Here is a 49,847-nt window from a genome sequence, read left to right as displayed (position 1 = left end):
TCCTTTCTTTAGAATATTTTTTGGTCAATTTCATTCTATAAAAAAGGACGATTTTTTTGTACCCTAAAAACAGAAAAAAGGGCTGAGCCGAAGGTCGATTCAATCGACTTTTCGGACAGCCCCTTTTAATTGCCAAAAACGCCCTTAACTACCAAAGACCGGAGGTCAGTTCGGCGCGATACAGTAGCAGGAACCAAAAAGTGAAGCGGCAAGCCGATTAGAAGCAGACGAGAAGCACGGGGACCAAGAAGATCAAGGAAGCGAGGCGGCCCGGAGCGCAAGCGTCGGGTACGTGAGCACCGGACCGCCGAAGCTGACGAGAGTAGCCGGTTAACGTGCTTCGGAGTTCGCGCCGATGGTAGTTGGGGGGATCCCCTGCGAGAGTAGGACGCCGTTAATAAAAATCACTATATTTTAGTTTTCTGCTTTTTCATTCATTTATATAAGGAAACGGAATGGAATTAAAAACGATACAAGTTATTTAGAGGTTAATTATTTATTTGCCCCCTCCTATTAAAGACCGAAAGTCTATTCATTCTTAATTTCCAGTTGGCTGGTTATCTTTCCATTCGCCTCATGCTTTCTCTTCTCGCTTCAGGTGATTTTTTGTCTTCTGCCATTTTTCTTCCCCCTAGGATAAAAGAAATTCAATAGCTTATTCATAATTTTCGTTTCCTAATTTTTCTATATTTTATGCCAAACCGTCTTTGGTCATCAAATTTTTCATCGTGCCAAAAAAAATGGCATCTTAATATTTTGACAACGGGGATACAGTGAGCTTCCCCGAATGGATGAATTCATTTTCAATGAATTCATTATCAGAAGATGAGTTTTTCTTCCATTCAGACTATAATAAAAGTCAGTAGTACAGGGGGGAAGACGATGAGAATAGGACGTCCATTAGTTGAAACACTAAAGAAATTTGTAGAAAAACAGCCCACATCCTTTCATGTACCGGGCCATAAAAATGGGTTCATATCCGGACTGCCTAAAGAATTGCAAGGGGCACTCCCCTTTGATTTAACGGAATTGACGGGCCTTGATGATTTTCATCATCCGGAAGGGGCCATCTATGAAGCGGAACAGCTATTGGCCCAAACCTATGGTGCAGATCGAAGTTTCTTTTTAGTGAATGGCTCAACGGTTGGAAATTTGGCAATGATTTATGCCACGTGCAAAAGAAATGAAAAAGTGATTGTGCAAAGAAATGCGCACAAATCGATATTTCACGGCCTTCAATTGGTGGGGGCTAAACCGATCTATGTTTCGCCGGAATGGGACGGGGAAACCCGGACGGCCACCCATGTGTCGTTATCGACTTTGAAAGAGGTGTTACTGCTTCACCAAGACGTCAAAGCGGTCATTTTAACTTCCCCAACTTATTACGGAGCCGTATCGAAGGAATTGAAACAGCAAATAGCTCTATGTCATGAATTGGGGATCCCGGTGCTGGTGGATGAAGCCCACGGAGCCCATTTATCTGCGAGCAAACGATTTCCGGAATCGGCATTGGATGTCGGCGCGGATATTGTTGTCCAATCCGCCCATAAAACATTGCCGGCAATGACGATGGCTTCATTTTTACATATTAAATCGAACATTGTGGATGCGGAACGGGTGAACCGTTATTTGCGCATGTTGCAATCCAGCAGTCCATCCTATTTATTGCTCGCATCATTGGATGATGCAAGGCATTATGTTCAAACGTATTCAGAAATTGATGCAAGCTATTTCTTTGAAAAACGGAACCAATGGATTGAGGCATTGCGCTCAATCCAGCCGCTGGAAGTTATCGAAGTCGACGATCCGTTAAAAGTGCTGCTTAGGGTGCCAGGCTACACTGGTTTCCAGTTGAAAGAATCGTTGGAGAATAGTGGGATATATCCGGAAATGGCTGATGTCCATCAAGTGTTATTGATCTTGCCTCTATTGAAGCAAGGTCAAAATTTCCCTTTTGCAGAAACAAGAATCCAAATAAAAGAAGCTGTTGCTTCTTTGAAGAAAAGGGAAAAAACAAACGTATTATCAAATCCGTTGAAAGAAATCCAGAAAATCTCCATTCCCGAGTACTCTTTCGATGAATTGGCGGATATGGAGACCGAATGGATTCCTTATGTGCGAGCCATGGGCAGAGTGTCAGCGGGCATGGTGATACCATATCCACCGGGAATCCCTTTGTTTATATCCGGGGAAAAAATTACGGTGTCAAAACTGAGTCAATTGGAAGAATTGATCGCAGTAGGAGCTGCGTTCCAAGGGGAAATTCGGCTTGAAGAAAAGCTCCTTTGTGTCGTAAAGCCTTAATCGGCATGAAAAAAAACATTCATTGGAGGAACAACTTGTGGGATATTTAATCAGTTTTGAAGGTGGAGAAGGTGCAGGAAAAAGTACGGTCCTGAAACGATTAGCGGAATACTTGGTTCAACAGGGGTATGAAGTCGTTTGTACGAGAGAACCTGGAGGAATTGAAATTGCGGAACAGATTCGAAATATCATTTTGGACAAAAAGAATGTAAGGATGGATGCAAAGACAGAAGCGCTTTTGTATGCTGCTGCAAGAAGACAGCATCTTGTAGAAAAGGTTATTCCAGCATTAGAAAAAGGCAGTATCGTATTATGTGACCGATATATAGACAGCAGTTTAACATATCAAGGATATGCCAGAGGTCTTGGAATAGAAGAAATATTGACCATTAACCAATTTGCGATTGATGGTTATATGCCTCATTTGACTTTATTTTTGGATGTCTCTCCCGAGGTGGGGCTTTCAAGGATACGGAAAAACGGAGACCGGGAAGTCAATCGTCTGGATTTGGAGTCGTTGGATTTTCACCGTAAAGTGAGAGAAGGCTACTATCATCTTTTAGAAGAATTTCCTGAAAGAATCAAAAAAATTGATGCCGAGCAGGACATGGAAACGGTATTCCAACTTGTTTTGAACGAAATATTAAATTATTTAAAACGGAATCATTAATAGAAGGATTCTGCTTTATGCAGGATTCTTTTCTTTTTGTTTTGAGGGTAAACTGTAAAAAACATTCGTGCTTCTTTATAAAAGTTTTAGGGATTCCCATCTGTTACGTGTGTGGTGCATGCAAAGATATCAAGATGCAGGACAAAATCATTGTTTCATTCATAAAATAAGATAAAAAACTTCCTTTTACGAATACGAACAATCCACCATCTGAATGGCGAATTTTTTTGAAAGCAGGAAATGAAGTGAAAATGGGTAATATGATATAATAAAAATACGCAATTATAGGAGTGAGTGAATGAAATTAATCGTTGCGGTCATTCAAGACCAAGATAGCAACCGGCTGTCGAATGCTTTAATGAAGCAAAACTTTCGCGCGACTAAGTTGGCAAGTACCGGCGGATTCTTGCGCTCGGGAAATACGACATTTTTGATAGGCGTAGAAGATCAAGATGTTTCAAAGGTGCTGGATATCATTCGGGATAATTGTCGGGCAAGGGAACAAATGGTCACTCCTGTTTCACCTCTGGGAGGAAATGCGGACACCTATATTCCGTATCCGGTCGAGGTGGAAGTTGGCGGCGCAACGGTATTCGTTTTGCCGATCGAAGCATATCACCACTTTTAATAAACCGAATTTCCAAAAAGAAGTGTGTAGGGGCTGAGTAACATGAAGATTAACCAAGATATACGGGTAGGAATCAAAACAAATTTACATGAAATGAAACAACCGGCCGAAACCAACAACCGCTTCGGAGAACTGGTTTTAAGGCAGGGACAAAAATTGCAAAACGAGCAATTGACCCGGCTGCTGGGGGATATTTCTGCGGCGGGCGATCGGGTCGCAAGGTCGAGAAACCTGCGGGATTTGGCTAGGTTTAAAATGCTCGTAAAGCGTTTTTTGCAAGAAGCTGTCGAATACGGCCTTGAATTGAAACAGTCCCACACTTGGAATCGATTCGGTGAAGGCAGAAGGTTGAAAATTATTAAAACGATTGATCAACGTTTGGTTGAACTTGCTCAGGATATTTTGGACGAAGAAAAGGATACGATTGATTTGCTCGATAAAATTGGCGAAATAAAAGGCCTGCTAATTAATCTATATATGTAAAACCCGTGTCTTTCCCCTTTTGATAGACACGGGATTTTTTCTAAAAAAATAATCGTCCAGATTGGGGAAAAGGTGAAAGAACATGTTTGAAACAATAGATGAGCTTATGAAATTGCAGCCCATTGTCATGAAACAATTACAGATGATTTTTGAAAAAGGGCGCATTGCCCATGCTTATATTTTTGAAGGGGAAAAAGGGACGGGCAAAAAAGAAGTGGCAAAATTTTTTATCAAATTGATGCTCTGTCTGAATCCGTCGAAAAATGTTCCATGTGAAACATGCAGAAATTGTAAACGTGTCGAATCCGGGAACCATCCGAACATTTTACATATAGAACCGGATGGGCAATTTATCAAAGTGGAACAAATCCGGGACTTAATTTCGAATATGACAAGGACGGGCATAGAAGAGGGAAGAAAGATATATGTCATTCATCAAGCGGATAAAATGAATATCGCCGCCAGCAATACGCTGTTGAAGTTTTTGGAGGAACCGGATGGACAAGTAACGGCCATCCTCCTGACGGAACAATATCAATCCATATTGCCGACGATTCAATCCCGCTGCCAACATATCAAGTTCTCAAGCATTCCGAAAGACTTATTGATTCAACAGTTGCAGCAACAAGGGTTAACCTTTTCCATGGCTTCCACTGTCAGCCAAGTGACGAACAGTGTGGAGAAAGGTCTTGCTTTAGCGCAGGATGAGCAGTTTGCACTGGCAAGAAAAACAGTGTTAAAATTAGTTGAGACTGTCAGAAAAAATGTAAACGAAGCCTTGTTGATTGTATACGACGAATGGCTTCCAAACCTGAAGGAAAAAAGCGATTTTGAACTCAGTCTCGATTTACTTCTGTTGGCTTATCGTGATATTGTAGCAATAAAGGCAAACCCAGAAAGTGCTTGCACTTATCCGGATATGATGGATAGATGGAAAGAAATTGCATTAACTTCAACTTTTGAGCAGTTGTCGAATCAAATGCAAGCAATATTGCAAGCAAGACAAAATGTAGGTCGCAATATGAATCGCACGCTTTTATTGGAACAGCTGATGCTGAAATTGCAGGAGGGGTATTCCTTTGTATAATGTGGTAGGAGTCCGCTTTAAACGGGCGGGTAAAATATATTACTTTGACCCTGGAGAATATCAACTTGAAAAGGACCAATATGTCATAGTTGAAACGGCTCGGGGCGTCGAGTATGGAAAAATTGTTGTTCCGATGAGACAAGTTGGTGAAAATGATGTTGTTTTGCCTTTGAAGCAAGTTTTACGGCCTGCAACTGAGCGGGATAAAATCCAAGTGGAAGAAAATAAAGCCGAAGCTAGACGGGCTTTTGATATAGCGAATGTAAAAATAGCCGAACATCAACTGGAAATGAAACTGGTGGATGTTGAATATACATTCGATCGGAATAAAGTGATTTTCTATTTTACAGCAGAGGGAAGAGTCGATTTCCGTGAACTGGTAAAAGATTTGGCCGCGATTTTCCGGACTCGTATCGAACTCCGCCAAATCGGGGTGAGAGATGAGGCAAAACTTCTCGGAGGTATTGGTCCTTGCGGAAGAATGCTATGCTGTTCAACATTTCTGGGGGATTTTGATCCGGTCTCCATCAAAATGGCAAAAGATCAAAATCTATCACTAAATCCTACAAAAATATCTGGATTATGTGGTCGCCTAATGTGCTGCTTGAAATATGAAAATGATGATTATGAAACAGCGAAAGATGGAATGCCTGATATTGGCGAGACAACAATCACTCCTGATGGCTTTGGAACGGTTGTTGGAATCAATGTGCTGGAAAGAGTCGTCCAAGTCTATTTAGAAGAACTGGAACGCACGGCTGAATATACGCTGGAGGAAATACTTGAGTGCGAAAAGAATCTGATATAGATTAATACTAATGGGGTGGCTTGGTTGAGGGACCGAAATTTTTTAGATGCTATAATGGAATTTGAACAGCAACTAGAAACACTACAACAGCAGTTTCATGAAATAAAAAAATCTGTTGCGCACATGGTGGAAGAATATCAGTCACTTCAAATAGAAAATTATCATCTGAGAAGACGATTAGAAGAATTGACAAAAGCAGCAGAAACTTCTGAACATGGTGAAAAGAAAAGCCATTTGGATATTGGGGAAGGCTATGATAATTTGGCCCGGCTGTATCAAGAAGGATTTCACGTATGCAATGTGCACTTTGGAAGCTCCCGAAAAGGGGAGGATTGCTTGTTTTGTCTTTCGTTTTTTAATAAAAATGCTTAAATCAAGGCTGATACCCGAAAATGGGTACAGTCTTTTATTTTCATGAGGAGGAGTGTAGGATTGGAAAATTGGTTAAAGGGCGACGAACGGCTGGATTATTTATTGGCGGAAAATTTGCGCATCATTCAAAGTCCTTCCGTTTTCTCCTTTTCATTGGATGCCGTTTTATTGGCCAAATTTGCGAGCATTCCCATTTCAAAGGGACAAATTGTTGATTTATGTTCAGGAAACGGTGTGATTCCCTTATTTTTAAGCACTCGAACGAAGGCAAAAATCATTGGGGTGGAAATTCAGGAAAGGTTGTATGATATGGCTGTAAGAAGCATTCAATATAACGGATTGGAAGAGCAGATTCAAATGATTCACGGCGATGTAAAGGAAATCCCTCCGATCTTGGGGATTGAGAAATACGATACGGTTACATGCAACCCGCCTTACTTTTTGGATATTGAAACAAGCGATAAAAACTTGAATGAGCATTATACAATCGCCCGCCATGAAGTGTTGCTCACATTGGATGAAGCCATTCATGCGGCCAGCAGATTGCTGAAACAGGGCGGAAAGGCAGCCTTTGTACATAGACCGGGAAGGCTTCTTGATATCATAACTTCCATGAGGAACCATCGATTGGAACCGAAACGCATCCGCCTAATTTACCCGAAAATGGGAAAAGAGGCGAATATGTTGTTGATCGAAGGAATCAAGGATGGCAAGCCGGATTTAAAAATTATGCCCCCGTTGTATGTATATGATGATGATAATAAGTATACAGCTGAAATGAGAGAATTGTTATATGGAGAAAAAGGATAGACATTATTTTTATGTGCTGGAATGTGCCGACTCGTCTTTTTATGCGGGATATACAAATGATTTGGAGCGGAGAGTGAATCAGCACAATGCGGGAAAAGGGGCGAAATACACACGATCGAAGCGCCCGGTAAAATGCATCTATTATGAAACCTACGATACAAAGGAAGAAGCGATGAGGGCGGAGTATGCCTTCAAACAATTAAAACGCAGTGAAAAAATGAAATATATCGGGAGAGAAAATAATGAAATCTCAAAAAAGCAGCTTACATGAACAAAGCGGTTGTCTATATTTGGTGGCCACACCCATCGGCAATTTGGAAGACATCACTTTGAGGGCATTACGAATTTTAAAAGAAGTGGATATTATTGCAGCAGAAGATACGAGAAACACAAAAAAACTGTTGTCTTATTACGACATTTCCACCCCTTTAGTCAGCTACCATGAACATAATCAAGAACAGGCTGGCGAAAAAATATTGCAATGGTTGGGGGAAGGGAAAACGGTCGCTTTAGTCAGTGATGCGGGGATGCCATGCATTTCGGATCCGGGTGCTGACATTGTCCGAAAAGCGGTTGAAGCAGATTTTGCAGTCGTTCCGATACCAGGGGCCAATGCGGCATTGACGGCTTTGATCGCCTCCGGTTTGTCTCCGCAGCCATTTTACTTTTTCGGCTTTTTGCATCGCAGCAGTAAAGAAAGAAAAAAACAGTTGTCCCTTTTAAAAAATCGGAAAGAAACGCTGATCTTTTACGAAGCGCCCCACCGGCTGCAAGATACATTAAAAGATATGGAGGCTGTGTTGGGCAATCGGAACATTGTGCTTGCGAGAGAATTGACAAAAAAATTTGAAGAATTTTTGAGAGGAACGGTAGAGGAGGCCGTCCAATGGACAAAAGACAATGAAGTAAGAGGAGAGTTTTGCATTATCCTCGAAGGGTCGCAAGATGGGGAAGAAAGTGAAGACGAAGCCCCTTATTGGTCAAACATGACCATCAAAGAACATGTGGAGTTATTGATGAAAGAAAAACAACTCGCTTCAAAAGAAGCGATAAAAGAAGTGGCCAAATTAAGAGGGCTTCCAAAAAGGGAAGTTTATCAAGAATATCATTTATAAAAAAAAGAAGGCTGTCTAATGTTCCAGACAGCCGAAATTTCGCCATGTCATCATTGTTGTTTGCGGGTGCTTCAACAAGACTTTCAGTTATGCTTTTGTCGATCTCAAATTATTTTCTGTTTAAATGTTCCTGGATTTCTTTCATTAAAATTTCCGCGCCTTCTGGGCTTAAAATCAACTTACCTCCAGCTAAACGGAAATTTTTGTCTGAAACTTCGCCCGTAATCGCACATGTCATGTTAGGCATGTATTTTTTGAGGATGATTTTATCATCATCTACATAGATTTCCAATGCATCCTTTTCATTAATGCCCAACGTACGGCGAAGTTCAATTGGAATTACCACGCGACCTAACTCATCAACTTTACGGACAATACCTGTAGATTTCATGACAATGTTTTCCTCCTATTTTTGCGTCATAATTTAGAATAAATCTCGTATTCGCCAAAATTCGACATTTATTCTTTGTCTGTCTAAAATAATACCAATAAAAGGAATAAACGTCAATTATTTAGCATTCAAGTTTTGAGAGATATTAATAAAAATTATAAAAATTCGTTTTTTTTAATAAAAAAGTATGATTTGTAATTGTTTAACAATACAATACAAGTGAATTAAGAATAGTATCAACAAATTTTTATTTACAACATCAAATAAATTTCGACAAAATTTTAGTATAATATGTAAGCGTTGAAACAAAAATCGTTAATCGTTACAATTAATACTATATATCGTTGACAATGGAGGCAGTTTAGGTGAGTGAAAAAAAGACGTTTTATATAACAACCCCAATATATTATCCAAGCGGAAAATTCCATATTGGAACAGCCTATACGACAGTGGCTTCGGATGCGATGGCTCGGTATAAAAGATTGCGCGGATTCGATGTCCGTTTTTTGACAGGAATGGACGAACACGGACAAAAAATTCAACAAAAAGCGAAAGAAGTAGGAAAGCATCCCCAAGAATATGTGGATGAAATTGCTGAAGCCGCAAAAGAATTATGGAAGAAGATGGACATTTCTTATGATGATTTAATTCGGACTACACAAGAACGGCATGTAAAAAGTGTAGAAAAAATATTCAAGAAGTTTTTGGATAACGGAGATATTTATAAAGGAGAATATGAAGGCTGGTATTGTACGCCTTGCGAATCCTATTACACCGAAACACAGTTGGTGGATGGCAATTGTCCGGACTGCGGACGTCCTGTCCAAAAATTGAAGGAAGAATCCTACTTCTTTAATATGCAAAAATATGCGGATCGATTACTTGAATATTATGAAGAAAATCCTGAGTTTATTGAACCGGAATCCAGAAAAAATGAAATGATCAACAACTTTATTAAACCGGGATTGGAGGATCTTTCCGTTTCAAGAACTTCCTTTGACTGGGGAATTAAAGTTCCCGGAGATCCCAAACATGTCATTTACGTTTGGGTGGATGCCTTGACAAACTATATTACCGCTTTGGGATACGGTTCAGACAATGACGAGTTGTTTAAAAAATATTGGCCGGCTGATGTGCATGTTGTAGGTAAAGATATTGTCCGTTTCCATACAATTTATTGGCCAATTTTCTTAATGGCGTTGGGTCTCCCACTGCCAAAAAAAGTGTTTGCCCACGGTTTCATCATGATGAAGGACGGAAAAATGTCGAAATCGAAGGGGAATGTCGTTTATCCTGAAATGCTGATTGACCGCTATGGGTTGGATGCAACACGCTACTTTTTGCTTCGTGAATTGCCATTTGGAGCAGATGGCGTATTTTCTCCGGAATCGTTTGTGGAACGCACAAACTATGATTTGGCAAACGATTTAGGAAATTTATTAAATCGTACGGTTTCAATGATCAATAAATATTTCGATGGCGTCATTCCAACAGAAGGTTTGGAAGAAACGGAATTCGATGCTTCATTAAAAGCCCATGCAAAAGAAACAAAAGCTTTATATGAAGCGAACATGGAAAAAATGCAATTCAGTGTAGTACTTGCGGATTTGTGGTCATTTATTTCAAGAACAAACAAATATATCGATGAAACAGAGCCTTGGGTATTGGCGAAAAATGAAGAGAACCGTGGCAAATTGGCTCAAGTTATGTACAATTTAGCCGAAAGTTTGCGCCATATTGCAGTAATGTTACAACCGTTTATGACGCAAACGCCAAAACGCATCATGGAACAGCTTGGATTGGATGAAAAATTGTTGGCTTGGGAGACAATTGAGGGATTCGGAAATGTTATACCTGAGAAAACAAAAGTGGTAGAAAAAGGAATTCCTATTTTCCCAAGATTAGATCCGGAAGTGGAAATCGAATATATTCGCAATCAAATGCGTGCCAGTGTGAAAACACCGCAAGAAGAGAAAACAAATAAAGCGGAAGCACCGGAAGTACCGGAAATCACAATTGAAGATTTCCAAAAACTTGATTTGCGGGTAGGTACGGTGACAGCATGTGAGCCGGTGCCAAAAACGGATAAATTATTAAAGCTCCAAGTGGATTTGGGTTATGAGACACGTCAAGTCGTTTCAGGGATTGCCGAGCATTATAAACCGGAAGAATTGATTGGCCAAAAAGTGATTGTCGTTGCCAATTTAAAACCGGTGAAACTTCGTGGCGAGTTGTCCCAAGGTATGATTTTGGCGGGGTCGCATAATGGAGTGTTAAAACTCGCGACTGTAGATCCTGCTTTGGAAAATGGAGCAAAAGTGAAGTAAAGTGAAAGCCTGTTGGATGGGTCATTCAACAGGCATTTTTGTTGTCAAAAAAATTATTTTAAAATAACAATAAAAGTCGGTCATCAGAATTTGATGAAAACGGTTTAGTATAAAAAGACTAGTTTTGTTACAAAACGATATGAAGAATGTCATGAGTTTTGATTCTCGTAATGAAAATGTAACATTTTTGTGAAATCAGTAATATACCAGTCCAATACAATATACGGTAGGTGTGATTAATATGTTCATTGATACACATGTCCATTTGAATGCAGATCAATTTCAGGAAGATTTACAAGAAGTCATCGATCGGGCACATGCAGCAAAAGTAGAAAAAATGATTGTTGTTGGCTTTGATCGGAAAACCATCGAAAGAGCGATGGAACTCGTAGAGAAATACGAATCTCTTTATGCAGTAATTGGTTGGCATCCAGTAGACGCAATCGATTGTACAGAAGAAGACCTGGCATGGATTGAAGAGCTGACCCATCATCCGAAAGTGGTAGGGATCGGTGAAACAGGACTGGATTATCATTGGGACAAATCCCCAAAAGAAATCCAGCAGGAACTATTCCGCAAACAAATCCGTTTGGCGCAAAAAACGAATCTTCCGATTATCATCCATAATCGGGAAGCAACAGGAGATGTTGTAAGGATTTTAAGGGAAGAAAACGCCAAAACGGTTGGTGGAATCATGCACTGTTTTAGTGGAAGCGTCGAAACGGCACTGGAATGCATAAAAATGAATTTTATGATCAGTTTGGGCGGGCCTGTTACTTTTAAAAATGCCCGCATGCCAAAGAAGGTGGCTAAAGAAATTCCATTGGAGCATTTACTGATTGAAACGGACGCACCATATTTGGCGCCGCATCCATATCGCGGAAAAAGAAATGAGCCTTCTCTGGTGCCGCTAGTTGCCGAGGAAATTGCCCGGTTGAAAGAAATCCCGGTGGAAGAGGTTGCAAAGGCAACGACAGAAAATGCGAAGAAACTTTTTAAATTGGATGTATAAAACGAAAAATAGCCTCCAATACTGCAGTTTAATAGGATCATAAATTGCTAAACTAGTAATTGAGAACATTTATTAGTTGACATAATAAAAAGATACCCGTATAATTCAACGGGTGTTAAGGAGGCGTTTTTTAATGTCAAGTAGTCCCATAAAAAAACTTTTATTTGGGATCAAGCACCAACAATTATTGGTCACCATTTTGTTTATCGCGTTGCTTGCGGTGGTTACCACCTTTGTTCTGTATCAAGGAACAAAAACACCTGTGACAATTATAGCGAATGGTGAAGAAATGAACATATTAACTCATGCCGAGACAGTTGAAGAATTATTCGAAGAAGAAAACATCGATATAACGAGGCATGACAAATTATCCTATTCGCTTGATGCAAAAATAAAACCCGGCATGACGATTGAATGGATCAAAGCAAAACCGGTAACAATCATCGTTGATGGAAAAGAACAAGAAATCTGGACAACTGAAACGAAAGTCAAAGATATTCTGAATGCAGCAAACATCAAAGTATCGGATCATGATAAAGTTTCCATCGCTTTAGATAAAGACTTGGGCGATGAAGACAAAATCAAAATCAATAAAGCGTTTCAGGTGACACTTGTCGATGGTACAGAAGAAAAGCAAGTGTGGTCCACTTCCACTACGGTCGCTAACTTTTTAAAGCAACAAGGTATAACACTTAATGAACTTGATCGTGTCGAAAATAAATTGAGCGACAATGTGAAACCAAATGATCGAATCACGGTTGTTCGCGTAGAAAAGGTTACCGATGTAGTGGAGGAAGAAATTGACTTCCCGGTACAAACAAAATCAGATTCTTCCTTGCTGAAAGGGAAAGAAAAAGTAATTTCGGAAGGAAAGAAAGGCAAAGTTTCAAGAACTTATGAAATTACAAAAGAAAATGGCAAGGTTGTAAATAAGGTCATTAAAGATGAAAAAATCATCGAACAACCGAAAGCAAAAGTGGTTGCAGTGGGAACAAAAGTGGTGACTGCCCAAGTATCCCGTGGAACAAGCGCGGGCGGAAAAGAATTCTATGTGATTGCAACTGCATATACCCCATACTGTAACGGTTGTTCCGGCACATCGGCTTCCGGAATCAATTTGCGCAACAATCCGAATTTGAAATTGATTGCTGTTGATCCAAATCTCATCCCATTAGGCTCAAAAGTTTGGGTGGAAGGTTATGGATACGCGATTGCCGGTGATACTGGTGGCGCAATCAAAGGAAATAAAATTGATGTGCTGGTGCAAACCAAGCAGGAAGCAAGCAGCTGGGGACGAAAAAAAGTCCGCATTAAAGTGCTTAACTGAATAATGGAAGATCGAGCTTTCCTGATACAGGAAAGCTTATTTTTTTGACATCGAAATAACGGACATTTCTTGTGAAAAAGGTTCAGGTTTTGTACAATTGTCCAAGATAAAAGGTAGAAGAGAGGTTCAACATTGGAAATCAAAGAGATCATCGTTGTGGAAGGAAAAGATGATACAGTTGCCATCCAAAGAGCAGTGAATGCAGATACGATTGAAACAAACGGTTCCGCCATATCTGAAGAAACATTGCGCCGTATCCAGCATGCCCAGGAAAAACGCGGGGTCATTGTATTTACGGATCCGGATTATCCCGGAAGACGGATCCGGGCGATTATCGAAGAGCGTATTCCGGGTGTAAAACATGCCTTTCTCTCAAAAGAAAAGTGCATCGCTGCAAACGGGAGAGGCGTTGGCATTGAACATGCAAGCGATGAGGATATACGGCAAGCCTTAAAAAACGTATATACACCAGCTGCGGAATTGCCGGAAACCGAAGAAATTACGGTGGCTGATTTGATGAATGCGCGGCTTATCGGACATCCATCAGCCAAAAATCGGCGCATCCGGTTAGGGGAAATATTGAATATCGGCATGACGAATGGGAAGCAACTCCATAAGCGGTTATTGATGTTTCAAATTACCTTTGAACAATTTGCGCAAGCGGTAGCGCAAATCGATCGGGAGGAACAAAATGAATAAAGATATTGCAACACCAATACGTACGAAAGAAATATTGAAAAAATACGGTTTTTCCTTCAAGAAAAGTTTAGGCCAAAACTTTATTATTGATCCAAACATCCTTCGAAACATCGTGAATTATGCCGGCTTGACCGAAGAAAGCGGAGCAATTGAAATCGGTCCTGGTATTGGCGCTTTGACGGAACATTTGGCGAGAAATTGCAAAAAAGTGGTGGCTTTTGAAATTGATGGCCGGCTTATTCCTGTATTGGAGGATACATTAAGTCCTTATCCAAATGTAAAAATCATCCATTCTGATGTCTTAAAGGCGGATGTGGCGAAGATCATTGAAGAAGAAATGCAGGACATCAAAGATATTATGGTGGTAGCGAATCTGCCTTATTACGTAACAACCCCAATTTTGATGAAATTGCTTAATGACCGTTTGCCGATAAGAGGGTTTGTTGTCATGATGCAAAAAGAAGTCGCTGATCGCATTACAGCAAAACCGGGAACAAAAAGTTACGGTTCACTGTCCATCGCTGTGCAATATTATACTCACGCCGAAGTGGTCATGACGGTTCCAAAGACGGTATTTATGCCGCAGCCAAATGTTGATTCGGCAGTCATCCGGCTTACGATGCGGGAAGCTCCGCCGATTCAAGTGGTGGATGAAGACTTTTTATTTGTGGTAACGAGAGCCGCTTTTGCTCAACGGAGAAAAACGATACTGAACAATTTACAGTCGGGCCTTAAATCAGGAAAAGAAAAAAAGCAGCAAATTTTGGATGCTTTATTATCATGCGGCATTGATCCTTTCAGAAGAGGAGAAACTTTGACCATTGAAGAATTTGGAAATCTTTCCAATGAACTTTATCCGCATTTTCACTAAAAATTGCGAAATTGCTAACAAAAACTTTCTTTTTTTATGGAAAAATAAGTTGACAAGAATAATTGACTGCTGTTAAAATAATATAATTTATTGACAGATTGGCATTTCTGCGCTATAATTGACTTTAGTGAGGTGTATGCGGAAATGCCAAAAACATTAGCGGAGATAAAACGTACAATGGATGAACACATTGGGAAGCCATTGAGGTTAAAGGCAAATGGAGGCCGTAAAAAAACGGTTGAGTGCAATGGGATTTTAAGTGAAACTTACAATGCAGTATTTGTCGTTGAGCTTGATCAAAAAGAAAATGCTTGTAAGCGTGTTTCTTATAGTTACACTGACATTTTAACGGAAGCCGTGGAAATTACTTTCCTGGATGACAATAACGAAGCACTCGCGGTAAAATAATAGTCTGCCCTGTTGTAAATTGTAGACAAAGCCGATTTTTCCATCGACTTTGTCTACAATTTTTTTTGGAACTTGCACATACTACGGTTGTCAACCTACTTATTTGAAGGAGGTAATCTCTATGGCACGGAGAGGCGGAGTCATGTCGAGTCGTCTAAAAGAGGAGATTGCAAAGGAACTCGGGTTTTATGATGTGGTCCAACGGGAAGGTTGGGGAGGAATCAGAGCCCGGGACGCAGGGAACATGGTGAAGCGAGCCATTGAATTGGCTGAACAAAGTTTGGCTCAGCAAGGGAACCAAAACAGCAACCAATAAGTAGGGTTGACAATGCCAATGGCTCTTATAAGAGCTGTTGGCATTTTTTTATTTTTTCGGAAATTACTTAATACTTTTATGTTTAATATTTAGCATCTATGGTGAACCCTTCATTATGGTACAATATACGGAAGGAATTTACCGTAATAGTCTGTTAGGAGGATCATCATGCTTTACATAAAAGCACCTGCCAAAATTAATTTAACGCTGGATGTACTTTATAAACGTCCGGACAACTATCACGAAGTGGAAATGGTGATGACGACGGTCGATTTGGCGGATCGCATCGGGCTTGAACGGAGGAACGATGGCAAAATTAAGATTCATTCATCGAGCGGTATAGTGCCGGAAGATGAACGAAATCTTGCCTATCAAGCTGCGATGCTTTTGAAAAATACATATAACATTGATGCGGGGGCAACCATTTCGATCGAGAAAGAAATCCCTGTAGCAGCCGGACTTGCAGGAGGCAGCAGCGACGCAGCCGCCACACTGCGGGGATTAAATAAGCTTTGGAATTTAAATTTATCCATTGATACATTGGCGGAGCTGGGGGCAGCCATTGGATCCGATGTTCCGTTTTGTGTTTATGGCGGAACAGCCTTGGCTACTGGAAGAGGAGAAAAAATACAACATTTGCCTTCCCCTCCGACTTGCTGGGTCATCCTTGCAAAACCGGGAATCGGAGTCTCCACCGCAAAAGTTTATGAAGGATTGAAATTGGAAAATATAGAACATCCTGACACAAAACAAATGATTCAGGCATTGGAAAATAAAGATTACTCTTTAATGTGCAGGGCTTTAGGAAATGTTCTTGAATCTGTCACATGTGCATTATATCCTGAAGTGGGCTTTATTAAAGAACATATGTTGCGGTTCGGGGCAGACGCAGCGTTAATGAGCGGAAGCGGTCCGACGGTTTTTGGCTTTGTCAATAGCGAATCAAGATTGCATCGGGTGTACAATGGATTGAAAGGCTTTTGTGATGAAGTTTATGCGGTGCGCATGTTGGGACAAAGGAATTCACTTGCCTAAATACGTACATTTATGATACTTTTTCTATAAAATATTCGTATTTTAATTTTCATTAGGAGAGGGTCTCATGAAATGGAAGCGTAGTGAACGCTTGGTAGATATGACGCATTATTTGTTGGAGCATCCGCATCAACTCATTCCGTTAACCTATTTTGCTGAATTATATAATTCTGCTAAATCCTCCATTAGCGAAGATTTGGCCATTGTGAAGGGAACTTTTGAAGAAAGAGGCATTGGGGAATTGATAACGGTTCCCGGAGCAAGCGGAGGAGTAAAATACATTCCTACCGTAACAGACGACGAGGTTCGGGAAACAATTCAAATTTTAATAGCCGAGTTAAGCAAATCAGACCGCCTGCTTCCTGGAGGATATTTGTTTATGACGGATTTATTGGGCAATCCCGGCCTGATGAATCGGGTAGGAAAAGTCTTTGCAAGCATTTTTAAAGATCAACAAATCGATGCCATTATGACGGTGGCAACGAAGGGAATTTCCATTGCCCATTCGATTGCCAGATATTTAAATGTACCGGTTGTGGTTGTGCGCAGAGACAGCAAAGTGACAGAAGGTTCAACGGTGAGTATCAACTATGTATCAGGTTCTTCCAGAAGAATCCAAACAATGGTATTATCAAAACGTAGCATGAAGAGCGGACAAAGAGTTTTACTGACAGACGATTTTATGAAAGTCGGCGGAACGATGAATGGCATGAAAAGCTTGCTGGAGGAATTTGATTGCACTTTGGCGGGAATCGCCGTTCTCGTTGAGGCGGAACATGCGGGTGAAACTCTTGTCGATGATTATTATTCATTGGTAAAACTCCATTCTGTAAATGAAAAAGAGAGAACGATTCAATTAAGTGAAGGAAATTATTTTTTAAAGGAGAGATCATGATGAAAGCAGTAGCTACTACAAATGCACCAAAAGCAATTGGACCTTATTCCCAAGGGATTATTGCAGGTGGTTTCTTCTTCAGTTCAGGTCAAATCCCTTTAACTCTTGAAGGCGAATTGGTGGAAGGGGATATTGTTGCCCAAACAAACCAAGTGTTCAAAAACTTAAAAGCGGTTCTTGCGGAAGCCGGGCTATCTCTAAATAATGTTGTGAAAACAACGGTATTTTTAAGCGATATGAATGACTTTGCAAAAATGAATGAAGCATATGAAGCGAATTTTGGCGATCATAAACCTGCCCGATCCGCTGTAGAAGTTGCAAGACTTCCAAAAGATGTAAAAGTGGAAATTGAAGTGATTGCAGCATTTGAATAATCGCCAGGCGGTGAATCCATCCATGGATTCACCGCTTTTTTATATTCAGAAATAATTACAAAGAAAAACATCTATTTACAAAAATTAAAAACACTTAAAAATTATTTGAAAATTTTTTCAAAAATAAAGAAGGAATTTTTTTATTTTTGTAGAATTGTATAGCCTTAAAGGCATCCTAGAGGAAGAGAGGAGTGAAAGAATGGAAGTTACTGACGTGAGACTTAGACGTGTGCAAACAGACGGGCGCATGCGTGCAATTGCTTCCATCACACTAGATGACGAGTTTGTGGTTCATGATATTCGAGTGATTGATGGGAATAACGGTTTATTTGTCGCTATGCCAAGCAAAAGAACACCGGATGGGGAATTCCGTGATATTGCACACCCAATCAATTCTAAAACACGCAACAAAATTCAGGATGTTGTGTTGGCCGCATATCACGCTGCCGGTGAAGAAAAAACAGAAGATCAAAGCGAATCCCAATTAGAAGAAGCAAACGCTTAAAACAGTGTCCCAAGAGTAATGCATTTTACTTTTGGGACACTTTCTTTTTTTTAAAGTCTGAAGGCGGTCCCTCTTTTTCATAAACTTTCACAAAAAAAATAATATGAAAACGGAGGCGAAAAAAATATAATAGAGAGGGAGAATAGATGTCTTGTCAGCTGATCATGCCTTGAAAATCGAACAACTTTACTATATAGTCATAAGAGAACATGAGCTGAAATTGGGGGACTTTGCATGACTAACATTTTTGCGATTGTATTGGCTGCTGGCCAAGGAACTCGCATGAAGTCCAAATTATACAAGGTTTTACATCCAGTGTGTGGAAAGCCTATGGTTGAGCATGTCGTTGACAATATATCAACATTAGATGTTAACCGTATTGTAACAATTGTTGGGCATGGTGCAGAAAAAGTGAAAGAACATCTTGGAGACAAATCCGAGTATGTACTTCAATCAGAACAACTTGGAACAGCCCATGCCGTAATGCAGGCTGAATCATTATTAGGCGATTTGGAAGGCGTAACGCTGGTTGTTTGTGGAGATACACCTTTAATTCGTCCGGAAACAATGAAAGCGCTATTTGAACATCACGTATCCCAAAAGGCGAAAGCGACGATTCTTACCGCGATTGCTGACGATCCAACAGGATACGGCCGGGTGATTCGTGATGAACAGGGTCAAGTGGCACAAATTGTAGAGCATAAAGATGCAACTCCTGAACAACGCTTGGAAAAGGAAATCAACACTGGTACTTATTGCTTTGATAATAAAGCATTATTTGAAGCGTTGAAGCTGGTGAATAATAACAATGCACAGGGCGAATATTATTTGCCGGATGTCATTGAAATATTAAAAAACAAAGGTGAAATTGTTTCCGCTTTCGTTTGCGAAGATTTCAATGAAACCCTTGGAGTCAATGATCGAATTGCCCTGTCCCAAGCAGAAGAAATTATGCGTGAACGCATCAATAAAAAACATATGGCGAATGGGGTAACGATTATTAATCCTTCAATGACACATATTAGTATTGATGCTGAAATTGGCCGGGATACAGTCATTTATCCAGGTGTTGTGATTGAAGGAAAAACGGTAATTGGCGAAGATTGCCTCATTGGGCCGAATAGCCAAATTATCAGCAGCAAGATTGGCGATCGTTCGGTTGTGAAACAATCTGTTGTGCAGCAAAGCATTATCGGTGAAGATACTTCTGTCGGTCCATTTGCCCATTTGAGACCGGAAGCCGAATTAGGCGACCATGTGAAAATCGGCAACTTTGTTGAAGTGAAGAAAAGTACGATTGGCGATGAATCAAAAGTATCTCATTTAAGTTATATAGGTGACGCTGAGGTTGGGAAAAATGTTAATATAGGTTGTGGCTCCATTACCGTAAATTACGATGGTAAAAATAAATATAAAACAATCATTGAAGATAATGTGTTTGTTGGATGCAATTCCAATCTGGTAGCTCCTGTCACGTTGAGATCAGGATCATTCATTGCCGCAGGATCCACGATTACAAAAGAAGTGCCGCAAGATTCGTTGGCAATTGCCCGCGCAAGACAAGAAAATAAAATCGACTACGCAAAAAAATTAAGATAATTAGGAGGCCATCATGCCGTATTCATACGCTGACACAAAATTAAAAATATTCTCGTTAAATTCAAATTATCCATTAGCACAAGAAATTGCGGAACTAATGGGTGTGGAATTGGGAAAATGTTCTGTAAAACACTTCAGTGATGGGGAAATTCAAATCAATATTGAAGAAAGTATCCGCGGTTGCGACGTGTTCATCGTCCAATCCACTTCCTATCCGGTGAATGAACACTTAATGGAACTTTTAATTATGATTGATGCTGTAAAACGTGCATCCGCCCGCACAGTGAATGTGGTAATTCCTTATTACGGATATGCACGACAAGATCGCAAAGCAAAAGCGCGGGAACCAATTACTGCGAAATTGGTGGCGAATTTGTTGGAAACAGCCGGCGCAACCCGAGTAATCGTGCTCGATTTGCATGCTCCGCAAATCCAAGGATTCTTTGACATTTTAATCGACCATTTAATGGCGGTACCATTGCTTTCTGAATACTTCAAATCAAAAGGTTTCTCAGAAGATGATGTAGTGATCGTTTCACCAGACCACGGCGGTGTAACGAGAGCCCGCAAAATGGCTGAGCGCTTGAAAGCACCGATTGCCATTATCGATAAACGCCGCCCAAAACCAAACGTGGCAGAAGTGATGAATATTGTTGGTAATGTAGAAGGAAAAATCTGCATTTTGATTGATGACATTATTGATACAGCTGGAACGATCACAATTGGTGCCAATGCATTGATCGAAAGTGGAGCCAAAGAAGTGTATGCATGCTGTACACATCCGGTGTTATCCGGTCCGGCAATTGAGCGCATCCAAAACTCTTCCATTAAAGAATTAGTGGTGACAAATACCATTAAGTTGCCAGAGGAAAAAATGATTCCGAAAATCACTCAATTATCAGTGGCTCCTTTAATGGCGGAAGCGATTTCCCGCATCTATGAAAATAAATCCGTAAGTACATTATTTGATTAAGATTTTAAAATGTAGACAAAATTCGAAATGAATTTTGTCTACATTTTTTTTATTTTGGACAGAATGATGGGGAACACATACTTTTCTTAAAGCTTGTGCGATGAATGGAAACTTTTCAAAAGTGGACTATAATAAAAATTGGGTAGTCCATCATTTTCTAAAGGAGGGGTAAAAATCATGAGCACAGTATTACAAGCGGAAAAACGTAAGACTGGTGTGCGTTCAGAGTTAGCCCAACTTAGAAAAGGAGGAAGAATACCTGCCGTTATCTACGGCTACAATATCGAAAATACTCCGATTTCAGTCGATTATAAAGAGATTGCGAAAGAAGTGCAAAAAAGGGGAAAAACGGGTATTTTCGATTTGGATGTGGAAGGAAAAAGAGTAAAAGCACTGATTCATGAAGTGCAAAGAGATTCGTTAAAAGGAGAAGTTTTGCACATCGATTTTTTTTCCGTCAACATGGATGAAGAAGTGGAAGTGGATGTTCCAATCCATGCAGCCGGTGAATCCATTGGTGTGAAAGAAGGAGGCGTATTGACGCAAATATTAAATACGCTAAGAATCAAAGTGAAGCCGGCTGAGATTCCGGAAAAAATCGACATTGATATTTCTACATTAGGCATTGGAGATACATTGTTTATAAGTGATATTCGGGAGAGAGTCGATTATAAAATTTTGGAAGGCGATGATGTGACAATCTTTACCGTCACTGCACCGGCAACTGCCCGTGATGCCGGACAAGGCGATGATGATAATCAAGATATCAAAGCGACAGAAGCTCCTCAATCTCAAGCATGAGCCCATTGGGTTGTCTGAGCGGTTTTCAGCTTGGACAACCCTTTCTTTTGTTCAATGATCGACGGCAGCGTTCAGGTGCATTTCTTTTAAGTAGGAACTTTCTGATATTATGTGATAAAATAAGCAACGATTAGATATAATAAAAGGAATGGTTTCATGAAACTGATTGTTGGCTTAGGAAATCCGGGAAAACAGTATGAACGGACGCGGCATAATATCGGATTCATGTGCGTGGATGCATTGGCAAATAAATGGAATGCAACTTTAAGCGAAACAAAATTCAACGGCATGTATGCCATTGTCCATCGTCCCGAAGGAAAAGTCATGCTGTTAAAACCTCTCACGTATATGAATTTATCGGGTGAATGCGTCCGTCCGATCATTGATTACTTTGATATAGATATTGATGAAATCGTTGTCATCTATGACGATTTGGATTTGGAAACCGGAAAACTCCGATTGCGGCAAAAGGGGAGTGCCGGCGGGCATAATGGAATGAAGTCGCTGATCCAGCATCTTGGAACGCAAGATTTTAAACGGATTCGTGTTGGGATCAACCGTCCCCCGGCTGGCATGAAAGTGCCCGACTACGTGCTGTCCAAATTTTCGAAGGAAGAAGAACCGGTCATCGAGCAAGCGATTGAGAAAGTGGTTCAAGCTTGTGAAGCATGGCTGTCAAAGAAATTTATCGATGTAATGAACGAGTATAATTAAATCGTTTTATTGCTGAATTAATGAAGTGCATAATTGATTATGGAACAGTCTATACTTGGAATATACCCAGCTTTCAAAGGAGGTCCAGTATGACTGTTCGTTACCGTTGTAGATATTGTAATACAGAATTGGGCACTTTACCTTTTAACGAAGAAGAAACAATCCGCAAGATTCATTTATTTGAAGTTGGAGAAATCGAAGAGTTTATTGAGAAAGATGAACTTGGAGTAACGACAATACACTGTATTTGTGAACATTGCGAAGAATCGTTACGTCAGTTTCCTGATTACTACGCTTTAAATAAATGGATTCAATAAATGAAAACACGCTTTGGGCTCTTCAGTCCAAGGCTTTTCCAGTATTTAGAATTTTCAGTAGTGAGCGGCATGTTTTCATTGATTCATAGAATGGATTACATAAGCGAGCGCCTTGATGAAAGGAGGATCACTTCATGAGAGGAATTACTCAATTATTCTCTCAAGAAAAACATATAAATAAGTTGATCAAGGACTTGAAAGAGCAAAAAGAGAAATCCCATTTGATTACGGGATTGACGGGAAGCGCGCGCGCCGTATTGATTAACTCCCTCTTCAGAGAATTAAATCGGCCTTTATATATTATTTCCCCCAATTTACTGCAGGCACAAAAGCTGGTGGATGATTTAACATCCCTTGTGGGAGAGGAAAAAGTGCATTATTATCCGGCGGATGAATTCATTGCCGCGGACATGACAATCGCATCTCCTGAGCTGAGAGCAGGGCGGATATCCACATTGGATCATTTAGCGAGAGAAGAAGCGGCGGTATATGTCATTCCGATTGCCGGAATGAGAAAATATATGACACCTGTGGCACAATGGAAACAAAATCTTTTGGAAGTACATGTCGGACAAGAAATGGATATAGACCACTGGCTTTCGAAGTTGGTAGAGATGGGTTATACACGAAGCCAAATGGTCACAACACCAGGTGAGTTTGCATTGCGTGGAGGAATACTTGATATCTATCCACCATATGCAGAGTCACCATTTCGTATTGAGCTTTTTGATACGGAAGTGGATTCCATCCGTGAGTTTTCCGCAGATGATCAACGCTCCATTAAAAAATTGGAGTCATGCCGGATCCTGCCAGCCATAGAGCTCCTGCTCACCATGGAACAGCGCGTCCAATTGGCTGAACGGCTTGAAAAAGCGCTTGCCAAAAGCATTAAAAAGGTCAAAAAACAGGAAGTGCAAGAAGCGTTATATGAAAATATCCAGTACGACATTGAAATGTTGAAACAGGGGAATCTGCCTAACCATGTTACGAAGTATGGATCCTTATTATACGAAAAACCGGCATTTTTAGGAGATTATTTTTCGGAAGACGGCCTGATTCTATTCGATGAACTGGGACGGATCCAAGAGGTTTCCGAAGCTTGGGAGCGGGAAGAGGAAGAGTGGTTCGTTTCATTAATTGAAGAAGGAAAAATGGTGCATGACGTCCACCCTTCCTATTCGTTAAAAGAAATCTTGTCCATGTTGGATCTTCCGAAAATTTACTTCAATTTATTTACACGTACTTTCTCCGGCATTCGCTTTGACCAAACAACGAACTTTTCATGTAAACCGATGCAGCAATTCCATGGGCAAATTTCCCTTTTGCAAAATGAAGTTGAGCGTTGGAAGAAAGAAAAGTTCACCGTGTTAATTGTAGCGGATGGGGAACAGCGTTTAGAAAAGATAAAAAATATGTTGGAAGATTACAAGATTGATGTGACGATCGGGCTGCCGAACGGAGAAGGAATTTTCCTGGTGGATGGCCAGCTGACCGCCGGCTTTGAATTTCCTTTGCAACGGATTGCCGTTGTGACGGATGATGAATTATTCAAACAGCAAACAAAGCGGAAAAAATCCCGGCCTCAGAAAATGACCAATGCGGAAAGAATTAAAAGTTATACGGAAATCAAACCGGGAGACTATGTGGTCCATGTGCATCACGGAATCGGAAAATATGTGGGCATTCAAACCCTTGAAGTGAACGGCACCCACAAAGACTACCTCCATATCCGCTACCGCGGTGATGACAAATTATTTGTTCCTGTCGATCAAATTGATTTAGTCCAAAAATATGTTTCATCGGAAGGAAAGGAACCAAAACTCCACAAGCTGGGTGGTACGGAATGGAAAAAAGCGAAGGCAAAAGTGTCATCCGCTGTTAAGGATATTGCGGAAGAACTCATTAAACTTTATGCAAAACGGGAAGCGGAAAAAGGATATGCCTTTTCTCCGGATACAGATGAGCAGCGGGAATTCGAAAATGCTTTCCCGTATGAAGAAACGGAAGACCAGCTTCGCACCATTATGGAAGTTAAACGGGATATGGAACGGGAACGGCCAATGGACCGGCTTGTTTGCGGAGATGTGGGATACGGGAAAACGGAAGTGGCCATCCGTGCAGCTTTCAAAGCGATTATGGATGGCAAACAAGTGGCCTTTCTCGTGCCGACGACGATATTGGCACAACAACACTATGAAACCATTAGCGCAAGATTTGAGGATTATGCCATTAATGTCGGTTTACTGAGCCGTTTCCGCACGAGAAAAGAACAGGCGGAAACGATAAAAGGATTGAAAGATGGGACAGTGGATATCGTCATTGGCACACACCGCCTTCTTTCGAAAGATGTGGCCTTCAAAGATTTGGGATTATTGATTGTGGATGAGGAGCAACGTTTTGGCGTGGCTCATAAAGAGAAAATTAAACAGTTGAAAACGAACGTGGATGTGTTGACACTGACAGCGACACCGATTCCAAGAACCCTTCATATGTCGATGGTGGGTGTGAGAGATCTTTCGGTTATTGAAACGCCTCCGCAAAACCGTTTCCCTGTTCAAACATATGTGATGGAATATAGTCCAGCCTTGGTTCGGGAAGCCATCGAGCGGGAAATGGCGCGGGGAGGTCAAACATTTTATCTATATAACCGTGTGGAAGATATGACGAAAAAAGTCGAGGAAATTCAGACGCTCGTGCCGGAAGCCCGGGTGGCATACGCCCATGGCAAGATGACTGAAACGCAACTGGAATCCGTCATTCTCAGCTTTTTAAATGGCGAATTTGATGTACTTGTGACAACGACCATTATTGAAACCGGCGTGGATATGCCGAATGTTAATACGTTAATCGTTCATGATGCTGATAAAATGGGACTTTCCCAGCTTTATCAGCTGCGCGGCCGCGTCGGAAGATCCAACAGGGTCGCATACGCTTATTTCATGTATCAGCGGGATAAAGTATTAACGGAAGTTGCGGAACAACGCCTTCAAGCGATCAAAGAATTTACGGAATTAGGTTCCGGTTTTAAAATTGCCATGCGCGATTTGTCCATTCGTGGTGCAGGCAATCTGCTCGGGGCTCAACAGCACGGCTTTATCGATACGGTAGGATTTGATTTATACTCACAATTATTGGAAGAAGCCATTGTGGAACTGAAAGGCGAAAAACGGGAAGAGAAGGAAGAAGTGGAAATCATACTTCATGTAGATGCCTACATTCCGGATCAATATATTCCGGATGGCTACCAAAAAATTCAAATGTATAAACGGATCAAAGCGATGGAAAATCCGGAAGATTATCATGAAATCCTCGAAGAATTGCACGACCGGTTCGGCGATTTGCCTCCTGAAACCGAAAGACTGTTGCGCATCGCAAGAATCAAGGCGTGGGCAGGCAAAGCGGGCATTGTTTCCATTAAAGAAAAACAAAAAATCATTTCCATCGTCTTTTCTGAAGAGGGGACTAAAAATGTCGATGGTTCCGTGGTAGTCGCTGAAACAATGAAATTTGAAAAAGCGGTCGGTTTCAGCATGGATGGACCTATTTTGACCGTGACGATTGATGAGAAAAAATGCGGGAAATATAATCCGCTGGACGTATTGGAACAAGTCGCTGAAATAATTTATAAGGCAAGGAAGAATAATGTAGTGGAACAAGAAGCAAAATAATACTGTAAACAATGACCCAAATTTGATTGGGTCATTTTGTTTACCAAAAGTTTTAGATTGATTTTGTTTTTCACTAAATTGTTATATTTTTAAAATTTTTGGGGCATATTAATTTTACAAATTTTTGACGAATTAAAAACATTTCACACAAAATCCTCCCCATGCATTTTTTGCATACTTTGCCTAAAGAGTAAACATACTATCTGTGAAATAAAACGAATTCAGAAAGCGAGGCAGCAAAGATGAAAGCAACAGGAATAGTACGTCGTATCGATGATTTAGGTCGTGTTGTAATCCCGAAAGAAATTCGCAGAACCATGCGAATTCGAGAAGGAGATCCTTTGGAAATCTATACGGATCGCGAAGGAGAAGTTATCCTAAAAAAATATTCCCCGATTAATGATTTAGGCGAGTTTGCAAAAGAATATGTTGAATCCTTGTATGAAACGATAGGGACACCTGCGTTGATCAGCGACCGTGATGAAATGATTGCTGTGGCAGGTTTATCGAAGAAGGATTACACAAATCGTCGCCTGTCAAGTTTTGCAGAGGATTTCATGAAACAACGTTCTGTCGTATTGGAAAAGAATGAAACGACGATTGAATTGGTGCCAGGACAATTTGAACAAGTCAAATCCTATTGTGTTGCACCAATTGTTGCAAACGGTGACACAATTGGGGCGGTATATTTGCTTTCGAAAGTGCACTTTTTAAGCGAAGTAGAACAAAAAGCGGCGGAAACGGCGGCTCACTTCTTAGGAAAGCAAATGGAAAACTAAATCAGTTTGAAAACGTCTCTTTGCATAAGAGGCGTTTTTTCTTTATTTAGGAAGACCGGCTCAATGGCTCAATTGGACGAATGAAAATGGAGGCATAGTAAATGAAGATGATTTGCGGTACTATGTTTTGGGAAATCCGATTTGATGGAAACCCGCGGGAATTTTTCCATTATCGTGGCATAGGAAAGTTCATTTTTTTATTTCAATGACTCTTTGGTATACTTTCTAGTATGTAGAAAGGATAGAGAATATAGGTATGTCGAATTCAATCGGAATGAAAGGATATATGAAAGGAGCATTGCTTCTGACAATATCCGCGATCATTGTAAAAATTATGAGTGCCATTTACCGGGTTCCCTTTCAAAATTTAGTGGGAGATGCGGGATTTTATATTTATCAGCAAGTTTATCCGTTCATATCCTTTTTCGTTGCATGGACATCAGGAGGATTTGCGGTTGCCATTTCGAAAATGTTGGCGGATGCGGAACTTTGTCCGGATGCTTCTTTGAAAAAAGGCCTGATTTCTCGGACGGTATTTTTATACTTGGCCGGATTATCCCTTGTTTTTTTCTCCGTTTTATTTTTTGGCGCAGAGTTGTTGGCGGAGTGGATGGGGGATGAACAGCTGTCGCCCTTATTGAGAACGGGTTCCTTTGTCACGTTGTTTATGCCATTTTTGGCGATTATGAAGGGCTCTTTTCAATCCCGTGGCGAAATGTCGCCCGTTGCCAAAGCACAGGTATTCGAACAATTCATCCGGGTAACGATTATTTTGGCAGGCGCTTTTTTTGTGATGGCGACTTCCCGCTCCCTTTATTCAGCCGGGCATATGGCTGTGCTGGGAACGGTCATTGGGGAAGTGGCAGGGGTGTTGTTGTTGGTTTATTTTTCCGGAAAATCCTTTTCCACCGTTCCCTTTAAAAACATAGGAAAGCATCATAGTGAAAAGAAGTGGCCCATCATTAAAGAAGTGACACTATTGAGTATCAGCATCAGCATGAGCAGTCTATTGCTTTTGTGTTTCCAACTGATCGATTCCTTCACGGTTTATTCATTGATGGTGGAAAACGGCATCGAATCCCAGTTGGCGAAAGAAATGAAAGGGATTTATGACCGTGGTCAATCTCTTGTTCAATTGGGGATTGTCATCGCTTCCTCATTATCCATTGCCATTGTTCCGCTGGTGGCGGTCCAGTCCAAAAAGAAAACGGGAAGAGGAGCAAAGCCTTTTATCCAATTGACTTACAGGACTGCCCTCCTTTTTGGGGTGGCCTCTTCTCTCGGACTGGTGATCGTCATGCCGTACGTCAATAAAATGCTTTTTGAAACGAATGCATTGCAAATGGTTTTGACCATTTATGTTTTACAAATCATACCGTTGTCAATCATTTTGACATTTACAGCCATCTTGCAGGGGATGGGGAAACTGAAAGTGCCGTTTTTAATTTTAACAGGGGCCATTCTTTTCAAAGGGATTGGAAATATGACCCTTGTCCCGTTATGGAATGTGCTGGGCTCTGCAGTTTCAAGCGGTGTCGTGTTATTGTTCGCTTCAATATTATTTATTGGATACTTAAAAAAATTGACATCCGTCCAATTTGCTCCTCTGCGTTTTTACATAAAATTGGCCGGTGCCGGCATAGCGATGGCATTGGCTGTGCTTTTGCTGAATGAATGTCTGCAAATGAAGAGCGGTATGCTTTCCAGCGGCAGAATGGAAGCGGTCGTTTTCGGCTCTGTATTAATTGTGACAGGGGCGTTCGTATTTTTGACCTTTGTGGCAAAATCCCGGATGCTTTCCGAAAAAGAATGGTTTTTGATTCCATTTGGCCGCCGAATGGCCGCTTATCAGCTTTGGTTAAATAAAAGAAAGTAGGTGGATGTATGCATATCGCAATCGTCGGTTTAGGCGCATCAGATTACGAGCAACTGCCGATGGGCGTTTATAAAAAATTGAAGGAAGCAAAAAAAGTGTATGTTCGCACAATGGATCACCCGGTTCTCCATGAACTGCAAGAGGAAGGATTGCAATTTGAAAGCTTTGATGAAGTTTATGAAAAACATGATTCCTTCCAACCGGTTTATGAGGAGATTGCCGAACGGTTAATCGAAGCGGCGAAGGAAGAGCCGGTTGTATATGCGGTACCCGGGCATCCATTGGTGGCAGAACAAACGGTGCAATTGTTGATTGAGGCTGAAAGACAGGGCAAAGTGCAAATCTCCTTTGCCGGTGGCCAAAGCTTTTTGGACCCCATATTTACCGCATTAAAAATTGACCCGATTGAAGGGTTTCAATTGTTGGATGGCACAAGCTTTTCCATTCATGATGTCAATATGCTTTCCCATGTGCTGATTGCCCAGGTATATGACCAATTCAGCGCATCGGAAGTGAAGTTAACGTTAATGGAAAAATACCGGGATGATTATCCGGTGACGATTGTTACAGCGGCAGGTTCAATACAGGAACAGCTTAAAACGGTTCCTCTTTATGAGCTGGACCAGGCGGTGGAAATCAACAATTTGACGACCATTTATGTCCCGCCGGTAAAAAGCGATCTTGATGCATTAAAAGATTGGAGAACGTTCAGAAGCATCATCGCAACACTTCGGGGGCCTAATGGTTGCCCGTGGGACCGGAAACAAACCCACGAAAGTTTGAAAAAATATTTGATCGAAGAGGTACATGAATTTTTGGCGGCGGTTGATGAAAAAGACGACTTTGGCATGGTGGAAGAATTGGGCGACATTTTGTTGCAGGTTTTCCTGCATGCCCAAATCGGGGAGGATGAAGGTTATTTCAATTTGGAAGAAGTGTTGGAGAGCATTTCCGAAAAAATGATCCGACGTCATCCCCATGTATTCGGCGACATCACTGTAAAAAATGCCGATGAAGTCGTAACGAATTGGGAAGAAATAAAAAAACAGGAAAAGGGAGAACAAAAGGAATCGCTGCTCAAAGGGGAATATCGGCCAAGCTCATCTTTGCAAACATCGTATAATTATCAGAAGAAGGCGGCATCTGTCGGCTTCGACTGGCCTGATGCGGGCGGAGCCATCAAGAAATTTGAAGAGGAATGGCAGGAATTTTGCCAAGAATTAGAGAAAGGTACAAGTGAAACCATGTTGGATGAATTCGGGGACGTGTTATTTACGTTGGTCAACATTGCACGCTTTTATAAAATTTCCCCGGAGGAAGCGATGGTGCATGCCAACGAAAAATTCGCCAGAAGATTTCAGTTTGTTGAAGAACAGGTAAGAAAAAGCGGTCAAACTTTTGACGATTTTACATTGGAACAATTGGATGAATTTTGGAATGAAGCAAAACGATTAGAGAAGGAGTAGGCTATGCGATTAGACAAATTTTTAAAAGTATCTCGACTCATTAAACGCCGTACGTTGGCAAAAGAAGTGGCTGAACAAGGCCGAATCACCATTAATGGCAAGGTTGCCAAAGCCTCTTCCAACGTCAATGCCGGTGACGAGCTGACGATCCGCTTTGGGCAGAAAATCGTCACGGTCCGTGTGGAAGAAATCAAAGAAAACGTCCGAAAAGAAGATGCTAATAAAATGTTCACGATATTGAAAGAAGAAAAACTAGATAAAATTGAACCGGAATTTATCGATGATGAAGAATAGAAAAATAGAAGACCGAAATATTTTTTTATAGCATGACAACCATTTTTGTTGTCATGCTTTTTTTATTTCCCGCATAAAGTGAACAGAACAAACCATTAGAAGGAGGAACGATAATGACACAAATCCATCAAGAAAACAATTACACTATAACTTCTGGTGATCATCTTGTGACTGTGAGAAATAGAAAAAGAATGGACATGACATCAGTAAAGGAAATTGAGAGATTCGATCAGGAGGAATTTTACGTAAGAACTTCCCAAGGGCATTTGCTCATTCGGGGAGAGGAATTGCGCATTGTTCATTTAGATGTGGACAAGGGATTATTGACGTTAGAAGGCAATGTCAAAGCCCTCCAATACGATGATGATGAAAATGGGTTGACTAAAGGCTTCCTCCATAAATTGTTTGGATGACAGTTAACGAGCAATTTTTCAGCATCGTAATAATGACGGCAAGCGGGATTTTCATTGGCGCGGTGATTGATGCAACAAGAATTTTCACCAGCGCCATCTCACCCAAGTCATTATTGCGAAAATTTTCGTGGATCCTCGAAATTGTTATATGGGCACTGTTAGGTGTGGCAAGTTTTTATATCATATTTTTAATAAAGGGTGGAGAGTGGCGTTTAGTAGACCCATTATCACAAATTTTAGGCATTTTCCTTTATGAATCTTTCTTACAGCCATTTTTCCGTTTCCTTGGCCGGGTATTTATCGTACTGGTCATCAGGCCGATCGTTGCCATCATCACAATGACAATAAAATTGGTACGGGGAATCATCAGGATGTTGATCCGCATAATTGCTGTACTATTTAGACCTTTCTATAAACTTTTTATCAAGATAAAAAGGCCTTTTTATAGAAAAATTGCAAACTTTAAACGGGCAATCTTTAAAAAGCATTAATGATTAAGTTATAATGACGATACAATAAATAAACAGGAGGTGACGGATGTGAATAAGAGATACGGGAACAAAAATATCCGAAAAATCGAAAATGACTATGTTCGTACAGCGGATCTTCAAATGGAAAAATTGACGAAGAGAAAAATTGGGCTACGCAGAAGGTTAACAACGTTCTTCATTATCGCATCCGTCGTCATTGTCAGTTTAATTAGCACGCTGTATAACCAAAACCAAAGATTGTCGGAAAAAGAAGCGGAAAAAGAAAAAATGTTGGCGGAACTCCAGGAAATGAAAGAAGAACAAGAACGGCTGAAGTTGCAAATAAAGAAACTTGAAGATGATGAGTATATAGCAAAATTGGCAAGGAAAGAATACTTCTTGTCTGATGATGGGGAAATCATTTTTAACATCCCTAAAGATGAGCGGGACAAAGACAAAGATAAAGAAGAAGATCATAATGACGAATAATTTTCTCGGCGGGTTAAAATATTATTGCACTAAAAAGAAAATTTTGTAAATAAAGCAGAATTAAAATTAAAAAAATTGCTGTTGAAAAAGAGTTGTCTTGTTGACACTCTTTTTTTGTCGGCTATAATAAAAGAGAGCATTTACAATTTTTAGGCTCATTTTTTATCATAATTATATTACAGGCTTTGTTTTAGCCGTTAAATTTTTAAGGAGGAGCATTTTTTTTATGTCAATTGAAGTAGGCAGCAAATTACAAGGTAAGGTCACAGGAATTACAAATTTTGGAGCGTTTGTTGAGCTGCCAGATGGTAAAACGGGCCTTGTCCACATTAGTGAAGTAGCTGATAACTACGTGAAAGACATTAACGATCATCTTAAAGTTGGAGACATCGTTGAAGTGAAAGTGTTAAACGTTGAAGAGGATGGAAAAATTGGCCTATCCATCAGAAAGGCTAAAGCCCAATCAGAAAGACCTGAACGTCCTCAGAGACCACGTCGTGAAAACCGTTCAAATGAACGCAATGAACGTCAATCAAAAGAAAGTTTTGAACAGAAAATAGCAAAATTTTTGAAAGATAGTGATGAGCGTCTTGCTTCCTTAAGACGTGCAACTGAGTCCAAACGAGGTGGACGTGGCGCAAGAAGAGGGTAGTTTGCTGTCTATTAGATAATAGTGATAAAGAAGATTCGCATGTTTTTACATGTTTGAACGATAAATTTGTCAAAATCCAAATGATATCATCGGTTATTTGCAAAAAAAGAGTCGACTATGTTCCGTCAATAGTCGACTTTATTTTATTTTTTCGGTCCCCATTTTACGGAATGTAACCGGACAAGTGTTTTGTCAATGCAATGGCTATAATCGCTGCAAGTTTTCATCCGGTGAAGGTAATCCATATTCAAAAAGATATATTATCAAAGTTTTATTTTCTCCGTACTTTTTATAATGCCCTTATATCCCTTACTTTTCCTCTCCATTCTTCCTTGAAAACCCCTATTGTAATCAAATAAGCAAACTTCAAAGCGGCTGAACTTGCGGAAGCGAGTATTTTGTTAAGTTATTAAGTAATTCGTCGAACAATTTTTTTTAACTGGAACAGTACTAGACAAATTTTACATTCCCAATTTTTTATAATAGAGCGCAACGATATCTCTAAGGGGGATGGAAAATATGTCAAATATACAAATGCTGAATCAAAAATCAACATGGCAAGATCGGATCAGCCGTTATTCTATTAAAAAGATGAGCGTCATTCTCCATTTATTCTTTTTGTTCTTGGCATTCTTTCTATCGAGAGCGGTTATGTTTGAAGCGGCTGTCCCTTTCCTGTTGCCGTTATGGGCGGTTGTAAGACAAAGATATGAAAATGAGAAGTGGGCTGTGTTTGTTGGCGGGCTGGCAGGTGCGGTGAGTTTAAGTTTGGGACAAGGGTTCATATTGTTAATTCAGCTATTCATTTATGAATTGTTGATGCGTTTCCGGTATTGGAAGCCACCGACGGCGATTGCCGTAGCCCTTGCCATCTTTTTTGGTCAATTTATGTGGCAGGGAATGGTGCATATGGGCATCCCTCCTTTTATGGTTCAATTGTACGTTTATTATGAAATGATCTTGGCATTCTTTATGACCATCTTTGTGAAGCTGTTTTTTGTTGAGCCATACCGTTTTTGGACTGCTTCATGGAGTTATGAGCGCATCGGAGCGGGATTGGTCATTTTGGCGGTTGTTTTGACCGGGATGCATGCATTCACGATCTCCTATTTTTCGCTTTTTACATTTGTATTGCATTTATCCATTTGCATTGCCGCCATTACTGGAGGAGTGACCGTTGCTTCAAGTGTATCCACCATTATTGGGGCATTGGTGGGGATTTCCGAGCTTTCATTTACAGGGATGATTGCCGTTTATGCGTTGACGGGTGTTTCGAGCGGGCTGTTTAAAGGGATTGGAAGGGCAGGCGTTGTGTTGGGAAGCCTTCTGCCGAGCATTTTTTTCTTTTTTTACGATTCAACGTTGCCGCTTGATAGCGTATATTTTGTGTCGGTATTCATTGCGGGTGTGGTCTTTTTACTATTGCCCCAGAAGATGTTGGACTTTTTGGAGAATATCATCCATCCTAAACGGGATGAAGTGTTGCTGAAACGGCAGGAATGGTTGACAGAACATACGACGGAAAAACTGGAAATGTTCCAGCGTTTTGTCCTGTTCATGAAAGAGTTGGTTTTCGACCACTTCACCTCAACGGAAAATGTGAGCGGAATCCGGAAAATTGAACCTTGCGCCACTTGCATGAGCTGTTTCCGATACGAACGGTGCTGGGGAGAAAAAAATATCGGAATGGATGAAAATATCCGCAGATGGTTCATGGCAAAATCGGGATTGAATGAAGCCGAGCAAATCCGTGCGGAAGAACAAATTAGAGCGAGATGTGTAAAATCGTCAAAATTGTTGGAAGAACTTGATTATCAGTTGTATAACGATAAAATGAATGGGCAATTCTATCATGGAAAAAAAATGATTGCCTTGCAGTTAAGGGATTTAAGCAATCATCTAAATAAATTGATGGAAGATATGAAAAACGAGACACTATCTTTTAAAACGGTCGAGGAAGAATTAAGCCAGGAGTTTAAAAGGGCAAATATTGATTGTTTCCAAATTGACGTTTTAAATAACACATTGGGCGAACGGGTGATTGTCTGCTCCTTTGTGAACACCCAAAATAAAGATGATTTGTATTTATTGTGTGAACGGATGATTCTTCCGGTGCTTTATGAAGTATTTTCCGAACCGTTCCAAGTGGATCGGATTTCAAATCATAAGACACCATTTGCTCACTTCCAAGTGAGATTTCGCTCTGCCGTTCGCTACAAAATTCAGTATGATATATATAGCAAAGCAAAAAATTCGAATATCGTTTCCGGAGATTCTCATGCCATCTTCCACATCCATCCGGGGCTGGTGGCTGTGATGTTATCGGATGGCATGGGGCAAAGCCGTGAAGCTAAACGGGAAAGCAGACGATTAGTAAGGTTGATGAGGGAATGTTTGAGCTATAATATGAATCCGGAGACAGCGATGCATACGCTTCATTACGTGTTGAGCTTGAACCGTGAAGTGGATATGTATGCAACGATCGATTTTGCACTGGTGGATTTGCAAAAGGGAGAATTATGGTCTTGGAAAGCGGGCAGCATGTCCACATATATTTTGAGGGGAGAGCGGCTGATCAAAGTGGAAGGTTCATCGGCACCGGTCGGCTTCATGCCTGTCTTTTCCATAGAGACGGAAAAGGTGAATTTGCTTGCGGATGATTATGTTGTAATGGTCTCTGACGGCCTGTTCTCCAGCAAATACGATTGGGATGAACAAGAACAGTATTTTGTAACATTATTAAAATCAAAAATCCGTTTGGGCATGCCAATAGAAGCGCTTCTTTACGATGTGATGGACAGTTATCGGAGCGAATACGAAGTGGAAGACGACTGTACGGTGATTATATTCAACGTTTCCCACGTGGCGCCAAAATGGGCTGTATTTAGTCCGGTCAGTTAATAAAAATCAATTGGGGTGAGAAGATGGCGACTTTTGAAAAGAAAGTGGAAAAATATATCGAGGAGCAGCAATTGGTCGAAGCGGGGGACCGTCTTCTCATCGCGTGTTCCGGCGGCATCGATTCCATGGGGTTGCTTCATTTTTTCATTCATTTCCAAAAACATTGGAAAGTGGAATTGTATGTGGCCCATGTGGACCATATGCTAAGAGGAGAAGTCTCCTACGAAGATCGGCAATTTGTGGAGCAGTTTTGCAAAGATTGGAATATTCCTGTTTTCAGCACGAGCATACCTATTCCGGAATTGTTGGCGAAAGAGGGAGGGAACTCCCAAGCCGTTTGCCGCAGAGAGCGCTACGCTTTTTTTGCGGAAATCATGAAACAACATCAAATCAATAAATTAGTAACTGCCCATCATGCGGATGACCAGTTGGAAACGATGCTGATGTCATTAACGAGGGCCGGAAGCGTCAACGGGTTCAAAGGGATTTCTTCAAAACGGCCATTTACGGTCGGCACGGTCATCCGTCCTTTTTTAAAAGTGACAAAAGAGGAAATCGGAAAATATTTGATGGAGAAAGGCGGGACTTTTCGGGAAGATGCGAGCAATTTGAAAGATGATTATACCCGTAATCGGTTCCGCCACCATATTATTCCATTAATGAAAAAGGAGAATCATCAGGTTGCCATTCATGCGGCTGAACTCGCCCAGAATCTGCAGCAAGATGACGAGTATTTGAATGAACTTGCCAAAAGCCGCTTCTCTTCTGTTGTTGAAAACATCGGGGAGCGCTTTGTATTACATATTGATCGGCTTCAAAAAGAGCCACTTGCTTTACAAAGAAGAATCATTTTAATACTATTAAACTATCTTTATCATCATTCAGACGCCAAAAATTTTGCTATTTCCCGCGAAATTCTGGAATTGTGTAAGTCACAGGAAGGGAACGCAACGATTCATTTGCCGGATCAATATGTTGCAAACCGAAGTTATGGAATCATTACATTCTTTCAACGAAAGACATCTGAAGGAGAACAATATCCTTGTTCAATAGAAATGGGAGAGTGGAATGTTTTCAACGGTTTTCGTGTATACATAGGAAAACTCCCGGAAGACGCCGGCATTCAACAAAATGAAGCGGTAGTTTATTATTGCAATTCCAACACTATTACCTTTCCCCTCAAAGTGCGGATCCGGAAAGAAGGGGATCGAATTCAGTTAAAAGGAATGTTTGAACCAAAACGTATATCCCGCCTCTTTATAGATGAAAAAATCCCTTTAATTGAAAGAGATACTTGGCCTATTCTTGTCGATTCAAATGATGAAATCCTAGCGGTATTGGGTGTTCGGGTAAACCATCGCTTTTCAAAAAAGAAAAGGGCTGATGATGATATGGTAATGATCGTAGAAAAAAAAGATCCTTATAATAAATAAGGTTTATTTTAAATATTTTTTAAAAATGGCTATAATTCTTCTTAAGAGCAATTAACACGAAATTTTCATCCGTGTTGGTGAGCTATTTTTATCACAGTTTTGAAATTGTTATTCATGCTAGGAGGAACACTATGATTCAAAATGATATCGAAAAAATATTAATTACGGAAGAACAAATCCAAGAACGGATCAAAGAGATAGGCGTCCAATTAACCGAAGAATATAAAGATAAATTTCCGTTGGCCATTGGTGTACTAAAAGGCGCGGTTCCTTTTATGACGGATTTGATGAAACGTTTCGGTTCATACATTGAAATAGATTTTATGGATGTTTCAAGCTATGGTAATGCAACGGTGTCTTCGGGAGAGGTAAAAATATTAAAAGATTTGAATACGAGCGTTGAAGGCCGGGATGTCATCATTATCGAGGATATCATCGATAGCGGATTAACATTGAGTTATTTAGTGGACTTATTTAAATACCGCAAAGCCAAATCCATCAAAATCGTGACATTGTTGGATAAACCATCCGGCCGGAAAGTGGATTTAAAAGCGGATATTGTAGGATTCGAAGTTCCGGATGGATTCGTTGTGGGGTATGGTTTGGATTATGCGGAAAAATACCGCAACCTGCCTTACATTGGTATATTGAAAAGCGAAGTATATTCGTTTTGATTTTTATTAATTTTATAAAAAAATTGACAAAAAACCAAAAATGCTACATTATCAGTGCTTTTCATTGTATGATGAAATAATGGTATGTTAAGATTTTACTTATAGTTTTTGTGTCAAGTTGTGAGGAGGCTGGGGATGAATCGAATATTTCGATACACCATACTTTATTTATTGATTTTTCTTGTGGTAATAGGAATTTTTGGCACCTTTAATGGGGGTGCGAATCCTTCAAAAGAGTTAACTTATGGTGAATTCATTAACGCTTTGGAGAATGGAAAAGTAAAATCTTTAAGCATTCAGCCGGATGCGGGTGTTTTTGTTGTAGAAGGTCAGTTGAAAGGTGACGAAGATCAAACGTTCACCGTAAACCTTCCTCAAAATAACCCAGCGCTGATGGAAAAAATAGACAAAGTTGTGGACGAAGCCGTTCAGAACAACCCGGATATTGTTTTTTTGCCAGCCCCTGAAACAAGTGGATGGGTGCAATTCTTTACCGGAATTATCCCATTCATCATCATTATCATTTTATTCTTCTTCCTCTTGAGCCAAACTCAAGGCGGAGGCAATAAAGTGATGAACTTCGGCAAAAGCAAAGCGAAACTGTATGATTCGGACAAGAAAAAAGTTCGCTTTGAAGATGTGGCGGGGGCAGATGAAGAAAAGGCCGAATTGGTCGAAGTAGTGGAGTTTTTGAAGGATCATCGCAAGTTTACGGAAATGGGGGCACGCATTCCAAAAGGGATTTTGTTGGTGGGGCCTCCAGGTACAGGTAAAACATTGCTTGCCCGGGCTGTTGCCGGAGAAGCGGGCGTTCCGTTCTTCTCCATTTCCGGTTCCGACTTTGTGGAAATGTTTGTTGGGGTCGGTGCATCCCGCGTTCGCGACTTGTTTGAAAATGCGAAGAAAAATGCGCCATGTATCATCTTCATTGACGAGATCGATGCGGTAGGACGCCAACGCGGAGCAGGTCTTGGCGGCGGCCACGACGAGCGTGAACAAACATTGAACCAATTGCTTGTGGAAATGGACGGTTTCAGCGCGAATGAAGGTATTATCATTATCGCGGCAACTAACCGGCCAGATATTTTAGATAAAGCCTTATTGCGTCCTGGCCGTTTTGACCGTCAAATTACGGTAGGTTATCCGGACGTAAAAGGCCGGGAAGCGATTTTGAAAGTCCATGCACGCAACAAACCGTTGGCGGAAGAAGTGGATTTAAAAGCGGTTGCCCAAAGAACGCCTGGATTTTCCGGTGCGGATTTGGAAAACTTATTGAATGAAGCAGCCTTAGTCGCAACACGTAAAGGAAAACGAAAAATTTATATGGATGATATCGATGAAGCAAGTGACCGTGTAATTGCCGGTCCAGCCAAAACAAGCCGTGCCTATACGCCGAAAGAGAAAAAACTTGTTGCCTATCATGAAGCGGGTCACGTTGTGATCGGTTTAACGCTCGATTCTGCTGAAAAAGTCCATAAAGTAACCATTGTTCCGCGTGGCCAAGCGGGTGGTTACGCAATCATGCTTCCGAAAGAAGAGCGTTTCTTCCAAACAAAAGAAGAATTGTTGGACCGCATTACGGGATTGCTTGGTGGTCGTGCAGCAGAGGATATTGTATTGGGAGAAGTATCCACAGGAGCCCATAACGACTTCCAAAAGGTGACGGATATTGCCCGCCGGATGGTGACGGAATTTGGGATGAGCGAAAAATTGGGTCAATTACAATTCGGCTCTTCCCAAGGCGGAAATGTATTCTTGGGCCGTGACTTCAATACGGATCAAAACTATTCTGAGGCCATTGCCTACGAAATAGATAAAGAAATGCAAAAAATTGTAAACGAGCAATATGAACGGGCGAAACAAATTCTGACGGAAAAACGCGACCTATTGGATAAAATTGCTCAAGCGTTGATGGAACACGAAACATTGAATGCGGAACAAATCGAATATTTGAGAGATCATGGCACTTTGCCAGAGAAATCCGATGAGGAAGAAACGATTAAGATTACAACGGTTGAGCCGAAGAAAGAGAATGCGGCTTCCGGTTCCGCACAAGCAAGCATCGAAAAATCCGGATCTGCCCAAATTCATCAAGAGGTGGCCGGCGAAGAAAAAGCTCCTACAACGGATGATTTGCCAAAAGAAAATTCTCCGGATCCGAATGGATTCCATGAAGGGAAAAAAGAATAACCGTTGCTTTCAGTAGTATCAGAAAATTTTCTGATGCTACTTTTTTTGTTTCGAAGTTTAATCCTTTTGAGGAAAACAAATGCAATATGGTATGATTTCATCAAACGAAAAATGGAAGTGGTTTTCATGATCTTAGCCATCGATGTGGGAAATTCAAAAATATCTTTGGGCGTTTATAAAAATGATCAACTGATTCATCATTGGAAAATGGAAACGGAGAAAAATAAGACGGCCGATGAATATGCGATGCATTTATATGCTTTCTTTAACTATGAAGGGCTTTCCTTCAATGATATTCGCGGAATCATTATTTCCTCCGTTGTTCCACCCATCATGCACATTTTGGAAGAAATGTGCCAAAAATATTTTCACGTTAAACCGCTTGTCGTTGGACCAGGAGTTAAAACAGGATTAAATATCAAATGCGACAATCCGCGGGAAGTGGGTACAGATCGCATTGTCAACGCAGTGGCAGCCGTTCATGAATATGGAACGAAGCCGCTTATTGTGGTGGATTTTGGAACAGCCATCACCTTTAGTTATATTAATGAAAAAGGGCATTATATGGGTGGTGCCATAGCGCCCGGAGTCACAATCTCTTTGGATGCGTTATTTACAAAGGCATCGAAATTGCCCCGTGTGGAACTTGCAAAACCTGTGGATGTGATCGAGAAAAATACGATCGCTTCCATCCAATCAGGCATTTTCTATGGTTTCCTTGGGCTTGTTGAAGGAATCGTCAATCGAATGAAAGAACATAGCGACAACGACCCGCTCGTCATTGCCACCGGAGGACTTGCGGAATTCTTTTCATACGAAACGCCGGTGATTGATATAGTGGACAAATTTCTAACATTAAAAGGTTTATATATCATCTACAAAAGAAATCAATAATAGAAGAGAGGACAATTTGCATGCAAGATTATTTAGTAAAAGCGTTAGGATTTGATGGGAAGATTCGCGCCTATGCGGCTGTTTCAACCAATACCGTTGGGGAGGCGCAAAGAAGACATGATACTTGGCCAACCGCAACGGCCGCTTTGGGACGGGCATTGACGGCAGGCGCCATGATGGGATCCATGATGAATGAGGATGATAAAATCACCATTAAAATTGAAGGCGGCGGTCCAATAGGAATCATTTTAATTGACGCCAATGGAAAAGGGGAAGTAAGGGGATATGTAACGAATCCTCATGTGCATTTTCCATTGAACGAAGCGGGCAAATTGGATGTGCGCCGTGCAGTTGGAACACAAGGCAATATTACCATTGTGAAGGATTTGGGGTTAAGAGAGATGTTTTCCGGGCAAACTCCGATTGTTTCCGGGGAAATTGCGGAGGACTTCACTTACTATTATGCGGCATCGGAGCAAATTCCTTCGTCAGTAGGGTTAGGTGTACTTGTGAATACCGACAATTCCGTACTGGCTTCCGGGGGATTCATTATTCAAGTGTTGCCAGGATGCGATGAAGAAACGATTGAGACGATTGAAAATCACTTAAAAACCGTCGAACCGATTTCCAAAATGATCGAGAAGGGTTATACACCGGAACAAATTTTGGAAGCAGTTCTAGGTGAAGGAAATGTAAAAATTCTGGAAACAATGCCAATTTGTTTTAAATGTGAGTGTTCAAAGGAACGTTTTGGAGCGGCGATCATGTCATTAGGTGTGCAGGAAATACAAGAAATGATTGATGAAGATGGCGGAGCGGAAGCGCAATGCCACTTCTGTTTAGAAAAATATCAATATAGCCAAGAGGATTTGGAAGGTTTTATCCGTGAAATACAGTCAAAGAATGAATCAAAATAATATGCAAAAAGTGCCGCTGTCAAAACGTCGTTTAAAAACAAAACCGGTGTTGACTTTACTTGCTATTTTGTTTGCAGGAAATATCTTTTGGTTTGTCCTTTGGTTATTTGCGCTTGGAGATGATGGCGACAATGGCGACAATGAAACCGTTGTCGCCAGCGTCGATGGCGAAAAAATTACACGGCAGCAATGGATGGCTGAAATGGAACGCTATTACGGAAAAGAAACCTTGCAGCGCATGGTGAACGACAAAGTCATGAAGAAGGCTGCGAAAGAATATAACATTGACGTAACTGATGAGGAAATCGATCTGGAATTGTCTTTAATGATTTCATCAAGCGAGATGGATTCGTCAATGCGGCAATTGGGGGAAGATGAACTGAAAAAACAAATTAGATCCCAATTGATCTTGGAAAAAGTATTAACGAAAGATGTCATTATCGATGAAGAAGAAATGGAGAATTATTATAAAGAAAATGCATCGTTATATAATATCCCAGCGACGTACCGCGCAAAATTGATTGTGGTGAATACAAAGGATGATGCAGAAAAAGTATTGAAGGAACTTGATGAAGGCTCAAACTTTTCCGTATTGGCCAGAGAGCGCTCTGTTGAACAAGTGTCAGCAAGTCTGGGCGGGGATATCGGTTATATCACAAAAAACTCAAATGTGGATCCTGCCATTGTGAAAGCGCTTCAACAACTTGAGAAAAGCGAAATCAGCGAACCAGTCTTATTAAGAGATGGGCGGTATGGAATTGTTCAAGTAGATGAAAAGATCGAAGGGAAATCCTTCAAATACAAAGAGGTAAAAGAGCATATTAAAAGAGTTTTGGCGATGGAACAATTGCCATCAACCATTTCCACAGAAATGTTTTGGAAAGAGTTTAATGTAACTTGGTTCTATGGGGAAGAATGAATAATAAAACTTTAATAAATTTTTACAAAATTTCACTGGCATTTTCATTGACAAAAAACAATAATTGTTGTTAATATTAAAACATGAAAACCTATAAACATAGTCGGTATTTGAAAGGGGAACCCGTGATGAGCAAATTATATAATTCTATTACTGAATTAGTAGGTCGTACACCAATCGTAAAATTAAATCATCAAACAACTGAAGATGAAGGAACAGTTTGGGTGAAATTGGAATATTTCAACCCAGGAAGTTCAGTTAAAGACCGTATTGCTTTAGCGATGATTGAAGCGGCTGAAAAAGACGGCCGATTAAAACCAGGCGGCACAATTATCGAACCAACTTCAGGAAACACTGGTATCGGGCTTGCAATGATCGCTGCCGCAAAAGGTTACCGCGCAATTTTAGTAATGCCTGAAACAATGAGTATCGAACGCCGTAAATTGCTTCGCGCTTATGGTGCTGAATTGGTATTAACACCTGGTCCTGAAGGTATGAAAGGTGCCATTGCAAAAGCAACAGCTCTTGCAGAAGAAAATGGTTATTTCATGCCACAACAATTTGAAAACCCTGCAAACGCAGAAATCCACCGTTTAACTACAGGTCCTGAAATTGTGGAAGCATTTGAAAATTCAGGAGTACAATTGGATGCCTTTGTTGCTGGGGTTGGTACTGGCGGTACAATCACAGGTGCCGGGGAAGTGTTAAAAGAAAAATTCCCTAACATTGAAATTATTGCGGTTGAACCTAAAGATTCACCAGTATTATCCGGCGGTAAACCAGGTTCACACAAAATCCAAGGTATTGGTGCAGGCTTCGTACCGGAAGTATTAAATACTGAAGTTTACAATTCTGTATTCCCGGTAGAAAATGAACAAGCCTTCGAAACAGCTCGTAAAGTAGGCCGTGAAGAAGGTATTTTATGCGGTATTTCTTCAGGTGCTGCCATCTACGCAGCAATCCAAACGGCAAAACGCTTAGGCAAAGGTTCCAACGTTCTAGCAATTGTTCCATCTAACGGTGAACGTTACTTATCAACAGCTTTATACAACTTTGAAGACTAATATGAAGAAAAATCGGCATTGTCCTTTTTGGATGATGTCGATTTTTTTTGCAAAATTTTAATTGGATATTGCACGGGAAATTTTGGGTGTTTCATCCAAGGGCGAAGAGAAAAAGTATTAAGTCCTTCTTCTACGGGAATGGTATACTTGTTTCGAATGAATTTAGGACGAAGAATGATTTGGGGTGCGTTTTTCATGTTATCGAAATATCCTAAACCGTTAATGATTAATAATATAGAGCTCGATTATACAAAAGAGACTTTCGTGATGGGGATTTTAAATGTGACGCCGGATTCATTTTCTGACGGAGGGAAGTACAATTCCCTTGATGCAGCTATAGAGCATGCCAAACAAATGGTGCAAGATGGCGCGAAAATCATTGATGTCGGCGGTGAGTCGACCCGTCCTGGATATACCCGCATTTCGGATGAGGAAGAGATTGCCCGTGTCGTTCCGGTCATAAAAGCATTGAGAGAAGAAGTACCGGCCATCATATCCATTGATACTTATAAATCGGCTGTTGCCCGGGCTGCCATTGAAGCGGGTGCGCATATCATTAATGACATATGGGGCGCAAAGGCGGATCCGGAAATGGCCAAAGTCGCTTCCCAGTATAACGTTCCCATCATTTTGATGCACAATCGGGAGGATGCGAATTACACCAATTACTTTGAGGATTTTTTAAATGACTTAAAGGAAAGTATTGAGATCGTCAAAGCTGCCGGCGTGCCGGATGAGCATATCATTCTGGATCCGGGTATCGGCTTTGTGAAGAACTTGCAGCAAAGCATTGAAACGATGCAGCGATTGGACGAGCTCGTCGAATGGGGATATCCGGTGTTGTTAGCCACATCAAGAAAACGGCTGATCGGTACGATTTTGGGACTGCCGTTGCATGAACGGGTTGAGGGTACAGCCGCCACATGTGCATATGGTGTCATGAAAGGTTGCCATATCGTTCGGGTCCACGATGTGAAGGAAGTGGCAAGAACGGTGAAAATGATGGATGCTTTGATGGGAAAATTTGAAGTGAAGGGTGAACTCCCTGAAAGACATTAATTCTTTTAGGAGGAGTGTTATGGATTATATTCATTTGAGAGATATGCAATTTTATGGATATCACGGTGTGTTGCCCGAAGAAACGGTGTTGGGTCAACGGTTCCGGGTGACGGTATCCCTTGCGGTAAATACAAGAAAAGCAGGAGAAACCGACGATTTGCAATATACAGTGAATTATGTGGAAGTGTATGAATTATGCAAATCCATTATGGAAGGAAAACCTTATCAATTGATTGAAGCTGCAGCGGAGGCGATTGCTTCAACCATTTTGGAAAAATACGAAGGACAAGTGTTTGGATGCAAAGTGGAACTCGTTAAACCGGATCCGCCAATTCCAGGACATTATAAGGAAGTGGCGGTCGAAATTGTAAGGGGTCATTACAGTGAATGATGTTTATTTATCTTTAGGAACCAACATGGGAGACCGGGAAGAAAATTTAAAAGCGGCAATTGAATTGCTTCGACGGAAAGCGGGGATTTTTGTCCAAAAGATATCTCCCGTATATGAAACGGCGCCAGTAGGATATGTTGATCAACCCTCCTTTTTAAATATTGCGATTTATGCCCGTACAACTTTAACTCCATTTGAATTGTTGGAAGCGTGCCAGTCCATTGAAAATGAATTGGGGCGCGTAAGGACAATCCGATGGGGACCAAGGACCATTGACCTTGACATTTTATTGTATAATAACGACAATATTGAAACGGAGAATTTAATCATTCCCCATCCGCGGATGTTTGAAAGAGCCTTTGTGCTCGTTCCGCTGAAAGATGTGGCAAGGAAGCCATTCACTGAAAAACTGGTTCAAGCGGAAGCCGCATTAAAGGACATGGATCTTGAAAAAGAAGGCATCCGGAAGTGGAAGGATTCGATCTCTTTGTAACGATGATTGACAACGTGTAATAGCAGGCGTTTATATACAATTGTTCGAACGGAAAGGGGGGGCGGCGCGTTGAATGAGAAAAAGCCTTTTCAAATTGGGAATATTGTGATGGCAAACCGCGTGGTGCTGGCTCCAATGGCGGGAGTAAGCAACGTGGCTTTTAGACTCACGGTGAAGGAATTTGGGGCGGGTCTCGTTTACGCTGAAATGATCAGCGATAAAGGATTGGTTACCCGCAACAAGAAAACGTTGGAAATGCTTTATATAGATGAAAGGGAAAAACCGATTGCCCTGCAGATTTTCGGAGGAGAAAAGGAGACCCTTGTGGAAGCGGCCAAATTTGTCGATCAATATACAAATGCGGATATCATTGACATTAATATGGGCTGCCCTGTAAACAAGGTCATTAAATGTGAAGCGGGTGCAAAATGGTTGTTGAATCCGGAAAAAGTGTATGAAATGGTGGCGGCGGTTGTGGATGCGGTGAACAAGCCGGTGACGGTAAAAATGCGCATCGGTTGGGATGATGAACATATCTTTGCTGTTGAAAATGCGCAAGCCATTGAAAGAGCTGGCGGCAGCGCCGTAGCCGTACACGGACGGACAAGGGTTCAAATGTACGAAGGGAAAGCCGATTGGAATGTGATTCGCCAAGTAAAGGAACATGTCAACATCCCAGTCATAGGCAATGGTGACGTGGAAACGCCGCAAGATGCCAAACGCATGTTGGATGAAACCGGCGTTGATGCCGTGATGATCGGTCGGGCTGCGCTAGGAAATCCATGGATGATTTATCGAACAGTGCAATACCTGGAAACCGGCGAGTTGAAACCGGAGCCGTCCGTTCGGGAAAAAATCGATGTTTGTTTATTGCATTTTGAACGCCTCATCCAATTAAAAGGGGAATATGTGGCCGTACGGGAAATGCGTAAACATGCAGCTTGGTATTTAAAAGGAATCCGCGGCAACGGCAATGTTCGAAATGCGATTAATCAAGTGGAAACAGCGGATGAAATGCGTGCCATTTTACTCGGTGTAGTGGAACAATGGGAAGAACAGCCGCAACCGGAGTTTCTGGTTGTATAGAAATTATTCTCAATCTAAATAAAGTATGTGATAAAGCCGTCTCAAAACCTGAGACGGCTTGTACTGAATGTACATCTTTACGCCTTTGATTGTTCTTTTGTCGGTCCCATGACGCCAGGGACAGGCAAACCGGCTTGTCTCAATAATACTTGCATTTGCGCGCGGTGATGGGTTTGATGATCGACCAATGAGCGGAGTATTTCACCAATAGGCGTCGGTTTTCCGAGCATGTCCACTTCTTTTTCCAATGATTCATCCTTTAAGTTTTTTACATTCTTAACAACTTCATCGCTTACTTTTTTATATTCATTGATGATTTCTTTTATTGTCTGCGGCGGTGTGGACGGATTAAGCTGTACATTCAACGGCTGACCGATTAAACCGAAGAAGAAAGAAGGGGCATTCGTCAAATGCCAACTTAGGAACTCAAGGGAATTGTGGCCTTCCGCAATGGAAACATGTTTTTTATCTTCCGTGATGGATTCCATAATGGCAATGGTTCCGGCACAATTGACTTTCCAATCTTTGATGAAGTCATCAATTTTGCGATACATTGAAAACACCTCCTGAAAAGTATATTATTACTTCTGAATATAAGAACATTATATCCGAAAGTATTTATCTTTTTAATCGTCGGGAAAACGTAAAAAATCTTTCAAAATAGATGAAGAGAAGATAGAAATTGTGTACAATAGAAACATTATGGACTATGAAAAGAACGTTTTAAAATTTATGAGGAGTGAAAGACGTGTCAAATATTGAAGAATTAAATGATCAGCTTTTGGTGAGACGCCAAAAGTTAAATGATATTCGTGCAAAGGGTATCGATCCATTTGGTCAACGTTTCGAACGCACACACTTGTCTTCTGGGGTTCGCGAAGAATTTGATGCATTTACAAAAGAAGAGTTGGAAGAAAAAGAGAATGAAGTAATTGTTGCTGGGCGTATCATGACAAAGCGCGGAAAAGGGAAAGCCGGATTTGCCCACATCCAAGATGTAGCTGGTCAAATTCAAATTTATGTACGTCAAGATCGGGTAGGGGAAGAAGCCTACGATTTATTTAAACATGCGGATTTGGGAGATATCGTTGGTGTTCGCGGAGTCGTTTTCAAAACAAATACCGGGGAACTTTCCGTAAAAGCGAATGAATTCACTTTCCTATCAAAATCATTGCGGCCAATGCCTGAGAAATTCCACGGGTTGCAGGACGTTGAACAACGCTATCGCCAACGTTATTTAGACTTGATGACAAATCCTCAAAGCAAAGAAACGTTTATTACTCGTTCCAAAATTATTCGTTCAATCCGCAACTTTTTAGATGGACAAGGTTATTTGGAAGTGGAAACACCAATTTTACACACAGTTGCCGGGGGCGCAGCAGCACGCCCATTCATTACCCATCATAATGCCTTGGATATGGATTTATACTTGCGCATTGCACTGGAATTGCATTTAAAACGTTTAATTGTAGGCGGACTCGAAAAAGTTTACGAAATTGGACGAGTATTCCGTAATGAAGGTATTTCAACACGTCACAATCCGGAATTTACGTTATTGGAACTATACGGTGCTTATTTGGATTTCCGCGATATTATGGAGCTTACGGAAAACTTGATTTCCCATGTAGCCCAAGAAGTGCTCGGCACAACAAAAATCCAATACGGGGAAGATGAAATCGACCTTTCACCAGGATGGAAACGGGTGCATATGGTGGATGCCATTAAAGAAGTAACGGGTGTGGACTTCTGGCAACCAATGACACTTGAAGAAGCAAGAAGCCTTGCAAAAGAGCATGGTGTGGAAATTCAAGATATGCATGATGTAGGCCATATCATTAACGAATTCTTCGAGCAAAAAGTGGAGGAAACATTAATCCAGCCGACATTTGTGTACGGTCATCCTGTTGAAATTTCTCCATTAGCGAAGAAAAATGCAGAAGATGAACGTTTCACGGATCGCTTTGAATTGTTCATCGTTCGCCGCGAACATGCCAATGCCTTTACAGAATTAAACGATCCAATCGACCAACGGGAACGTTTCGAAGCGCAATTAGCTGAAAAAGCTGCCGGAAACGATGAAGCACATGAAATGGATGAAGACTTCCTTGAAGCATTGGAATACGGTATGCCTCCAACTGGCGGTTTAGGGATCGGTATCGACCGTTTAGTGATGTTATTGACAAACTCTCAATCTATCCGTGACGTATTACTATTCCCAACAATGCGTCCAAGAGACTGATTGTTTTTAATAGAAAATAATGAGTTATTATGGCTGTCTGGAAACTTCCTAATTTTCCAGACAGCGATTTCTTTTTGCGAACGGGCAGGTCTTGCGGATTTCAATTCAAGACCAGCCTTGTTTTCTTTTGACGGATAATAATATTTAAACGATCGCGAATAAATTTTTATAAAGATTTGAATGTTAAGTGAAGGTTTTTTCATAGAGTTGTAATTGAATCGGTTACCTATTAACATAATAGTCAGAGAGCTTTGTTTTTGGTGGATAGCCAAAAATCAATGTTTGATCGATGAAAAATACAAATAAAAAATAGCGAAAAGTGTTGACATCTGATTTTTCGGATGTTATTATATAAAAGCTGTCGCCGATGAAAGTTATTTTAATAAAATGCTTGGCGATTCATAAGAGAACGACTTAAAAAGTTGTTGACATACGAAAGTTTAAATGTTATATTATAAAAGTTGTCTCTATTATAAATGAACCTTGAAAACTGAACACCGAAACGTTAATGTTATAAATTTTCCAATTCGTTGACCCTCGTTGGCGGATTGGATACGGACAAAAGTTTGAGCTAATCAACTTTTCTTTTATGGAGAGTTTGATCCTGGCTCAGGACGAACGCTGGCGGCGTGCCTAATA

General features: G+C 40.8%; 50 protein-coding genes. 48 read left to right on the top strand and 2 right to left on the bottom strand.

Features of this window, described 5'->3' with window-relative positions:
* The first annotated feature begins 882 nt into the window (after positions 1 to 882).
* The 10 genes from ACFPOH_RS16220 (at position 883) to rsmI (ending at position 8,277) form a co-directional block, all read left to right on the top strand.
* Positions 883 to 2,304 (top strand): aminotransferase class I/II-fold pyridoxal phosphate-dependent enzyme, encoded by a 1,422-nt coding sequence (locus tag ACFPOH_RS16220; RefSeq protein ID WP_342470716.1) that lies wholly within the window; start codon positions 883 to 885, stop codon positions 2,302 to 2,304.
* Between the two features lie 37 nt (positions 2,305 to 2,341).
* Entirely contained in the window at positions 2,342 to 2,974 is a 633-nt protein-coding gene (gene tmk / locus ACFPOH_RS16215) for a dTMP kinase (protein WP_342470715.1), read from the top strand.
* Positions 2,975 to 3,272: 298 nt separating this feature from the next.
* On the top strand, positions 3,273 to 3,602 hold the full coding sequence (locus ACFPOH_RS16210) for a cyclic-di-AMP receptor (protein WP_342470714.1): 330 nt from the start codon (positions 3,273 to 3,275) through the stop codon (positions 3,600 to 3,602).
* 42 nt (positions 3,603 to 3,644) lie between these two features.
* Positions 3,645 to 4,085, top strand: coding sequence for a YaaR family protein (locus tag ACFPOH_RS16205; protein ID WP_342470713.1), 441 nt, complete (start codon positions 3,645 to 3,647; stop codon positions 4,083 to 4,085).
* An 82-nt stretch (positions 4,086 to 4,167) separates the two neighbouring features.
* On the top strand, positions 4,168 to 5,172 hold the full coding sequence (gene holB / locus ACFPOH_RS16200; protein WP_342580698.1) for a DNA polymerase III subunit delta': 1,005 nt from the start codon (positions 4,168 to 4,170) through the stop codon (positions 5,170 to 5,172).
* Positions 5,165 to 5,980, top strand: coding sequence for a PSP1 domain-containing protein (locus ACFPOH_RS16195; protein ID WP_342580699.1), 816 nt, complete (start codon positions 5,165 to 5,167; stop codon positions 5,978 to 5,980). The genes holB and ACFPOH_RS16195 overlap by 8 nt, the downstream gene beginning before the upstream one ends.
* 24 nt (positions 5,981 to 6,004) lie before the next feature.
* The gene (gene yabA, locus ACFPOH_RS16190; protein WP_342580700.1) at positions 6,005 to 6,352 is read left to right on the top strand and encodes a DNA replication initiation control protein YabA; all 348 of its coding nucleotides are present in this window, start codon (positions 6,005 to 6,007) and stop codon (positions 6,350 to 6,352) included.
* Positions 6,353 to 6,412: 60 nt separating this feature from the next.
* Complete coding sequence (locus ACFPOH_RS16185; protein WP_342470709.1) at positions 6,413 to 7,162, top strand: tRNA1(Val) (adenine(37)-N6)-methyltransferase; 750 nt, start codon at positions 6,413 to 6,415, stop codon at positions 7,160 to 7,162.
* Positions 7,146 to 7,433: a GIY-YIG nuclease family protein gene (locus ACFPOH_RS16180; protein ID WP_342470708.1), complete on the top strand. Its 288-nt coding sequence runs from the start codon at positions 7,146 to 7,148 to the stop codon at positions 7,431 to 7,433. Before ACFPOH_RS16185 ends, ACFPOH_RS16180 begins: the two co-directional genes overlap by 17 nt.
* Positions 7,405 to 8,277 (top strand): 16S rRNA (cytidine(1402)-2'-O)-methyltransferase, encoded by an 873-nt coding sequence (gene rsmI / locus ACFPOH_RS16175; RefSeq protein WP_390310631.1) that lies wholly within the window; start codon positions 7,405 to 7,407, stop codon positions 8,275 to 8,277. The genes ACFPOH_RS16180 and rsmI overlap by 29 nt, the downstream gene beginning before the upstream one ends.
* 109 nt (positions 8,278 to 8,386) lie before the next feature.
* Here the strand turns inward: rsmI and ACFPOH_RS16170 are convergent, their stop codons facing one another.
* Entirely contained in the window at positions 8,387 to 8,668 is a 282-nt protein-coding gene (locus ACFPOH_RS16170; RefSeq protein WP_342470706.1) for an AbrB/MazE/SpoVT family DNA-binding domain-containing protein, read from the bottom strand.
* Positions 8,669 to 9,033: 365 nt separating this feature from the next.
* Here ACFPOH_RS16170 and metG point away from each other — a divergent pair, with 365 nt between their 5' ends.
* The 37 genes from metG to dusB all read left to right on the top strand — a co-directional run bounded on the left by metG (position 9,034) and on the right by dusB (position 46,969).
* Positions 9,034 to 10,995 carry a methionine--tRNA ligase gene (gene metG / locus ACFPOH_RS16165; RefSeq protein WP_342470705.1) on the top strand — a complete coding sequence of 654 codons (1,962 nt, stop codon included), beginning with the start codon at positions 9,034 to 9,036 and terminating at the stop codon, positions 10,993 to 10,995.
* A 241-nt stretch (positions 10,996 to 11,236) separates the two neighbouring features.
* Complete coding sequence (locus ACFPOH_RS16160) at positions 11,237 to 12,007, top strand: TatD family hydrolase (RefSeq protein ID WP_342470703.1); 771 nt, start codon at positions 11,237 to 11,239, stop codon at positions 12,005 to 12,007.
* A gap of 133 nt (positions 12,008 to 12,140) precedes the next feature.
* A complete protein-coding gene (locus ACFPOH_RS16155) occupies positions 12,141 to 13,334 on the top strand; it encodes a ubiquitin-like domain-containing protein (RefSeq protein WP_342580703.1) in 1,194 nt (397 codons plus the stop codon).
* A gap of 132 nt (positions 13,335 to 13,466) precedes the next feature.
* On the top strand, positions 13,467 to 14,033 hold the full coding sequence (gene rnmV / locus ACFPOH_RS16150) for a ribonuclease M5 (protein ID WP_342470701.1): 567 nt from the start codon (positions 13,467 to 13,469) through the stop codon (positions 14,031 to 14,033).
* A complete protein-coding gene (rsmA, locus tag ACFPOH_RS16145; RefSeq protein WP_390310629.1) occupies positions 14,026 to 14,904 on the top strand; it encodes a 16S rRNA (adenine(1518)-N(6)/adenine(1519)-N(6))-dimethyltransferase RsmA in 879 nt (292 codons plus the stop codon). The genes rnmV and rsmA overlap by 8 nt, the downstream gene beginning before the upstream one ends.
* Before the next feature lie 144 nt (positions 14,905 to 15,048).
* The gene (gene veg / locus ACFPOH_RS16140) at positions 15,049 to 15,312 is read left to right on the top strand and encodes a biofilm formation stimulator Veg (RefSeq protein WP_342470699.1); all 264 of its coding nucleotides are present in this window, start codon (positions 15,049 to 15,051) and stop codon (positions 15,310 to 15,312) included.
* A gap of 121 nt (positions 15,313 to 15,433) precedes the next feature.
* Positions 15,434 to 15,628, top strand: coding sequence for a small, acid-soluble spore protein, alpha/beta type (locus ACFPOH_RS16135; protein WP_342470698.1), 195 nt, complete (start codon positions 15,434 to 15,436; stop codon positions 15,626 to 15,628).
* A gap of 168 nt (positions 15,629 to 15,796) precedes the next feature.
* Positions 15,797 to 16,663: a 4-(cytidine 5'-diphospho)-2-C-methyl-D-erythritol kinase gene (ispE, locus tag ACFPOH_RS16130; protein ID WP_342580705.1), complete on the top strand. Its 867-nt coding sequence runs from the start codon at positions 15,797 to 15,799 to the stop codon at positions 16,661 to 16,663.
* Positions 16,664 to 16,730: 67 nt separating this feature from the next.
* Positions 16,731 to 17,558, top strand: a complete 828-nt coding sequence (gene purR, locus ACFPOH_RS16125) for a pur operon repressor (protein ID WP_342470696.1) — start codon at positions 16,731 to 16,733, stop codon at positions 17,556 to 17,558.
* A complete protein-coding gene (locus tag ACFPOH_RS16120; protein WP_390310626.1) occupies positions 17,558 to 17,932 on the top strand; it encodes a RidA family protein in 375 nt (124 codons plus the stop codon). Before purR ends, ACFPOH_RS16120 begins: the two co-directional genes overlap by 1 nt.
* A 199-nt stretch (positions 17,933 to 18,131) precedes the next feature.
* Positions 18,132 to 18,437: a septation regulator SpoVG gene (gene spoVG / locus ACFPOH_RS16115; RefSeq protein ID WP_342470694.1), complete on the top strand. Its 306-nt coding sequence runs from the start codon at positions 18,132 to 18,134 to the stop codon at positions 18,435 to 18,437.
* Between the two features lie 234 nt (positions 18,438 to 18,671).
* Entirely contained in the window at positions 18,672 to 20,036 is a 1,365-nt protein-coding gene (gene glmU / locus ACFPOH_RS16110) for a bifunctional UDP-N-acetylglucosamine diphosphorylase/glucosamine-1-phosphate N-acetyltransferase GlmU (protein ID WP_390310624.1), read from the top strand.
* A 13-nt stretch (positions 20,037 to 20,049) separates the two neighbouring features.
* The gene (locus tag ACFPOH_RS16105; RefSeq protein WP_342580707.1) at positions 20,050 to 21,009 is read left to right on the top strand and encodes a ribose-phosphate diphosphokinase; all 960 of its coding nucleotides are present in this window, start codon (positions 20,050 to 20,052) and stop codon (positions 21,007 to 21,009) included.
* A 177-nt stretch (positions 21,010 to 21,186) separates the two neighbouring features.
* Positions 21,187 to 21,810 (top strand): 50S ribosomal protein L25/general stress protein Ctc, encoded by a 624-nt coding sequence (locus tag ACFPOH_RS16100; protein ID WP_390310623.1) that lies wholly within the window; start codon positions 21,187 to 21,189, stop codon positions 21,808 to 21,810.
* 156 nt (positions 21,811 to 21,966) lie between these two features.
* Complete coding sequence (gene pth, locus ACFPOH_RS16095; RefSeq protein ID WP_342470690.1) at positions 21,967 to 22,524, top strand: aminoacyl-tRNA hydrolase; 558 nt, start codon at positions 21,967 to 21,969, stop codon at positions 22,522 to 22,524.
* Positions 22,525 to 22,613: 89 nt separating this feature from the next.
* On the top strand, positions 22,614 to 22,841 hold the full coding sequence (locus ACFPOH_RS16090) for an anti-sigma-F factor Fin (RefSeq protein WP_342470689.1): 228 nt from the start codon (positions 22,614 to 22,616) through the stop codon (positions 22,839 to 22,841).
* Between the two features lie 134 nt (positions 22,842 to 22,975).
* A complete protein-coding gene (mfd, locus tag ACFPOH_RS16085; protein ID WP_390310621.1) occupies positions 22,976 to 26,509 on the top strand; it encodes a transcription-repair coupling factor in 3,534 nt (1,177 codons plus the stop codon).
* A gap of 242 nt (positions 26,510 to 26,751) precedes the next feature.
* On the top strand, positions 26,752 to 27,288 hold the full coding sequence (spoVT, locus tag ACFPOH_RS16080; RefSeq protein WP_342470687.1) for a stage V sporulation protein T: 537 nt from the start codon (positions 26,752 to 26,754) through the stop codon (positions 27,286 to 27,288).
* A gap of 256 nt (positions 27,289 to 27,544) precedes the next feature.
* Positions 27,545 to 29,164, top strand: a complete 1,620-nt coding sequence (locus ACFPOH_RS16075) for a putative polysaccharide biosynthesis protein (RefSeq protein WP_390310620.1) — start codon at positions 27,545 to 27,547, stop codon at positions 29,162 to 29,164.
* Positions 29,165 to 29,172: 8 nt separating this feature from the next.
* Positions 29,173 to 30,630 (top strand): bifunctional methyltransferase/pyrophosphohydrolase YabN, encoded by a 1,458-nt coding sequence (yabN, locus tag ACFPOH_RS16070; protein WP_390310618.1) that lies wholly within the window; start codon positions 29,173 to 29,175, stop codon positions 30,628 to 30,630.
* A 3-nt stretch (positions 30,631 to 30,633) separates the two neighbouring features.
* Positions 30,634 to 30,924 carry an RNA-binding S4 domain-containing protein gene (locus tag ACFPOH_RS16065; protein WP_342470684.1) on the top strand — a complete coding sequence of 97 codons (291 nt, stop codon included), beginning with the start codon at positions 30,634 to 30,636 and terminating at the stop codon, positions 30,922 to 30,924.
* Positions 30,925 to 31,037: 113 nt separating this feature from the next.
* Entirely contained in the window at positions 31,038 to 31,337 is a 300-nt protein-coding gene (gene yabP, locus ACFPOH_RS16060; RefSeq protein WP_342470682.1) for a sporulation protein YabP, read from the top strand.
* Positions 31,334 to 31,828, top strand: coding sequence for a spore cortex biosynthesis protein YabQ (yabQ, locus tag ACFPOH_RS16055; protein ID WP_390310616.1), 495 nt, complete (start codon positions 31,334 to 31,336; stop codon positions 31,826 to 31,828). The genes yabP and yabQ overlap by 4 nt, the downstream gene beginning before the upstream one ends.
* 48 nt (positions 31,829 to 31,876) lie before the next feature.
* Complete coding sequence (locus ACFPOH_RS16050) at positions 31,877 to 32,296, top strand: FtsB family cell division protein (protein WP_390310614.1); 420 nt, start codon at positions 31,877 to 31,879, stop codon at positions 32,294 to 32,296.
* 226 nt (positions 32,297 to 32,522) lie between these two features.
* Positions 32,523 to 32,948, top strand: coding sequence for a S1 domain-containing RNA-binding protein (locus ACFPOH_RS16045; protein ID WP_342470679.1), 426 nt, complete (start codon positions 32,523 to 32,525; stop codon positions 32,946 to 32,948).
* Between the two features lie 519 nt (positions 32,949 to 33,467).
* Positions 33,468 to 35,849: a SpoIIE family protein phosphatase gene (locus tag ACFPOH_RS16040; RefSeq protein ID WP_390310613.1), complete on the top strand. Its 2,382-nt coding sequence runs from the start codon at positions 33,468 to 33,470 to the stop codon at positions 35,847 to 35,849.
* A gap of 23 nt (positions 35,850 to 35,872) precedes the next feature.
* Positions 35,873 to 37,282, top strand: a complete 1,410-nt coding sequence (tilS, locus tag ACFPOH_RS16035; RefSeq protein WP_390310611.1) for a tRNA lysidine(34) synthetase TilS — start codon at positions 35,873 to 35,875, stop codon at positions 37,280 to 37,282.
* Between the two features lie 131 nt (positions 37,283 to 37,413).
* Positions 37,414 to 37,956 (top strand): hypoxanthine phosphoribosyltransferase, encoded by a 543-nt coding sequence (gene hpt / locus ACFPOH_RS16030; protein ID WP_342580716.1) that lies wholly within the window; start codon positions 37,414 to 37,416, stop codon positions 37,954 to 37,956.
* A gap of 135 nt (positions 37,957 to 38,091) precedes the next feature.
* A complete protein-coding gene (ftsH, locus tag ACFPOH_RS16025; protein ID WP_342580717.1) occupies positions 38,092 to 40,146 on the top strand; it encodes an ATP-dependent zinc metalloprotease FtsH in 2,055 nt (684 codons plus the stop codon).
* Between the two features lie 126 nt (positions 40,147 to 40,272).
* Positions 40,273 to 41,040, top strand: coding sequence for a type III pantothenate kinase (locus ACFPOH_RS16020; protein WP_390310609.1), 768 nt, complete (start codon positions 40,273 to 40,275; stop codon positions 41,038 to 41,040).
* Positions 41,041 to 41,060: 20 nt separating this feature from the next.
* Positions 41,061 to 41,957, top strand: a complete 897-nt coding sequence (hslO, locus tag ACFPOH_RS16015) for an Hsp33 family molecular chaperone HslO (RefSeq protein ID WP_342580719.1) — start codon at positions 41,061 to 41,063, stop codon at positions 41,955 to 41,957.
* A complete protein-coding gene (locus ACFPOH_RS16010; protein ID WP_342580720.1) occupies positions 41,926 to 42,876 on the top strand; it encodes a peptidyl-prolyl cis-trans isomerase in 951 nt (316 codons plus the stop codon). The genes hslO and ACFPOH_RS16010 overlap by 32 nt, the downstream gene beginning before the upstream one ends.
* A gap of 128 nt (positions 42,877 to 43,004) precedes the next feature.
* Entirely contained in the window at positions 43,005 to 43,940 is a 936-nt protein-coding gene (gene cysK, locus ACFPOH_RS16005; RefSeq protein ID WP_342470672.1) for a cysteine synthase A, read from the top strand.
* Between the two features lie 195 nt (positions 43,941 to 44,135).
* A complete protein-coding gene (gene folP / locus ACFPOH_RS16000; RefSeq protein ID WP_342580721.1) occupies positions 44,136 to 44,999 on the top strand; it encodes a dihydropteroate synthase in 864 nt (287 codons plus the stop codon).
* Between the two features lie 19 nt (positions 45,000 to 45,018).
* Complete coding sequence (gene folB, locus ACFPOH_RS15995) at positions 45,019 to 45,390, top strand: dihydroneopterin aldolase (protein ID WP_342580722.1); 372 nt, start codon at positions 45,019 to 45,021, stop codon at positions 45,388 to 45,390.
* Positions 45,383 to 45,883 (top strand): 2-amino-4-hydroxy-6-hydroxymethyldihydropteridine diphosphokinase, encoded by a 501-nt coding sequence (gene folK, locus ACFPOH_RS15990; protein ID WP_342470669.1) that lies wholly within the window; start codon positions 45,383 to 45,385, stop codon positions 45,881 to 45,883. The genes folB and folK overlap by 8 nt, the downstream gene beginning before the upstream one ends.
* 69 nt (positions 45,884 to 45,952) lie before the next feature.
* Positions 45,953 to 46,969 (top strand): tRNA dihydrouridine synthase DusB, encoded by a 1,017-nt coding sequence (gene dusB / locus ACFPOH_RS15985; protein ID WP_342470668.1) that lies wholly within the window; start codon positions 45,953 to 45,955, stop codon positions 46,967 to 46,969.
* A gap of 77 nt (positions 46,970 to 47,046) precedes the next feature.
* On the opposite strand, the gene ACFPOH_RS15980 is transcribed toward dusB, so the two are convergent.
* Entirely contained in the window at positions 47,047 to 47,523 is a 477-nt protein-coding gene (locus tag ACFPOH_RS15980) for a DinB family protein (RefSeq protein ID WP_342470667.1), read from the bottom strand.
* A 185-nt stretch (positions 47,524 to 47,708) separates the two neighbouring features.
* Here ACFPOH_RS15980 and lysS point away from each other — a divergent pair, with 185 nt between their 5' ends.
* A complete protein-coding gene (gene lysS / locus ACFPOH_RS15975; protein ID WP_342470666.1) occupies positions 47,709 to 49,208 on the top strand; it encodes a lysine--tRNA ligase in 1,500 nt (499 codons plus the stop codon).
* Positions 49,209 to 49,847: the final 639 nt, after the last annotated feature.

This window comes from Ureibacillus suwonensis (assembly GCF_042655065.1).
In the GTDB taxonomy this organism is placed as follows: Bacteria; Bacillota; Bacilli; order Bacillales_A; family Planococcaceae; genus Ureibacillus; species Ureibacillus suwonensis.
The sequence above is the reverse complement of the archived record's forward strand: the minus strand, read 5'-3'. Positions and strand labels throughout refer to the sequence as shown.

Coding starts and splice junctions, on each gene's coding strand:
- ACFPOH_RS16220 (WP_342470716.1), top strand. CDS start 883: ATGAGAATAGGACGTCCATTAGTTGAAACACTAAAGAAATTTGTAGAA.
- ACFPOH_RS16210 (WP_342470714.1), top strand. CDS start 3,273: ATGAAATTAATCGTTGCGGTCATTCAAGACCAAGATAGCAACCGGCTG.
- ACFPOH_RS16205 (WP_342470713.1), top strand. CDS start 3,645: ATGAAGATTAACCAAGATATACGGGTAGGAATCAAAACAAATTTACAT.
- holB (WP_342580698.1), top strand. CDS start 4,168: ATGTTTGAAACAATAGATGAGCTTATGAAATTGCAGCCCATTGTCATG.
- ACFPOH_RS16180 (WP_342470708.1), top strand. CDS start 7,146: ATGGAGAAAAAGGATAGACATTATTTTTATGTGCTGGAATGTGCCGAC.
- rsmI (WP_390310631.1), top strand. CDS start 7,405: ATGAAATCTCAAAAAAGCAGCTTACATGAACAAAGCGGTTGTCTATAT.
- ACFPOH_RS16170 (WP_342470706.1), bottom strand. CDS start 8,668: ATGAAATCTACAGGTATTGTCCGTAAAGTTGATGAGTTAGGTCGCGTG.
- ACFPOH_RS16160 (WP_342470703.1), top strand. CDS start 11,237: ATGTTCATTGATACACATGTCCATTTGAATGCAGATCAATTTCAGGAA.
- ACFPOH_RS16155 (WP_342580703.1), top strand. CDS start 12,141: ATGTCAAGTAGTCCCATAAAAAAACTTTTATTTGGGATCAAGCACCAA.
- rsmA (WP_390310629.1), top strand. CDS start 14,026: ATGAATAAAGATATTGCAACACCAATACGTACGAAAGAAATATTGAAA.
- veg (WP_342470699.1), top strand. CDS start 15,049: ATGCCAAAAACATTAGCGGAGATAAAACGTACAATGGATGAACACATT.
- ACFPOH_RS16135 (WP_342470698.1), top strand. CDS start 15,434: ATGGCACGGAGAGGCGGAGTCATGTCGAGTCGTCTAAAAGAGGAGATT.
- ispE (WP_342580705.1), top strand. CDS start 15,797: ATGCTTTACATAAAAGCACCTGCCAAAATTAATTTAACGCTGGATGTA.
- purR (WP_342470696.1), top strand. CDS start 16,731: ATGAAATGGAAGCGTAGTGAACGCTTGGTAGATATGACGCATTATTTG.
- ACFPOH_RS16120 (WP_390310626.1), top strand. CDS start 17,558: ATGAAAGCAGTAGCTACTACAAATGCACCAAAAGCAATTGGACCTTAT.
- spoVG (WP_342470694.1), top strand. CDS start 18,132: ATGGAAGTTACTGACGTGAGACTTAGACGTGTGCAAACAGACGGGCGC.
- glmU (WP_390310624.1), top strand. CDS start 18,672: ATGACTAACATTTTTGCGATTGTATTGGCTGCTGGCCAAGGAACTCGC.
- ACFPOH_RS16105 (WP_342580707.1), top strand. CDS start 20,050: ATGCCGTATTCATACGCTGACACAAAATTAAAAATATTCTCGTTAAAT.
- ACFPOH_RS16100 (WP_390310623.1), top strand. CDS start 21,187: ATGAGCACAGTATTACAAGCGGAAAAACGTAAGACTGGTGTGCGTTCA.
- pth (WP_342470690.1), top strand. CDS start 21,967: ATGAAACTGATTGTTGGCTTAGGAAATCCGGGAAAACAGTATGAACGG.
- ACFPOH_RS16090 (WP_342470689.1), top strand. CDS start 22,614: ATGACTGTTCGTTACCGTTGTAGATATTGTAATACAGAATTGGGCACT.
- mfd (WP_390310621.1), top strand. CDS start 22,976: ATGAGAGGAATTACTCAATTATTCTCTCAAGAAAAACATATAAATAAG.
- spoVT (WP_342470687.1), top strand. CDS start 26,752: ATGAAAGCAACAGGAATAGTACGTCGTATCGATGATTTAGGTCGTGTT.
- ACFPOH_RS16075 (WP_390310620.1), top strand. CDS start 27,545: ATGTCGAATTCAATCGGAATGAAAGGATATATGAAAGGAGCATTGCTT.
- yabN (WP_390310618.1), top strand. CDS start 29,173: ATGCATATCGCAATCGTCGGTTTAGGCGCATCAGATTACGAGCAACTG.
- ACFPOH_RS16065 (WP_342470684.1), top strand. CDS start 30,634: ATGCGATTAGACAAATTTTTAAAAGTATCTCGACTCATTAAACGCCGT.
- yabP (WP_342470682.1), top strand. CDS start 31,038: ATGACACAAATCCATCAAGAAAACAATTACACTATAACTTCTGGTGAT.
- yabQ (WP_390310616.1), top strand. CDS start 31,334: ATGACAGTTAACGAGCAATTTTTCAGCATCGTAATAATGACGGCAAGC.
- ACFPOH_RS16045 (WP_342470679.1), top strand. CDS start 32,523: ATGTCAATTGAAGTAGGCAGCAAATTACAAGGTAAGGTCACAGGAATT.
- ACFPOH_RS16040 (WP_390310613.1), top strand. CDS start 33,468: ATGTCAAATATACAAATGCTGAATCAAAAATCAACATGGCAAGATCGG.
- tilS (WP_390310611.1), top strand. CDS start 35,873: ATGGCGACTTTTGAAAAGAAAGTGGAAAAATATATCGAGGAGCAGCAA.
- hpt (WP_342580716.1), top strand. CDS start 37,414: ATGATTCAAAATGATATCGAAAAAATATTAATTACGGAAGAACAAATC.
- ftsH (WP_342580717.1), top strand. CDS start 38,092: ATGAATCGAATATTTCGATACACCATACTTTATTTATTGATTTTTCTT.
- ACFPOH_RS16020 (WP_390310609.1), top strand. CDS start 40,273: ATGATCTTAGCCATCGATGTGGGAAATTCAAAAATATCTTTGGGCGTT.
- hslO (WP_342580719.1), top strand. CDS start 41,061: ATGCAAGATTATTTAGTAAAAGCGTTAGGATTTGATGGGAAGATTCGC.
- cysK (WP_342470672.1), top strand. CDS start 43,005: ATGAGCAAATTATATAATTCTATTACTGAATTAGTAGGTCGTACACCA.
- folP (WP_342580721.1), top strand. CDS start 44,136: ATGTTATCGAAATATCCTAAACCGTTAATGATTAATAATATAGAGCTC.
- folB (WP_342580722.1), top strand. CDS start 45,019: ATGGATTATATTCATTTGAGAGATATGCAATTTTATGGATATCACGGT.
- ACFPOH_RS15980 (WP_342470667.1), bottom strand. CDS start 47,523: ATGTATCGCAAAATTGATGACTTCATCAAAGATTGGAAAGTCAATTGT.